The organism is Geobacter sp., from assembly GCF_030834625.1.
Classification (GTDB): Bacteria; Desulfobacterota; Desulfuromonadia; order Geobacterales; family Geobacteraceae; genus Geobacter.
Genome location: NZ_JAUQXO010000019.1, coordinates 113,457 through 171,127 on the forward strand (window position 1 = coordinate 113,457; position 57,671 = coordinate 171,127).

At 61.9% G+C, this 57,671-nt stretch carries 52 protein-coding genes, 1 tRNA gene and 1 pseudogene (1 of these 54 only partly in view); 14 read left to right on the top strand and 40 right to left on the bottom strand.

Annotated features, from left to right (window positions below; translation table 11 throughout):
• The 3 genes in view from RCH91_RS04675 to RCH91_RS04685 are tightly spaced (at most 16 nt apart) and all read left to right on the top strand, a layout consistent with a single transcriptional unit that may run on beyond the window.
• Positions 1 to 707, top strand: partial view of a PAS domain S-box protein gene (locus RCH91_RS04675; protein WP_306533395.1) — the final stretch only. The gene continues 1,795 nt to the left of window position 1, outside the view; 707 of the gene's 2,502 nt are visible here — the last part of the coding sequence; its start codon lies beyond the left edge, outside the window; it ends in the stop codon at positions 705 to 707.
• Positions 707 to 1,150 carry a response regulator gene (locus tag RCH91_RS04680; RefSeq protein ID WP_373694366.1) on the top strand — a complete coding sequence of 148 codons (444 nt, stop codon included), beginning with the start codon at positions 707 to 709 and terminating at the stop codon, positions 1,148 to 1,150. Before RCH91_RS04675 ends, RCH91_RS04680 begins: the two co-directional genes overlap by 1 nt.
• Before the next feature lie 16 nt (positions 1,151 to 1,166).
• Complete coding sequence (locus RCH91_RS04685) at positions 1,167 to 2,312, top strand: ATP-binding protein (protein ID WP_306533397.1); 1,146 nt, start codon at positions 1,167 to 1,169, stop codon at positions 2,310 to 2,312.
• Here RCH91_RS04685 and mtaB read toward each other — a convergent pair.
• The 26 genes and pseudogenes from mtaB to RCH91_RS04815 form a co-directional block, all read right to left on the bottom strand.
• Positions 2,299 to 3,594, bottom strand: coding sequence for a tRNA (N(6)-L-threonylcarbamoyladenosine(37)-C(2))-methylthiotransferase MtaB (mtaB, locus tag RCH91_RS04690; RefSeq protein ID WP_306533398.1), 1,296 nt, complete (start codon positions 3,592 to 3,594; stop codon positions 2,299 to 2,301). The genes RCH91_RS04685 and mtaB overlap by 14 nt on opposite strands.
• 24 nt (positions 3,595 to 3,618) lie before the next feature.
• On the bottom strand, positions 3,619 to 4,725 hold the full coding sequence (mnmA, locus tag RCH91_RS04695) for a tRNA 2-thiouridine(34) synthase MnmA (protein WP_306533399.1): 1,107 nt from the start codon (positions 4,723 to 4,725) through the stop codon (positions 3,619 to 3,621).
• Complete coding sequence (locus tag RCH91_RS04700) at positions 4,722 to 5,861, bottom strand: cysteine desulfurase family protein (protein ID WP_306533458.1); 1,140 nt, start codon at positions 5,859 to 5,861, stop codon at positions 4,722 to 4,724. Before RCH91_RS04700 ends, mnmA begins: the two co-directional genes overlap by 4 nt.
• Before the next feature lie 61 nt (positions 5,862 to 5,922).
• A complete protein-coding gene (locus RCH91_RS04705; RefSeq protein WP_306533400.1) occupies positions 5,923 to 6,351 on the bottom strand; it encodes an Rrf2 family transcriptional regulator in 429 nt (142 codons plus the stop codon).
• A gap of 12 nt (positions 6,352 to 6,363) precedes the next feature.
• A complete protein-coding gene (cysE, locus tag RCH91_RS04710; protein WP_306533401.1) occupies positions 6,364 to 7,041 on the bottom strand; it encodes a serine O-acetyltransferase in 678 nt (225 codons plus the stop codon).
• 144 nt (positions 7,042 to 7,185) lie between these two features.
• On the bottom strand, positions 7,186 to 7,539 hold the full coding sequence (locus RCH91_RS04715; protein ID WP_306533402.1) for a hypothetical protein: 354 nt from the start codon (positions 7,537 to 7,539) through the stop codon (positions 7,186 to 7,188).
• 64 nt (positions 7,540 to 7,603) lie between these two features.
• Positions 7,604 to 7,691: transfer RNA gene (locus tag RCH91_RS04720), tRNA-Leu, on the bottom strand.
• Between the two features lie 9 nt (positions 7,692 to 7,700).
• Positions 7,701 to 7,994: pseudogene (locus RCH91_RS04725) on the bottom strand (integration host factor subunit beta); the annotation flags it as partial.
• A gap of 120 nt (positions 7,995 to 8,114) precedes the next feature.
• Positions 8,115 to 9,875, bottom strand: a complete 1,761-nt coding sequence (locus RCH91_RS04730; protein ID WP_306533404.1) for a 30S ribosomal protein S1 — start codon at positions 9,873 to 9,875, stop codon at positions 8,115 to 8,117.
• 68 nt (positions 9,876 to 9,943) lie between these two features.
• Positions 9,944 to 10,792 (bottom strand): 4-hydroxy-3-methylbut-2-enyl diphosphate reductase, encoded by an 849-nt coding sequence (locus RCH91_RS04735; protein WP_306533405.1) that lies wholly within the window; start codon positions 10,790 to 10,792, stop codon positions 9,944 to 9,946.
• Between the two features lie 42 nt (positions 10,793 to 10,834).
• Positions 10,835 to 11,542, bottom strand: coding sequence for a (d)CMP kinase (cmk, locus tag RCH91_RS04740; RefSeq protein WP_306533406.1), 708 nt, complete (start codon positions 11,540 to 11,542; stop codon positions 10,835 to 10,837).
• Entirely contained in the window at positions 11,539 to 12,828 is a 1,290-nt protein-coding gene (gene aroA / locus RCH91_RS04745; RefSeq protein WP_306533407.1) for a 3-phosphoshikimate 1-carboxyvinyltransferase, read from the bottom strand. Before aroA ends, cmk begins: the two co-directional genes overlap by 4 nt.
• A gap of 79 nt (positions 12,829 to 12,907) precedes the next feature.
• Positions 12,908 to 13,768: a prephenate dehydrogenase/arogenate dehydrogenase family protein gene (locus tag RCH91_RS04750; RefSeq protein WP_306533408.1), complete on the bottom strand. Its 861-nt coding sequence runs from the start codon at positions 13,766 to 13,768 to the stop codon at positions 12,908 to 12,910.
• Between the two features lie 13 nt (positions 13,769 to 13,781).
• Entirely contained in the window at positions 13,782 to 14,849 is a 1,068-nt protein-coding gene (gene pheA / locus RCH91_RS04755; RefSeq protein WP_306533409.1) for a prephenate dehydratase, read from the bottom strand.
• A gap of 106 nt (positions 14,850 to 14,955) precedes the next feature.
• Positions 14,956 to 16,884: a GspE/PulE family protein gene (locus tag RCH91_RS04760; RefSeq protein WP_306533410.1), complete on the bottom strand. Its 1,929-nt coding sequence runs from the start codon at positions 16,882 to 16,884 to the stop codon at positions 14,956 to 14,958.
• An 18-nt stretch (positions 16,885 to 16,902) separates the two neighbouring features.
• Complete coding sequence (locus RCH91_RS04765; protein WP_306533411.1) at positions 16,903 to 18,471, bottom strand: LysM domain-containing protein; 1,569 nt, start codon at positions 18,469 to 18,471, stop codon at positions 16,903 to 16,905.
• A 141-nt stretch (positions 18,472 to 18,612) separates the two neighbouring features.
• Complete coding sequence (locus RCH91_RS04770) at positions 18,613 to 20,085, bottom strand: hypothetical protein (RefSeq protein ID WP_306533412.1); 1,473 nt, start codon at positions 20,083 to 20,085, stop codon at positions 18,613 to 18,615.
• A gap of 602 nt (positions 20,086 to 20,687) precedes the next feature.
• Entirely contained in the window at positions 20,688 to 21,587 is a 900-nt protein-coding gene (locus RCH91_RS04775) for a cation diffusion facilitator family transporter (protein ID WP_306533413.1), read from the bottom strand.
• On the bottom strand, positions 21,581 to 23,317 hold the full coding sequence (gene recJ, locus RCH91_RS04780) for a single-stranded-DNA-specific exonuclease RecJ (RefSeq protein ID WP_306533414.1): 1,737 nt from the start codon (positions 23,315 to 23,317) through the stop codon (positions 21,581 to 21,583). Before recJ ends, RCH91_RS04775 begins: the two co-directional genes overlap by 7 nt.
• A 67-nt stretch (positions 23,318 to 23,384) precedes the next feature.
• Positions 23,385 to 23,981: a tetratricopeptide repeat protein gene (locus RCH91_RS04785; RefSeq protein WP_306533415.1), complete on the bottom strand. Its 597-nt coding sequence runs from the start codon at positions 23,979 to 23,981 to the stop codon at positions 23,385 to 23,387.
• 16 nt (positions 23,982 to 23,997) lie between these two features.
• Complete coding sequence (gene secF / locus RCH91_RS04790; RefSeq protein ID WP_306533416.1) at positions 23,998 to 24,906, bottom strand: protein translocase subunit SecF; 909 nt, start codon at positions 24,904 to 24,906, stop codon at positions 23,998 to 24,000.
• A 9-nt stretch (positions 24,907 to 24,915) separates the two neighbouring features.
• Complete coding sequence (gene secD / locus RCH91_RS04795) at positions 24,916 to 26,517, bottom strand: protein translocase subunit SecD (RefSeq protein WP_306533417.1); 1,602 nt, start codon at positions 26,515 to 26,517, stop codon at positions 24,916 to 24,918.
• 32 nt (positions 26,518 to 26,549) lie between these two features.
• Positions 26,550 to 26,870 carry a preprotein translocase subunit YajC gene (gene yajC / locus RCH91_RS04800; protein ID WP_306533418.1) on the bottom strand — a complete coding sequence of 107 codons (321 nt, stop codon included), beginning with the start codon at positions 26,868 to 26,870 and terminating at the stop codon, positions 26,550 to 26,552.
• A 66-nt stretch (positions 26,871 to 26,936) separates the two neighbouring features.
• The gene (tgt, locus tag RCH91_RS04805) at positions 26,937 to 28,055 is read right to left on the bottom strand and encodes a tRNA guanosine(34) transglycosylase Tgt (RefSeq protein WP_306533419.1); all 1,119 of its coding nucleotides are present in this window, start codon (positions 28,053 to 28,055) and stop codon (positions 26,937 to 26,939) included.
• Positions 28,056 to 28,130: 75 nt separating this feature from the next.
• A complete protein-coding gene (gene queA, locus RCH91_RS04810) occupies positions 28,131 to 29,162 on the bottom strand; it encodes a tRNA preQ1(34) S-adenosylmethionine ribosyltransferase-isomerase QueA (protein ID WP_306533420.1) in 1,032 nt (343 codons plus the stop codon).
• Positions 29,152 to 30,261 carry a SpoIID/LytB domain-containing protein gene (locus RCH91_RS04815; protein WP_306533421.1) on the bottom strand — a complete coding sequence of 370 codons (1,110 nt, stop codon included), beginning with the start codon at positions 30,259 to 30,261 and terminating at the stop codon, positions 29,152 to 29,154. The genes queA and RCH91_RS04815 overlap by 11 nt, the downstream gene beginning before the upstream one ends.
• A 401-nt stretch (positions 30,262 to 30,662) precedes the next feature.
• Between RCH91_RS04815 and RCH91_RS04820 the strand changes: the two genes are divergently transcribed.
• From RCH91_RS04820 to RCH91_RS04840, 5 genes are all read left to right on the top strand, one after another.
• Positions 30,663 to 32,795 (top strand): HD domain-containing phosphohydrolase, encoded by a 2,133-nt coding sequence (locus RCH91_RS04820; RefSeq protein WP_306533422.1) that lies wholly within the window; start codon positions 30,663 to 30,665, stop codon positions 32,793 to 32,795.
• A gap of 117 nt (positions 32,796 to 32,912) precedes the next feature.
• Positions 32,913 to 33,875, top strand: coding sequence for an ABC transporter ATP-binding protein (locus tag RCH91_RS04825; RefSeq protein ID WP_306533423.1), 963 nt, complete (start codon positions 32,913 to 32,915; stop codon positions 33,873 to 33,875).
• On the top strand, positions 33,872 to 34,849 hold the full coding sequence (locus RCH91_RS04830; protein WP_306533424.1) for an ABC transporter ATP-binding protein: 978 nt from the start codon (positions 33,872 to 33,874) through the stop codon (positions 34,847 to 34,849). Before RCH91_RS04825 ends, RCH91_RS04830 begins: the two co-directional genes overlap by 4 nt.
• 123 nt (positions 34,850 to 34,972) lie before the next feature.
• A complete protein-coding gene (locus RCH91_RS04835; RefSeq protein ID WP_306533425.1) occupies positions 34,973 to 35,248 on the top strand; it encodes a helix-turn-helix transcriptional regulator in 276 nt (91 codons plus the stop codon).
• 67 nt (positions 35,249 to 35,315) lie between these two features.
• The gene (locus tag RCH91_RS04840; RefSeq protein WP_306533426.1) at positions 35,316 to 36,503 is read left to right on the top strand and encodes a class I SAM-dependent rRNA methyltransferase; all 1,188 of its coding nucleotides are present in this window, start codon (positions 35,316 to 35,318) and stop codon (positions 36,501 to 36,503) included.
• On the opposite strand, the gene bioC is transcribed toward RCH91_RS04840, so the two are convergent.
• From bioC to bioF, 3 genes are read right to left on the bottom strand one after another with little or no spacing between them, the layout of a single operon-like run.
• A complete protein-coding gene (gene bioC, locus RCH91_RS04845; protein WP_306533427.1) occupies positions 36,475 to 37,293 on the bottom strand; it encodes a malonyl-ACP O-methyltransferase BioC in 819 nt (272 codons plus the stop codon). The two genes, RCH91_RS04840 and bioC, sit on opposite strands and share 29 nt — an antisense overlap.
• Positions 37,286 to 38,104, bottom strand: a complete 819-nt coding sequence (locus RCH91_RS04850) for an alpha/beta fold hydrolase (protein ID WP_306533428.1) — start codon at positions 38,102 to 38,104, stop codon at positions 37,286 to 37,288. The genes bioC and RCH91_RS04850 overlap by 8 nt, the downstream gene beginning before the upstream one ends.
• 3 nt (positions 38,105 to 38,107) lie before the next feature.
• A complete protein-coding gene (bioF, locus tag RCH91_RS04855; protein ID WP_306533429.1) occupies positions 38,108 to 39,283 on the bottom strand; it encodes an 8-amino-7-oxononanoate synthase in 1,176 nt (391 codons plus the stop codon).
• A 173-nt stretch (positions 39,284 to 39,456) separates the two neighbouring features.
• Here bioF and RCH91_RS04860 point away from each other — a divergent pair, with 173 nt between their 5' ends.
• The 6 genes from RCH91_RS04860 (at position 39,457) to RCH91_RS04885 (ending at position 45,581) form a co-directional block, all read left to right on the top strand.
• Positions 39,457 to 40,137, top strand: a complete 681-nt coding sequence (locus tag RCH91_RS04860) for a metallophosphoesterase family protein (protein WP_306533430.1) — start codon at positions 39,457 to 39,459, stop codon at positions 40,135 to 40,137.
• 74 nt (positions 40,138 to 40,211) lie between these two features.
• On the top strand, positions 40,212 to 41,447 hold the full coding sequence (locus RCH91_RS04865; protein WP_306533431.1) for a diguanylate cyclase: 1,236 nt from the start codon (positions 40,212 to 40,214) through the stop codon (positions 41,445 to 41,447).
• Between the two features lie 156 nt (positions 41,448 to 41,603).
• Entirely contained in the window at positions 41,604 to 42,221 is a 618-nt protein-coding gene (locus tag RCH91_RS21410; protein ID WP_373694364.1) for a hypothetical protein, read from the top strand.
• A gap of 32 nt (positions 42,222 to 42,253) precedes the next feature.
• Positions 42,254 to 42,718, top strand: a complete 465-nt coding sequence (locus RCH91_RS04875; RefSeq protein ID WP_306533432.1) for a (2Fe-2S)-binding protein — start codon at positions 42,254 to 42,256, stop codon at positions 42,716 to 42,718.
• Entirely contained in the window at positions 42,715 to 44,889 is a 2,175-nt protein-coding gene (locus RCH91_RS04880) for a xanthine dehydrogenase family protein molybdopterin-binding subunit (RefSeq protein WP_306533433.1), read from the top strand. Before RCH91_RS04875 ends, RCH91_RS04880 begins: the two co-directional genes overlap by 4 nt.
• 56 nt (positions 44,890 to 44,945) lie before the next feature.
• Entirely contained in the window at positions 44,946 to 45,581 is a 636-nt protein-coding gene (locus RCH91_RS04885) for a nucleotidyltransferase family protein (RefSeq protein WP_306533434.1), read from the top strand.
• 92 nt (positions 45,582 to 45,673) lie between these two features.
• On the opposite strand, the gene RCH91_RS04890 is transcribed toward RCH91_RS04885, so the two are convergent.
• The 11 genes from RCH91_RS04890 to RCH91_RS04940 form a co-directional block, all read right to left on the bottom strand.
• Positions 45,674 to 46,006: a hypothetical protein gene (locus tag RCH91_RS04890; protein ID WP_306533435.1), complete on the bottom strand. Its 333-nt coding sequence runs from the start codon at positions 46,004 to 46,006 to the stop codon at positions 45,674 to 45,676.
• A 66-nt stretch (positions 46,007 to 46,072) separates the two neighbouring features.
• Positions 46,073 to 46,474 carry a bacteriohemerythrin gene (locus tag RCH91_RS04895; protein WP_306533436.1) on the bottom strand — a complete coding sequence of 134 codons (402 nt, stop codon included), beginning with the start codon at positions 46,472 to 46,474 and terminating at the stop codon, positions 46,073 to 46,075.
• A 111-nt stretch (positions 46,475 to 46,585) separates the two neighbouring features.
• Positions 46,586 to 48,439: an alpha-amylase family glycosyl hydrolase gene (locus RCH91_RS04900; RefSeq protein WP_306533437.1), complete on the bottom strand. Its 1,854-nt coding sequence runs from the start codon at positions 48,437 to 48,439 to the stop codon at positions 46,586 to 46,588.
• 63 nt (positions 48,440 to 48,502) lie between these two features.
• Positions 48,503 to 49,489 carry an NAD(P)H-quinone oxidoreductase gene (locus tag RCH91_RS04905; protein ID WP_306533438.1) on the bottom strand — a complete coding sequence of 329 codons (987 nt, stop codon included), beginning with the start codon at positions 49,487 to 49,489 and terminating at the stop codon, positions 48,503 to 48,505.
• Between the two features lie 110 nt (positions 49,490 to 49,599).
• On the bottom strand, positions 49,600 to 50,079 hold the full coding sequence (locus RCH91_RS04910; protein ID WP_306533439.1) for a DUF456 domain-containing protein: 480 nt from the start codon (positions 50,077 to 50,079) through the stop codon (positions 49,600 to 49,602).
• A gap of 7 nt (positions 50,080 to 50,086) precedes the next feature.
• Positions 50,087 to 52,207, bottom strand: coding sequence for a hypothetical protein (locus tag RCH91_RS04915; protein ID WP_306533440.1), 2,121 nt, complete (start codon positions 52,205 to 52,207; stop codon positions 50,087 to 50,089).
• A gap of 195 nt (positions 52,208 to 52,402) precedes the next feature.
• Positions 52,403 to 53,083: a roadblock/LC7 domain-containing protein gene (locus tag RCH91_RS04920; protein ID WP_306533441.1), complete on the bottom strand. Its 681-nt coding sequence runs from the start codon at positions 53,081 to 53,083 to the stop codon at positions 52,403 to 52,405.
• A gap of 28 nt (positions 53,084 to 53,111) precedes the next feature.
• Positions 53,112 to 53,834 (bottom strand): DUF4388 domain-containing protein, encoded by a 723-nt coding sequence (locus tag RCH91_RS04925; protein WP_306533442.1) that lies wholly within the window; start codon positions 53,832 to 53,834, stop codon positions 53,112 to 53,114.
• A gap of 854 nt (positions 53,835 to 54,688) precedes the next feature.
• Positions 54,689 to 55,159 (bottom strand): cytochrome C, encoded by a 471-nt coding sequence (locus RCH91_RS04930; protein WP_306533443.1) that lies wholly within the window; start codon positions 55,157 to 55,159, stop codon positions 54,689 to 54,691.
• Positions 55,160 to 55,183: 24 nt separating this feature from the next.
• Positions 55,184 to 56,470 carry a hypothetical protein gene (locus RCH91_RS04935; RefSeq protein WP_306533445.1) on the bottom strand — a complete coding sequence of 429 codons (1,287 nt, stop codon included), beginning with the start codon at positions 56,468 to 56,470 and terminating at the stop codon, positions 55,184 to 55,186.
• Positions 56,471 to 56,551: 81 nt separating this feature from the next.
• On the bottom strand, positions 56,552 to 57,445 hold the full coding sequence (locus tag RCH91_RS04940) for a cytochrome C (RefSeq protein WP_306533446.1): 894 nt from the start codon (positions 57,443 to 57,445) through the stop codon (positions 56,552 to 56,554).
• Positions 57,446 to 57,671: the final 226 nt, after the last annotated feature.

Here is a 57,671-nt window from a genome sequence, read left to right on the forward strand (position 1 = left end):
CCCAGCTCGAAGCGGCAAACAAGGAACTGGAGGCCTTCTCCTACTCCGTATCCCACGACCTGCGGGCACCCCTGCGGCACGTTGCCGGATTCGTGGAGCTGCTCCTCAAGCGCAACGCCACCGGACTCGACGAGAAAAGTCTCCACTATCTGGACGTGATCGCCGACTCGACCCAACGGATGGGGTACCTCATCGACGACCTCCTTGCCTTCTCCCGCATGGGGCGGGTCGACATGATAGCGACGCCCCTGGACCTGCACCGCATCGTCCAGGAAGTCATCACGTCCCGGCTGGCCGCCGCTGCGGGGAGAGAGATCGAGTGGGTGATCGGAACGCTCCCCCCGGCCCGTGGTGACGAGGCCATGATCCGACTCGTTTTCGAGAATCTGATCGACAATGCCGTCAAGTTCAGCAGCGTCCGAAACCGGGCGCGGATCGAGATCGGCGGCTACAGCGACGAAGAAGGAAATCCGGTCGTCTTCGTGAAGGACAACGGGGTTGGCTTCGACATGCGCTACGCAGAGAAGCTGTTCGGCCTCTTCCAGCGTCTCCACCGCCAGGAGGATTTCGAGGGGACCGGCGTCGGCCTCGCCAACGTGCGGCGGATCGTCCACCGCCACGGGGGCCGCGTCTGGGCCGAAGGGGTCGTCGACGGCGGCGCCACGTTTTATCTATCCCTTCCCCCCGATAAGGAGGCAGCGCAATGATGGTTGAACTGAAACGGATTCTACTGGTGGAGGACAGCCCCTACGATGCGGAACTCACCCTTGAAGCCCTCGGCGAGGTCAACCTCGCCAACAAGGTGGATCATGTGCGAGACGGCGAAGAGGCCCTCGACTACCTCTTCCGGCGCGGTCGGTACGCGGATCGGCCCGTTGGTAATCCGGTCCTCGTCCTCCTGGATCTGAAGCTTCCCAAGGTGGATGGCCACGAGGTGCTGCGTGCCATCCGCACCGACGAGACGCTCAGGACGATGCCGGTGGTCATCCTCACCTCCTCCCGCGAGGAATGCGATCTCGTGGAGGGATACGCCAACGGCGTGAACGCCTACGTGGTGAAGCCGGTGGAATTCAAGGAATTCGTTTCTGCCGTGAAGGAGATGGGAATATTCTGGGCCGTCATCAACGAACCGCCGGTTTGCGGCCGTTAACGGCAGGGAGCAACTGATGGAAGAGACGTTGCGGATTCTCCACTTGGAGGATGATCCGATGGATGCAGAACTGGTGCGGGAGAACCTCGCCGCCGACGGAGTTTCATGCTCGATAACGCTGGTGCAGGACGGAAAGCGGTTCGCCCATGCCCTGGAAGTCCCGGCCGGCTTCGACCTCATTCTGGCGGACATGAGCATCCCCGGCTATGATGGAGTCGAGGCGCTGGAACTGGCGCGGGAGCGGTGTCCCGACACTCCCTTCATCGTTATTTCCGGCACCGTGGGCGAGGAGCGTGCCGTGCAGATACTCCGGAAGGGGGCCACAGACTTCCTTCTCAAGGGGAGCATGGGGCGCCTGGGATCTGCGGTACGGCGCGCCCTAAAGGAAGCGGAAGAACTTCGGAGCCGAAAACGGGCCGAAGAGGATCTGAGGCGGCTCAACGCCGAACTGGAGCAGCGGGTTGAGGAGCGAACCGCCCAACTGGAGGCGGCTAACCAGGAGCTGCAGGCCTTCAACTTCTCCGTCTCCCACGACCTGCGGGCACCGCTGACCATCATCGACGGCTTCAGCAAGGCAGTGCTGGATGATTGCGGAGACCTGCTCCCGCCCCATGCGATCGACTACCTTCAACGGGTCCAGAAAGCAAGCCAGCGGATGGCCAGCCTGATCAATTCGCTCCTCAACCTGTCGCGCCTGGGACGCGAGCCCCTGACACGGGAGCAGACCGATCTCTCCGGCATCGCCCGCACCATAGCGCAGGAACTCCGCTACATTCATCCCGAGCGCGTCGGGGTAACCATCCGGATTGCCGACGGGATCAGCGTCTCCGGCGACCAGCGACTTCTGCGCTCTGTAGTGGAAAATCTCTTGAGCAATGCCTGGAAGTACACGGCGAAGCGGGAGGAGGCCGAGATCGAATTCGGCTCCGTCGAAAAGGAGGGAAGGACAGCCTACTTTGTGCGCGACAACGGCGCCGGCTTCGACATGCGCTACGCCGGCCGCCTTTTTACCCCGTTCCAGCGGATACACCGTACCGAAGAGTTCGAGGGAATAGGCATCGGGCTCGCCACGGTCCAGCGGATCGTCCACCGCCATGGCGGGCGGGTCTGGGCAGAGGCCGAAGAGGGGAAGGGCGCCACTTTCTACTTCACCCTCGGATGACTCCCCGCACCCCGTCTGCGGTCACCCTGGTGACCTGCACCGTCACCTCAACATTCATCTCGCCCGTATAGTCGGGCACCCGGACCGGAAGGTAGTTGCGCGAGAGCCCGACGACCTCGCCGTCCTGGCCCCGGCTCTGCACCAGAACCGCCAGCTCCCGCCCCACAACCCCCTCGCAGAATGCCCGCTTCTTCCCCTCGCCCAGGCCCCGCAGAGCCTCGGCCCGGGCACGGACAACCTTCCCGTCCACCTGCCCCGTCATCCGCGCCGCCGCCGTCCCCTCACGCCGGGAGTAGGGGAAGACGTGGAGGGAAGCCACCGGAAGCTCACCGATGAGGCGGACGGTGTTCGCGAACTCTTCCTCAGTCTCACCCGGAAACCCGGCAATGACGTCGCAGCCGATGAAGATGCCGGGAACCGCTGCCACGAGTCTTCCCACCCGCTCCCGGAAGAACTCCGCCGTATAGCGACGCCCCATCCGCTCAAGCACCCGGTCGTCGCCGCTCTGGAGCGGAATGTGGAGGTGGGGGCAGGCAATGGCCGACCGAGCCAGGAAGGAGATAAGGTCGTCGGTCAACTCATTGGGCTCCACCGACCCGACCCGGAGCCGCGGCACCGCAGCCTCCGCCTCGGCAGCCTCCAAGAGCGCCAGGAGGCTCGACGGCGGTTCCAGGTCAAGGCCGTAGGCCCCCAGGTGGATGCCGGTCAGCACCACCTCCCGGAACCCCTGGGCGGCAAAGGCCCTGATCCCTCCGAGGGCCTCATCCAAGGGGACACTCCGGCTCCGCCCCCGGGCATAGGGGACGATGCAGTAGGAGCAGAAGGCGTCGCAGCCGTTCTGCACCTGGAGAAAGGCCCGGGTGTGCTCGGCAAAGCTTTCGAGCCGAAGCCCCTCCGTGGTCCGCTCCCGGGAGATGTCCGAAACCACGACCTTGTCCGCCGGCGCCGCATCCCGCAGAAGCTCGACAATGCTCTTTTTCTCGCTGTTCCCCACCACGAGGGCCACGCCGGGGAGGTCCTTGACCGCGTCAGGGGCCACCTGGGCATAACAGCCGGTCACCACCACCCGGGCCTCCGGATTCCGGCGCAGGGCCCGCCGGATCAGCCGCCGCGACTCGGCGTCGGTTTTTGCCGTTACGGTACAGGTGTTGATCACGTACACGTCGGCATCCTCATCGAAGGGGACCACCCGGAACCCCTCCTTCCCGAGGCTCTCGGTCATGGCTGCCGACTCGAACTGGTTGATCTTGCACCCTAAGGTTGAAATCGCCACTCTCTGCATGAATCTCTCTTCCGCTCCCTGTTCCTACTCTCCGTTCACCGCCGTGTCGATCCAGCCGCCTCCCAGCACCTCGTCGCCAGCGTAAAAAACGACTGCCTGCCCGGGCGTGACTGATTTCTCCGGTTCCCCGAACCGGACCTCGGCCCGGTTGCCGGGGAGTACCGTCACCGTGCAGGGGACGGGATGGTGCCGGTAACGGATCTTGCACGCGGCCTCAATCGTCTCTTTGACAGGAGGGATTACCCACGTCAGGTTCGTTGCCATGAGCCCGGAGGCCAGAAGGTCCTCCTTCGGCCCGACGATCACCTGCCGCCGCTCCGCATCGACCCCGACCACATAGAGGGGATGGGGGTGGGCAATTCCGAGCCCCCGGCGCTGCCCCACCGTGTAGCGGTAGGTGCCATCGTGGCGGCCGAGGACATTTCCGGCCCGGTCGACGATCTCCCCCGGCATGAGTCCCGCCCCCCGCTCCTCCTCCAGGAAACGGACGTAGTCGTTGTCGGGGACGAAGCAGATCTCCTGACTCTCCCCCTTCTCGGCCACCCGCAGGCCAAACCGGGCAGCAAGCTGGCGGACTTCGGGCTTGGTCATCCCCCCCAGGGGAAAGAGGACCCGGGCGAGCTGGTCCTGGGTCAGGGTGAAGAGGAAGTAGCTCTGGTCCTTGCCGGGGTCTCGCCCCCGCAGGAGATGGAACTGCCCGTCGTCTCCCCGCTCGGTCCGGGCATAGTGACCGGTGGCCAGAAAGTCGGCCCCCAGCTCCCGCGCCTTCAAGAGCAGAAGCTCGAACTTCACCCGCTGGTTGCACCGCACGCACGGGTTCGGCGTGCGCCCCCGGAAGTATTCATCCACGAAGTCGTCGATAACGAGCCGCTGGAACTCCTCCTCGAAGTTCACCACGTAGAAGGGGATGTCGATCTGTTCCGCCACCCGCCGGGCGTCATGGATATCGTCCAGGGAGCAACAGGTATCGAACTTCTCCCCCTCCGAAGCGGTGAATTTCGCGTAATCCCAGACCTGCATGGAGATGCCGATGACCTCGTGCCCCTCCTCCTTCAGGAGGGCCGCCGTCACCGACGAATCGACCCCGCCGCTCATGGCGACGACAATCCGTTTTTTCGTAAACTCCGTCATGATTCTCCCCGCAGCCGGGCCACGATAGCCGGCAAAACCGCCAGCACCCGGTCTATCTCCTCGTCGGTGTTTCCCCTTCCCAGGGAGAACCGAACCGACCCCTTGGCCTCCTCGGGAGTCCGTCCCATGGCGTCAAGGACCGGCGAGAGCTTGAGGGTTCCGGAACTGCACGCGGCACCCGAAGAGGCGGCAATCCCCTCCAGGTCGAGGGCCATGAGGAGCGTATCGGCCCCCACGCCGGGAATGGTGATGTTGGTGGTGGTGGGGAGGCGCCGTTCCCGATGGCCGTTCACCCGGGCGCCGGAGATCCGGGCAATGATTCCCTCTTCCAGCTGGTCCCGCAAGCCCTTGAGCCGCCCCATTTCGCGGGTCATGGTTTCACGGGCGATGGCACAAGCCTTGCCGAAGGCCACGATGCCGGCCACGTTCTCGGTCCCCCCCCGGCGGTTGCGCTCCTGGGAGCCGCCGTGGATCAGCGGATGGCACTTCACCCCGCGTCTCACCACCAGCGCCCCTACCCCCTTGGGGGCATTGAGCTTGTGGCCCGAAAGGGCCAGAAACGAGATGCCGTCATCCCGGACAGAGAGGGGGATCTTTCCGGCCGCCTGCACGCCGTCGCAATGGAGGTAAACACGGCGCCGCGCGGCAATCTCGCCAATCTCACGTATGGGAAAGAGGATACCGGTCTCGTTGTTGGCAGCCATGGCCGAGATGAGGATGGTCCGGTCGGTAATGGCCGCTTCCAACCGCTCCGGGTCCAGGAGGCCGTCCCGGTCCACCTCGAGCCAGGTCACCTCGAAGCCCTGAAGCTCCAGGTAGCCGCAGGCGCTGGTCACGGCAGGGTGCTCAACACGGGTAGTGATGATGTGGTTCCCGCGTCCCCTCAGGGCAGCAGCGACCCCCTTGATCGCCATGTTGTCGGCCTCGGTGCCCGAGGCGGTAAAGACCACCTCCCCCGGTTCGCACCCCACGAGGGCCGCCACCTGCTCCCGGGCCTCCTCCACCGCCCCCTTCACGGCCCTGCCGGCCCAGTGAATGCTCGACGGATTGCCGAACTTCCCCTGCAAAAACGGCAACAACGCCTCCACCACATCAGGGTGGACCGGCGTCGTCGCATTGTGGTCCAAGTAGATCATCATGCCATCTCAAGAGCGGGCGGTCCCGCCCCTATTCCGTCGCTTCTCGCTCCTGACCGCCTCACTCGCCATTCCCGCGCCCCCGAGCCTCGTTCACCAGATCCGCCAGGGTAATGGAGTCGAGGAAAGTCCTGATCCTCTCGCCAAGCATCTCCCAGACGTTGTGGGTGGTGCAGGCCGCCGTCCGAGTGCAACGCCCCTTCCCCTTGTCCATGCACGAAACCGGCGTCAGGGGTTCCTCCACCGTCGCCACAATCTCTCCTACCCGGATCGCCGAACTCTCCCGGGAAAGGAGGTAGCCCCCGCCGGGCCCCCGCACGCTCTCCACAATAGAGCCCCGCCGGAGCCGGTTAAAGAGCTGCTCCAGATAGCTGAGCGGGATATCCTCCCGCAGGGCGATATCCTTCAGAGAAACCGGACGGCCCTCCGAGTGGAGGGAAAGGTCCACCATGGCCCGCACTGCATACTGTGCCCGTGTCGAAAGCCGCATAACCCGCCTCTCCTACTTTCCGGCCTCCACCCGGCGCTTGAGCGTCGCGTGTTCATCCGCAAGATCCGCGTACTTGCGCTCCAGCTCCCGCAACTGATCGAAGAGGCATGATATGGCCTTTGCCTCCGGGTCGGGAAGCTTGCCGTGCTCGAAATCGGCCTTCTTGCTCGGCTCCTCGGCGGCCATGACCACCCGGCCCGGAATGCCGACCACCGTCGCATTAGCCGGCACCTCCTTGACCACCACCGAGTTGGAGCCGATCTTCGCGCCCGCCCCCACGGTAAAGGGGCCGAGCACCTTCGCTCCGGAACCAATAACCGCATTGCTCTCTACGGTGGGGTGACGCTTCTTTTTCTCCAGGCTCACCCCGCCGAGGGTGACACCGTGGTAAATGGTGACATCGTCCCCGATCTCGGCCGTCTCGCCGATCACCACCCCCATGCCGTGGTCGATGAAGAGCCGTCGGCCAATGGTTGCGCCGGGATGGATCTCGATGCCGGTACAGAAACGCCCCACATGCGACAGGAAGCGGCCGAGGAAGAAAAAGTTGCGTATCCAGAACCAGTGGGCCACCCGATGAAACCAGATGGCGTGGAGGCCTGGGTAGCAGAAAAAGACTTCAACGCTGCTGCGGGCAGCAGGATCTCGATCCTTAACCGATTGGATATCCTCGTGCAGTCGTGCAAACATCGGCAATCCTTCCCGGGGACGGAGCCCCCTTCTCGGGAGTGGAAACAGAACGAGTGCCTGCCTCACAGGCGGACACTCGCTTCACTTATAAACACCTGTTTTTGAGGTACCATACCTTACAAAAACTGTCAACTATAGAATCCCTCACTCAAGATCCCACTCCCCCCGTTCCCACCGTTCCAGGGCCATGCTTGCCCGGAACCCGAGCAGCCCTGCCTCGGCGGAAAGCCTGCGGAGCACGGCAACGGCAAGCTCGGGACAGTAGCGGAGCGAGTACACCGCCGCCATCCCGGCCACATCCTTGCGGCTGCTGTCGGCAAGGGCGAGGAGCTCCTCTCTCCCCGCGTCCCCCTTTAGCACTATTTCACGATACAGCCCCTGGAGCATAAAAGCATGCCGGTTCGCCGTAGCCTCGTCCATGGCCTCAATGGCGGCAGCGTGGGCCTCGGCCGCGGCAGCAAAACGGTGCAGGAGTCTTTTCAGTCGGTCGTCGGTCATCGCCCCCATCCAAAAGAAGAAGGGGCTCAGCCACTGATGGCCAAGCCCCTTTGCTCCAACCTGTTGGTGCCCGGAGCCGGGGTCGAACCGGCACAACACTAAGTGTCGAGGGATTTTAAGTCCCTTGTGTCTACCAATTCCACCATCCGGGCCAAAGGAATCTACTCTTCCTTGACGTTTACCCGCTCGCGAAGCTCCTTGCCGGTCTTGAAGAACGGCGTTTTCTTGGCGGGGATCTTCACCACATCACCGCTCTTGGGGTTTCTCGCTTCGCGGGCGCCGCGCTCGCGAACGGTGAAACTGCCAAAGCCACGGATCTCGACCTTCTCGCCCCGCTTGAGCGCGTCACTGATGCTGTCGAAGACAAGATTAACTATCATCTCCGAATCCTTGCGGGTCAGCCACGTATTCTTCTCTGCCAACTGTTCAACCAGTTCACTTTTAGTCATTCGTGCACTCCTTGCTGCATGGTTCCGTGAGCCGGGCCCAAGGGCCCGCCCCCCTCCTGCGGAAGTTCCGCCGGGACAGAATACCCGGCTGGCTCATGCTCATTCACAGTAACAGCACCGGCGCCACTAGTCGTTTCCGTCGCCATTTTTCCGGAGCCCTACCCGGAGAAGTTCGCCAAGATTGGACGTGGCCTCACCCTGAGCCTGCATGTACGACTCGAGCTCTGCCTTCTCGGTAGCCGCCTGAAGAGACTTGATGGAAAGGGCAATCTTCTTTTCCGACTCGTCAACACTTAAAACAACCGCATCAAGTTCGTCACCGACATTGGCGAATTCCTTCGGAGAAGCCACCTTCTCCCGGGACAGCTCGGACACGTGGATGAGCCCTTCGATCCCCTCCTCAATCTCCAGGAAGACGCCGAAATCGGTCACCGACGTCACCTTGCCGCGAACCCGGGTGCCGGGACGATATTTGACCGGAATCTCGCTCCAGGGGTCGAGCAGGAGCTGCTTGATGCCAAGGGAGAGCCGCTCGTTCTCGGGATCGATGTTCAGCACAACCGCCTGGACGGTTTGCCCCTTGGTGAAGACTTCACCCGGGTGCTTGATCCGCTTGGTCCAGGAGATGTCCGAGACATGGACGAGTCCGTCAATCCCGTCTTCGATGCCGATGAAAACGCCGAAGTCGGTGATGCTCTTGATCTGCCCCTCAAGCTTGGTGCCTACCGGGTACTTCTCCTCCAGTTGCGTCCAGGGGTTCACCTGCACCTGCTTGAGGCCAAGGGAGATGCGGCGGTTGCCCAAGTCAACGCCCAAGACCACCGTCTCCACCTCGTCGCCCACCGTGAGAATCTCGGAAGGATGACGCAGTCTGCGGGTCCACGACATCTCGGAGACATGGACGAGCCCTTCAACCCCTTCCTCAAGGGCGATGAACGCGCCATAATCGGTCAGGCTGACCACCTTCCCCTTCACCCGGTCGCCGGGGGTGTACTTCTTCTCCACCAAGACCCAGGGATCGGGGGTAGCCTGCTTGAGACCAAGGGATATTTTCCCCTTTTCCTGATCGTACTTGAGAACCTTTACCGTCAACTTGTCGCCGGGCTTGAGCATCTCCGAGGGATGCCCGAGCCGGCCCCATGACATATCGGTTACGTGAAGCAGACCGTCAACACCGCCGATGTCGACGAACGCGCCATAATCGGTAATATTCTTGACCACCCCTTCACGGAGTTGCCCTTCGGCGAGATTGGCAAGAGTCTCGCTGCGCGACGACTCCCGCTCCTCCTCCATGAGAACCCGGCGCGAGAGGACAATGTTGCCCCGCTTTTTGTTGAGCTTAAGAACCTTGAACCGATCAGTAATCCCGATGTACTTGTCGAGGTTACCCCCCGGCCGGAGATCGACCTGAGAAGCGGGAAGGAATGCCTGCACACCAATATCGACGGTAAGCCCACCCTTTACCTTGCCAGTGATCTTCCCTTCGATGATGCCACCCTCACCGCCGGCTTCGTCTATGACATCCCAGACTGCCAACCGCTCGGCCTTACGCCGGGAGAGAACCGCGTACCCCTTCTGGTTCTCCTTGCGTTCGAAGAGAGCCTTTACCTCGTCGCCAACCTTCACGGTCATATTGCCATCTTCGTCAAGGAACTCATCGATGGAAATGCACCCCTCGGACTTGTAGCCGATGTCGACCAGCACGTACTCATTGCTGATATGCACTACCTTCCCCTTGACAACTTCACCCACATGGTGCTGCTTGATACTCTCCTGGAAAAGCTCGGCGAACTCGCCCGACCCTCCGTGCTCCGCATCCTCCTCCACATCGACGAATCGCTTGATCGTCATGGCGTTGCGGTTTTTCACACCCTTGTCTTCACTCATTAAAGCTGGCCTCCCTGAATCGTTTGTGGATTAGGATATGCAAACGTAACACATATCTATTTGAAAACTCAAGTGGTTTTAGTACAATCAAAATCCCGGACCCGTTCGATCACCTCATCGATGAGCCACTTGGGAGTTGACGCTCCGGCAGTAACTCCCACCCGGTTCACCCCCTCAAACCAGGCAGGGTCGATCTCATGAGCAGTCTCGATGTGATGGGTCCGGGGCTGAAATTCCGCGCAGACCTCGGCGAGCCGCTTGGTATTGGCGCTGTTGTAGCCGCCGATAACAATCATGCAGTCCACCTCGCGGGCCAAGGTCATCGCCTCTTGCTGCCGCACGGACGTCGCGTCGCAGATGGTGTTGAAAACGCGGATTTCGCCCCCCTTAAGGAGACATTCGAGGACCACGAGCTTGAGGTTCTCGAAGGACTGGGTGGTCTGCGCAACGATGCCGACTTTCTTCATTTTCGGCAGTCGCGCCGCCTCGTCCCCCGAACCGACCACATAGACTTTCCCCTTTGCGAAGGAGACGATCCCCTGAACCTCGGGGTGGTCGGCATCACCCACGACCACCACGTCGTAGCCGGCCGCGGAGAGACTTTGAACGTTCTCCTGGGCCTTCTTGACAAAGGGACAGGTGGCATCGACAACCTCGAGCTGCTTCCGGACTGCTTCCTCCAACTCCTCGAAGGTCACCCCATGGGAGCGGATAATGATAGTCCCACTGGCGAGGTCGTCGAGGCTCTTGAGAACCGTGACCCCCATCTCCTCCAGCCGGTTTACCACTTGGGGCGAGTGGATGATGGGACCAAGGGAGTAGGTTTCCCCCCCCTTTTCGGCCGCCTCGAAGGCCATCTGGGTAGCCCGCTTGACGCCGAAGCAGAACCCGGCCCGCTTGGCAAGGATTATTTCCATATGCTCGGGACTCCCGTAGGTCGTTGGTATTTGAGAAGTGGTTCAGCTCCTGGCCATGCCGACCAGCCGCTCCCTTTCGCGGACCGCCCCCTCCATACGGGTGATCACCTCGTCGATGGAAAGGCCCGTCGAATCGATGTCTATTGCGTCATCGGCACGCCTGAGCGGGGCATGTTCACGCCCGGAATCCTGCTCGTCCCGTATGGCCACGGCCTTAACCGTCTCCTCCAGGGAGACATCTTCACCCTTGCCCTTCAACTCGAGCCACCGACGCCGCCCCCGCTCCTCAACCGACGCTGAGAGAAAAAACTTCACGTCAGCATCGGGGAAAACAACGGTGCCGATGTCCCGACCCTCAAGGATTACCCCCCCCTCATTCCCCATGCTGCGCTGGAGAGTCAGGAGAAAATCACGCACCACCTTCCGGGCTGAAATGGCCGACGTCAGGGCGCTGATCTCCGGAGTCCTGATGGCTTCAGTCACATCCTCACCGTTGGTGACGACCCGGCAGCAACCATTGTTCCGCAGAAAGTGAATCTCTATCCCACGGCACAGCCGCTGCAATGAATCGTCGTCGGTCCCGTCCAGGCCGGCCCGCTTGACAGCCAGGGCCACGGCTCGGAACATGGCTCCGGTATCAATGTGGACATAGCCGAGCCGGTCGGCAAGAAGCTTCGTGATCGTGCTCTTCCCGGCCCCGGAGGGACCGTCGATGGCAATGATGAGCCCCTGCCTCCCCCCGCCCCTCACAGAACCGTAACCCTTTCGAGCAGGGGGAAGAAGGTAGGAAAGGAGGTACCGATGCACTCCGTGTCGCTAACGGTTATCTCCGCCGTGGCCGCAAGGCCGGCAACGAGCATCGACATGGCGATACGGTGGTCACCAAAACTCTCCAGAGTCCCCCCGGCAATCCGCTCGGCCCCCTCGATCTCCATCCCGTCTTCGGTTTCCGTCACCGTCACGCCTACCGCACGGAGGTTAGTGGCCATGGCTGCAATCCGGTCTGTTTCCTTGACGCGGAGTTCCCGGGCCTCCCGGACGACGGTGCGCCCCTCGGCCAAGGCGGCAGCGACGCAAATAACCGGGAATTCGTCAATGGCCCGGGTCACCACCTCACCGGCAATCTCGATCCCCTTGAGACGCGACGACCGGATCAGCAAGTCGGCAACCGGCTCGCCGGAAACCTCCCGCTGATCGAGCAACTCCAGAGAGCCTCCCATAGTGGTCAGGATGTCGATGATGCCGGTGCGGGTCGGGTTCACCCCTACCCCCCGGATGAGAAGCTCGGAACCGGGGACTATGAGGGCTGCCACCATAAAGAAGGCGGCAGACGAGATATCTCCCGGTACGACGATGTCTCGCCCCTCCAGTTCTCTCCCCCCGCGGACAACGACCCCAGCAGGACCGGATTCGATGTCGGCGCCAAAGTGGCGGAACATCCTCTCCGAGTGATCCCTTGAGAGATGGGGTTCGGTGACCCGCGTCTCGCCTGCGGCATAGAGCCCAGCCAGCATGAGGGCTGACTTCACCTGAGCGCTTGCCACCGGCGAGTCATAACTGATCCCGGTCAGATCGCTTCCTACAATCGTTAGGGGCGCCTTCTCCCCACCCTCGCGGCCAAAGATGCATGCGCCCATCTGCCCAAGAGGTTCAACCACCCGCCGCATGGGCCGGCGGCGCAGGTAGCGGTCGCCGGACAGGACCGCATAGAACCGCTGGGGAGACAAAAGGCCGGTCAGAAGCCGCATGGAGGTCCCAGAGTTACCGCAGTCGAGCACGTTCGTCGGCTCTGCAAGACCGCGGAGCCCCTTTCCCTCAATGCGGAGCGTCTCGCCGTCGTCATTGATCACAACACCCATGGCCCGAAAGGCATTCAGGGTGGCAATATTGTCCTCGCCCCTGAGAAAACCGCATACTGTCGTCTCGCCGCGGGCGATGGAACCGAGCATGATGGAGCGGTGTGATATGGATTTGTCGCCGGGGACGACGATCTCGCCGCGGATCCCTTTGGACGGCCGAACGATATAACTCTGCACAGATCACCCCTTGGCTGAGATCAGAAAGCCCGGGAAAAGGAGTCGCACTCTTCACGGCTCAAAGCCCCACGCCACCTTCCTACAGTATTGCGTCCCTGCTTTCCTTCGATTCGCGGAAAAATCGCTCGAGCCCAGGGCCGTCGGCCGCTGCCACCAGCTCCCGGAGCCTGTCCAGGTAAAGGGCAAAATGGTCCATCATCTCAATGACCGCCTCCCGGTTCATGAGGGCGATATCACGCCACATGGCCGGGTCCGAAGAGGCGATCCGGGTAAAGTCGCGGAAACCGCCGGCGGAGTAGCGAAGAATGCTCTCCTCAAAACGGTCATAGCCATCAACGGCATTCACGAGGGCGTAGGCGACCATATGGGGGAGATGGGAAATGGCGGCAACCACCCGGTCATGCTTCTCCGTGTCCATGATAACCACTTCGGAGCCGGCCACTTCCCACATCCGCACGACCTTCGCAAGGGCATCGCTGTCGGTACGGGGGGTGGGGGTCACGATGCAGCGCTTACCCACATAGAGAGAGGAGAACGACGCCTCAACCCCCGAGTGCTCAGTGCCGGCGATGGGATGTCCACCGACAAAATGGACCCCGGTCGGCATGAGGGGCTCACAGGCGGCAACAATCTCCTCCTTCACGCTTCCGCCGTCGGTCACAACACAACCGGGAGCCAGATGGGAAGCGATCTCGGCGGTTATAGCAGGAATGGAGCAAACCGGCGTGGACAGAAAGACGAGGTCGGCGCCCTCTACGCCGGTGACCGGATCGAGGGAATACCGGTCAATGACTCCAAGTTCAACCGCCTTTTGCAGATTCGCTTCGCCACGCCCGATCCCGACGATCTCGCCCACGTGCCCCTTCTCCCGCAGGATGCGGGCCAGGGAGCCGCCGATGAGACCAACACCGATTATGGCCAGCCGACTGATAAGGGGCATATCTCTCAAACTATTATTTCGCCCGGGGATACGATCCGAGGATCTTGACAAACTGGCAGTAATTCTTCAACTCCTGGACGGCCTCGGCCACCACCGGATCGGAAATGTGTCCGACCAGATCGAGGAAAAAAATGTACTCCCACGCTTTCTTCTTGAGAGGACGCGACTCGATCTTGGAAAGGTTAACCCCCCGTTTGGCAAAGGGTTCCAGCATCCGGTGGAGAATTCCCGGCTCGTCTTTCACCGAAAACATGAGGGACGTCTTGTCGTCACCGCACCGCTCAGCCACCTTCCGCCCCACGACGAGGAACCGGGTGAAGTTGTTGACCTGATCCTCGATCCGCTTCCGCACCACCTTTAACTCATAAAGTGATGCTGCAAACTCGCTGGCAATGGCGGCTGCGGTGTAATCGTCTCCGACGATCTGGGCCGCAAGAGCCGTGGAAGCCACATCCACCACCGGCACTCCCGGTAGGTTCTCGTCGAGCCAGTTGCGGCACTGGGCAATGGCCTGGGGATGAGAGTAGACCTTCTTCACGTCCTCCAGGCGGCCGGTGCGGGAGAGGAGATCATGGGAAACCTCCAGGAGAATCTCGGCATTGATCTTGAGATCGCTCTCCATGAACATGTCGAGGGTGTGGGAGACCATCCCTTCAGTGGAATTCTCCACCGGCACCACGCCATAGAGGACCCGGCCCTTGCCAACCTCTTCAAATACCGCAGGGATCGACTTCTGTGGGACGAGCTCCGCCGACAGTCCGAAATGCTGCATGGAGGCAAGGTGGGTGAACGTCGCCTTGGGGCCGAGAAAGGCAACCTGCATCGGCGCCTCAAGGGAGAGGGAGGCTGATATGATTTCCTTGAAAACGTTCCGGATTGCCTCGCTCGGAAAGGGGCCCGGATTTGCGGCTTTGAGCCGCTCGTAGATCTCTCGCTCCCGACTCGGGGCATGGAAATCACGGTTTTCCACCGCCTTGACCTTGCCGACCTCTATGGCCAGCTCGGATCGACGGTTAAGAAGAGCAAGAATCTCATCGTCAATGGCGTCTATATCGCGTCGCAGCTCTTGGAGCGTTTTCATGGTGCGCTTGGGACCGTCCAGGTGGGGAGTTAGCGGACATGCCGTGGAGGGGGTACTCTATAGCAAAGGGGGCTAAAACGCAAACTTTTTCTGGTTTACACAAACGTCATTTTAGACAGACCTTACGCACCTCGTGGATGTCGGTGAGCCCCTGAAAAACCTTAAGGATACCGTCCTGCCGGAGAGTGGTCATCCCCTCGTCCATGGCCAGGCGACGGATAAGCTCGGTTTCAGACCGCTTCTTGATAAGGCTCTTCATGCCGTCGGTACATTCAAGGACCTCATGAATGCCGAGACGGCCGCGGTACCCGGTCTGACCGCAGACAGGACACCCCACGGACCGGGCAAGGACGAGCTCGTTGCCCACAAGCCCCGTGGCGGCAAACTGCTCCTCGCCGAACTCCTCGATTATCTCTGCCAGCTCCTGCCTGTCGGGACGGTAGATTTCGCGACACTCCTCACAGAGCCGCCGGGCAAGGCGCTGGGCCACGATGCAGATGAGAGAGTCGGAGAAACTGAAGGGGTCGAGTCCGATCTCCAGAAGGCGGGTAACGGTCTCGGGGGCCGAGTTGGTATGGAGCGTGGAAAGTACCAGGTGCCCGGTAAGGGAGGCCTCCACGGCGATGGAGGCGGTCTCTTCGTCCCGCATCTCCCCCACCATGATGACATCGGGATCGAGACGCAGGAACGACCGGAGCGCCACCGGGAAGGTGAGGCCGATCCGGGGATTCACCTGCACCTGCCGAAGCCCCTTCTGGGTAATCTCCACCGGGTCCTCGGCGGTCCAGATCTTCACCTCGGGGCGATTGATTCGGGATATTGCTGAATGGAGCGTGGTGGTCTTGCCACTCCCCGTGGGCCCCACCACCAGGACCAGTCCGTAGGGCTTGGTCACGGCCTCACTGAAAATGCGCATGTTCCGCTCGGTCAGGCCGAGCTTGTCGAAGGAGTAGGTCTCACCGGTATTGACGAGCCGGATCACCACATCCTCGAGCCCACCGGCGGTGGGCATGGTGGCAATGCGGAGCTCCATGTCGAGGGGGCCGAACTTCTTGAAATTGATCTTTCCGTCCTGAGGCTTGCGCTTCTCGGCAATGTCGAGGTCAGCCATGATCTTGAGGCGGGAAGGGATCGCGTACTTGTAGCGGTAGGGTATGCGCTGGTAAATCTTGCACCGTCCATCCACGCGCATCCGGACAATGACGTCGTTCTTGCCGTGATAGGGCTCGATGTGGATGTCGGAGGCGCGGTTTTGGTGGGCATCGAAGATGATCTTGTTGACGAGCTTCACAATGATGCTGTCACGCTCAGTCACCTTCCGGACTTCGTCCTCGATGTCCGGTTCATCCTCAACGGTGGAGCCCAGGATTTCCGTGATACTCCCCGGCTCGATCTCCAGGTCTGCTTCATCGAAGGAATGGGTCTGACTGGTGGCCGTTCGATAGAGGCGCTGCTGGGCCTTGAGGATCTCGCTCTCCACGGCGATCACGGGAATAATCCGCGCCCGGATGCTCTGTTCAAGCTCCTTCAGATCGTGGAGCTTGATCGGGTTGGCCATGGCCAGGGTGAGGGTATTGCCGATCTTGGAGATGGGAACGATCCGCTGCTTCTGGGCGTAGGACGGATTGATGTACCGGGCAAGCTCCGGTTCGATCTCGAGGGTGTTGATGTGAACGAAGGAAAGGTCATACTGGACGGCTATCGCCTTGGCAAGGGGCTCCTCCTCGACGATGCGGAGCTTGCGAAGGGCCTTGTCTAAAGGGATGCCGTCCCTCTTGGCAGCGGCACGGGCCTGATTGAGCCGCTCCTGGTCGATGAGCCGTTCGCGCAGAAGGATGTCACCCAGCTTCTGGCGCTTGCCGGTCTGCTCCAGGATATAGGAGAGCTCGCTCTCGGAGAGAAAACCGAGCTTGCAGAGGAGTTGGCCGACGGGCTGGTCGGGGAAAACCTTCTGGAGTTCCAGGGCCTCCCGAAGCTGATCTTCGGTAATCAGCCGATTTTCAATGAGTATCTCGCCGACCTTTTTTGGGGACATGTCCGCTTGGAACCCTCGTTAGTAGGAAATGACCGCGTAGCCGTTGTAATCGAGGAGATCCCTGAAGAGCGGATCGAGCTCGGCGTTGGTGAGAAAGACGGTTTCCCCGCCCGCCCCCTGGCCGCGCATCCTGACCCCCGACATCTGGATGCCGTAGGGTGCGTCCCGGTGCGGAAGGAGATCGTGCTGGGCAAAGACCCCGGGAAGCCTCAACCTCGCCAGGAGTTTCTCGGAAACCTTCCGGAAATCGTCCTTCGGGTCGAGGACCACCACCCGATAGCCCCGCGTCTCGAGAAGTCGCGTCAGGGTATAGGAAACCGGGTCGCCGTCAAAGTAGCTCACCACGTAACGGTCCCGCCCATCCTCGAAGTAGCGGTCTGCCCTCACGTCGAGCCTGAGCCCCCCGTCCCCCATACCGTAGAGCTCAACGCTGCGGTCGGTCTCATAGCGAACATTGAAGGCCCGCAGGAGCCCATCGACGATCCCCCGGGTCTCATGGGCCGTGATCTGGTGGAGAGTTCGCCCGCCCCGTGGCGGTGCATCTTCCCGTGCAGGAAAAGGCTCCATGACCTGGAACCCCTCGCGGCGGAGAAACTGAACCAGGGAAGGCGGCATGCCCCGCCGGTACTCCTCGACGTTCATCAACACCACGTCGTGATGCAGGACGCTTTCGGGGGTCTTTTCGATCTTGAAATCGGCGTTCACCGTCAGCTTGGGATCGGCACCGAATGAGAGGGAAACGTCCTCCTCCACCGAATAGAAGCGAGCCCCCGTGAGAAGGGATGCCATAAAGCGCTTGCGGTTGCGCGGGTCCTCAGAGACGATGCGGATTGACGGATCCTTCTCCTCGATGAGGGATCTCACGAGGGGGGGAATCTTTCCCCCGGCATCCACGAGCACCCTTCCCCCGTCGGCCGCAGGGAACGACGGGAAGGATTCAGGATCGAGGGAAAGGGAGAAGTTCTTGTCCTTGATGGCGACCGGCCCGGAAGAGACGGGCTGAGAAGAAACGAGACCGCCCCATACCTGACGCACCGTTTCGATGCCTGCAGGCTCCCGCTCCCCTGCGACGCTCATCATCCGCATGGAGTGGCCTGAAGGCCTCTCGCCACCCCCGGCTTTCGCAGCGGAAACCGGGTCAGAGCCTTCAGACCGCGAAGGCGCCCCACGTGTTGCTTTCGGTGCACTCCGTTCAGCTACGGCCCCTTGTCCGCGCCGCTGGGCCAGCGGAATCCGGATCGACTGTCCCGGCCGAAGCCTTCTAATGTCAGAGATCCCGTTGAGTCGCTTTACTTCGGGGATAAGGGCCTCGGACTCGGCGTTGGAGAGACCGTACTCCTTCATGAGGATCTTGAAGACGTGGTCGCCAGGCCTGACGGTATAGTCTGACATGCCGGTGGCCGGACGCTCCGCTTTGCGGACAGTCCGTCCCTGGCGATCCCCTGCAGGTGGCTCAGCGGCTTTGTCGAGAAGGCGCGGATCCAGCTCAAAGCGGGGGTCTATGGCGTGCACCTGCGTCGGCACAACGCCGAAGACCAGCACTGCAAGTGCGATGGCAACAACATGCCGGGGGGGGGTAGCTATCATTGCATCTCCCGTTAAACAAAGTACTTTCGTAGCACCACCTGCGGAGGATGGAGGAATATCCCGCACGTGTCAATGTTGAATTGGGCCTGTACGGCCACCGAGCGAAGAACCACAGGGCCGAACACGCCCGGCACTTCCGCCTCATCCGAGGGTTATAACAACCCCCCGGATGACACTCCCCTTGCGGTAGATGACAATCTCGTTGTTGCCGGCAATTTTGCCGACCTCGCGCAGATAGCCACCCTTGTTCGTGTGGGACGATATGGTGCGGTTCCCACTTCCGGTCAACACTTTGACAATTTTCGTGACTTGTGCCTCAGGAATGGTCTTACCGCGCAGGGCAATCACCTGCACAACCTTCAACCGGCCCTGTTCGCGGTAGAGCCGAAACTCGACCCCCGCACCGCGGTACCGCTCCCAGCCAGGATGGGCCTTCCCGTACCCTGGATCCCTCCCTGACACGGGAACAAAAGAAGGAATTTCCACCGCGGCGGGAGTCACAGCTGAAGGTGCCGATGCAGAGAGAGGACGTGCCGGAGCCGGGGTTTGAGATGCCGGCTTACCAACAGTTCCGGTATTCCTCCCCCCACCCTTGAGCAGCAGGGACCCACCTACCACCGCGCCGATGAGTAAAACTACGATAACGACGGCCCAGAGGGAAAGGCGCTGCCCTGACGGTTCCTTAAACTCTTTGCCGGGCGATGGTACGGTAACCCACTCAGCATTTCCCCCGTCGGGCTTCTCTGCACTGAAGGACCCAAGGGATGCGGCGGACTGCTCTACAGGAACGGCCACCCCATAAGACAGAGATGTGCGCGGAGGAGGGGCGGGCTGATGCGCCACTTCATGGGGAGGAGGCACTGGCGGAGAAGCGCTGACCTGGGGGGAAGGCACCTGATCCGAAAAAACCGACTGGGCAGCGGCCGTCTCTTCGATAATCGAAGGCATCACGGCCCGAAGCTCCGCCCCCGGCGAAACGAGGCTTGGAGCGACTGCGTCCTCGCCTTCCTCGACAGGGACCGGTGTAGCCCCAGACGAAGGAACCCTGTGTTGAAACTCGTTTATCTCTGTGCCCGGTTGAATGGGGGGTGCATGAACGACAGCAGTACCGGTATTGCCAGGCGACTCCCAATCGAAGAACTCGAACTCTCCAGGTGGAGGTGACACCGGCACCGGAGCATCCACCTCATTGGCCACCGGAACGTCTTCAGAGGATCGGCTCTGCCCGTGATTCTGCTCAAACCAATGATCAGGGGCAATCTCCGCCAGCCGTTGCCTGAACTGCTCGACGAGATCAGTCTGCGGAAGAGAGAAATCGACCGTGTCGTCGAACCATTTTTTTGTTCCCTGCATCGACAGGGGCGACGTGTGAATGAGGACAATGCGGGGTGCATCGGTACGGAGGAGGGTCTTTATGTGGCGAGCAACCGTCTCGCCGGAGATTCCCGAAATGTTGCTCTGGATGAAAACCGCGGCGGGCCTGTTGTCGAACACCTCCTTGAGCCCCTGGTCGAAATCGAGGGCAAGCCTCAGGCGCGCCTTGAGCTGAGGCTGAAACCGGGCGATGAGATCGGCAGCCCGGATATCATCAGAGATGAAGAGTATGGTGATCATGAGTCTTCCCTGAAGGTTCGATAGTCACATGACCATGATTTCAGTGTCATCAGTTATCCACCCCAGAATCCAGCACGTTCCGCTGATAACTCTGCAATTTCATGACCACTCCAAGACTCAAACACAGGCACCACCTGAGAGTCGGGGGTTATTGCCTCCGCCAAGCGAGCCCCAAAGCAACGGAACAGTCGAATTAACAGAGGTTTTACCCTCTATCATCCGACGTTCATTAAATAGCCTTAGTGCCGGGCACCATACGGTGTGGAGCATTGAGTGAAGCCCCGCGGAGAGACACACCGTCCGTAGCGGCACCATCCGTCGCAGATACCGTGATATAACGGAGATTACTAACGAAACGACTTGGAAAGCGCCGCCGGTCGTGGTTTCGTCGGACACATCCCAGATTGGCACGAGACAGAAAACCCCGGGACAAGATTTAAACGTTATTAATACCCTTGGCATCACAACAATGTCAATAAGTAGTTGCCGTTGCTGCCCTCATGCAGTATATCGCCCCGTGAAAATTCGTCTTCGCCTTTCGGCTCAATGGAGATCTGTGTGCTGCTGCCGTCTCCCCTGGCACGGAGACGAGGCCCGCGCATCTACAGCCTGATCAGATCCTCGTGCTCTTCATCATGGGGATTTATGTGAATCATCACGTCTCCCACATTGGGATATCGCTCGAAAATAAGTCGTTTGACCGTAGTAGCGATGTCGTGGGAGCGCTTGACGGTCATATCCGGATCCATGTCGAGCTTCAGGTCGATGATAAGGTACTGGCCCGAACGCCGGCCCCGGATTTCGTGGACGTGCTCAACGCCGTCCACCCCTTCGGAAAGCTGCGTGATTGACCGGATGAGATCCTCGGAAGGGCTGCCATCCATGAGGTCATGGACGGCTCCCATACACGTCTCGTAACCGATGTGAAAGATGAAGAACGCCGTAAGACCCGCAGCAAGGGGATCCATGACGCCGACCCCGAAAAAGGCTCCGGTTACCCCCACCAGGGTTGCGACGGAGGTCACCGCGTCCTTGCGGTGGTCCTTCGCCACGGCCGTAAGTGCGGGGCTTTGAAGGTGCTCGCCGGTTTTCATCGAGAACCGGTAAAGCCATTCCTTGATGCCAATGGTGGCAACTGCCGCAAGCACCGCCATCAGATCGGGGGTCTGGTAGGTGCGGTCGATAACGGTATGGACCGCCTTGATCAGAATTCCGAGGCCGGTGGTAAAGATAACGAGGGAGACCAGGACCGCTGCGATGTTCTCCGCCTTCCCATGCCCATAGGGGTGCTTGGGGTCAAAGGGTTGGCGCCCGACCCGCAGGGCGATCATGGTGGAGAGAATCGCCACGAAATCGCAGGCGCTTTCCAGGCCGTCGGCAAACACCGCATCGGATTTACCGAAATGGCCGGCAAGGAGCTTCATGGTCATGAGCGCCGCGTTGACCCAAAATCCGACTGTAATGATTCTGTCGGCCGTATTGAACCGCTCTTCCCTCAGCATACGTCAAGCACCTGCCCGGAGTTAGTAATGTCACGAAGATTCAGCTGCAGTGTTTTCCGACCGTTCCACTCGTTCCAGCCGAGAGTAAAGGCAATGGCCACCGCACCGGAGAGTTCGGCCCCCTTCTCCGCGAGATTGAAACCGATGGCGTCAAAGGTGCGCCCCGCAGCTGCAAGTCGAATCTTGAGATGATTCCCGCGGATCGGCCACCGCTGCACGATCTCCATGCCACGAAGCACGAAAAGCGGTTCCGGATTCCCAGCGCCAAAGGGCTCAAGCAACGAAACCGCGTCCGCCAGCTCCGCAGTCACTTCGTGGGGCGAAAGTTCCGCATCCACGCGGAGCACCGGCATCAGGTCGTCGGCGGACAACAGCCCAGCAGAAACCTCTTCGAAACGGGCGACGAAACTCTCCAACGTTGACTCGTCAATGGAAAGCCCGGCAGCGTAGCGGTGCCCGCCAAATTTCACCAGGTGTTCGGCACAGGCATCGAGGGCATCGTAGAGGTGAAAGCCGGGAATACTACGCCCCGAGCCCCGTCCGACCCCTTCCTGCAAGGCAATGAGAACCGTGGGTCTATGGAAGAGGTCAACCATCCGCGACGCTACGATGCCAATAACTCCCGAATGCCATGCATCAGAGGCGAGGACGATGCTTTTTCTCCCCCCCATGGCCGGATTTTCCTGAACCCGGGCAAGGGCATCGGCAAGGATCTGCCGCTCGATGGTTTGGCGTTCGGCATTGCTTGCGTCCAGTTCCGCGGCAATGGTTGCTGCCCGGGACAACTCGTTCTCCAGGAGGAGTTCCACCCCCCGGGTCGCATCCTCCAGCCTGCCAGCCGCGTTGAGCCGGGGGGCAAGCCGGAAGCCGACGGCGCCGCACCCCACGGCGCCGGTCACGCCCGCCACGTCCTTGAGAGCCTTCACCCCGACGCGGGAAGCAGAAGTGAGCTCCCGGAGCCCGAACTTCACGAAGATCCGGTTCTCGCCCACAAGGGGGACCACATCGGCAATGGTTCCGAGGGCGACGAGGTCGAGATATTCCCGCAAATTCGGCTCGTTCCCGCCGACAAAAGTCCCCTCCTCCCGGAGCCGTCCCCGAAGCGCGACCATCAGGTTGAAGGCAACTCCGACACCTGCCAGCGACTTGAAGGGATAGGAACAGCCTGACTGGTGCGGGTTGATAACGGCGCAGGCGTTGGGAAGGATCGGCCCGGGGGTGTGGTGGTCGGTGATGATCAGGTCGAGCCCCAGGGAAACACAGAGTTCCGCCTCGGCCACGGCGGTCACCCCACAGTCAACCGAAACGACAACCCGGGCACGCTCTGCCACCTTGCGGAGCCCATCCTCCGACAGGCCATACCCCTCTTCAAAGCGGTTGGGAATATGAAAGAAACAGTGGATGCCAACCGCGCGGAAAAAACGTATCAGCAGCGCCGTGGCGGTGACCCCGTCCACATCATAATCGCCGTAGACGCAGACCGTCTCGCCCCGCGTCCGTGCCACACAGAGACGCGCGACCGCCTCTGACATCCCTTTCAGCAGGAAAGGATCACTCACGTCGGACAGGGAGGAAGAAAGGAAGCGACCGGCAGCCGCACCATCGGCCATTCCCCGGTTAACGAGCAGCCGGGCCAGGAAAGGGTCAACGGAGAGCTCCCGTGCGATTCTCTCCGCCGTTTCCCTGTCATGCTCCCGAACCGTCCAGCGCCTCTCGGTAACCGGTTTCATCTCTTATTCCTCTCCGCGAACGGTCTAACAAAAAACCCCCGCCGAAGCGGGGGATTCAATGTGCAGGTCATCTTTTGAAGAGCTGTCCCTGAGGAGGTGAGGCCTGTCCCATCCCCTTGGCCTCTTCAAGCATCGCCCGGACCTGCTGGGAGTTGGGGCTCATGGGGTCGAGCTCCAGGTAGCGCTCCCAGTATTTCACCGCCTTGGCGGGCTGCTTCAGGTCGGCCATGTAAACCACCCCCAGGTTGTAAAGGCTCTGAAGGTGCTTCGGGTCGATCTGCTGGGCCTTCTCGAAGTTGGCGATGGCTTTGTCAAACCACCCCACCCGCTTGAACATGATCCCCTGATCGGTGAGTATGTTGGCGTTGTTGGGGTCAAACTCCAGGGCCTTGCCATAGGCGGTGATCGCCTTCTGGGGCTGGTCGGTGTCGAAATAATCATTGCCGAGCTGTATCCAGGCCTGGAGGTTCTTCGGGTCACCGGCAACAATTTTCTCCGCCTGGGTGATCCGCTGCTGGTAGTCGACAGGGGAACCACCTCCGGCGGGAATGCCGGCCGTGGCCGGAGCCGGCTTCTGCTTGTTGACCACGCCGACCACCAGAACGGTACCAAGGATACCGACAAGAAGCGCAATGACCACATACAGCACAGTTTCCTTGTTCATCATCGTCTCCTCGCCTTTACGCTTTGCTGGTTTTGGTCCGGCGTCCCCAGACCTCGACAATGGGGCTCGCCACGAAGACGGACGAGTAGATGCCGACAATAATGCCGACGACCAGTGCCAGGGCGAAGTCATGAATAACCTCGCCACCGAAGAAGTAGAGCGACCCGGCGGCCAGGAAGGTGGTGAGCCCGGTGATTATAGTCCGGGAGAGCACCTCGTTGATACTGTGATTGAAAATTACCGACAGCGAATCCTTCGTGTTCTTGTGGAGATTCTCCCTGATCCGGTCAAAGACTACCACCGTGTCGGTGAGCGAGTACCCGGCGATCGTAAGGACCGCCGTGATGAAGAGGAGGTTGATCTCCTTGTTCAGCAGGAAAAAGACCGCGAACATGGCGAGGACATCGTGGAGGGTGGCGGCGAGAGCCCCCACGCCGAAGGTGAAGTCGAACCGCCAGGCGATGTAGATGACGATGCAGATCAGCGATATGGCGACTGCAATGAGGGTGTCCTTGCGGAGCTTGTCACCGATGGCGGGGCCGATCTCGGTGGAGCTTTCCACCACGAACTGGTTGCCGGGAACTTCCTTCTGAAATGCTCCCTGGATCAGATCGGCGGCGTTCCCCTGGGGAAGGGATGTCTTACCTACCTTCACGAGGAGCTTATTCCCCTCCGTGATCTCCTGGAGGTTGGCGTCCTTCAGACCGTGCTTCGACAGGGCCTCCCGGGCCTTGTCGATGGAGACCGGCTGGGCGAACTTGAGCTGCACGGCGGTACCGCCGGAGAAATCGATCCCCATGTTGGCCGTCCCAAGTGCTATCTGGACGACGCCGATGATACCGATGATGGAGATGATGATGGAGACTGCGAAAGAGATCTTCTTCTTCCCCATGAAGTCAAAATGGGTCTTTCCAATAAATTCCATACACTCCCCCTAAACGCTCAGACGCTTGACCCGCAGGCGTGACAGGGCGAAGTCAAAAACAGCCTTGGTGCCAACGAGAGCGGTAAACAGGTTGATGATGACCCCCAGGCTCAGCGATACGGCAAATCCCTTGACCGGGCCGGTGCCGAACTGGAAGAGGACGGCGGCAGTGATGAGGGTCGTGACGTGGGAGTCCATGATGGTGAGGAACGCCTTGTCATAGCCGGCATCCAGAGCCGCTTTGGGGGGCTTGCCGAGCCGCATCTCCTCCCTGATCCGTTCGAAGATGAGGACGTTGGCGTCCACCGACATGCCGATAAGGAGGACGATGGCGGCAATGCCCGGCAACGTCAGGGTAGCCCCAAGAGCCGCCAGGGCTCCCATGAGGTAGACAACGTTCAGCACCATGCCGAAGTTGGCCACGAGGCCGGACAGTTTGTAGTAAATCGTCATAAAGGCGATAACGAGGCCGATTCCCACGAGGCCGGCAATCAACCCCTTGTTGATGGAGTCCTGACCGAGGGAGGGACCAACCGTCACGTTCTGGATGATCTTGACCGGAGCGGGAAGCGACCCCGCCCGGAGCACGATGGCGAGATCGGCGGCCTCCTTCTCGGTGAAAGACCCGGAGATCTGGGCGCTCCCCCCCGAGATCCGCTCCCGGATCACCGGCGCCGAATAGATGGTGTTGTCGAGGACAATCGCAAACCGCTTGCCCACATTGGCGGCAGTAACCTGATCGAAGAGGCGGGCGCCGGTGGCATTAAAATCGATCGCCACATAGGGCTGGTTGAACTGTGAATCGATGCGGACCTGGGCATCGGTGAGGAGGTCCCCGGTGATCATCGCCTTTTTCTTGACCACGAGGGGAATCTCGGTTACGGCTCCGGTGGTTGAGTCGGTCTTTTTCTCAATGAGAATTTCCGAGTCCTCGGGTACGGTGCCGGGGGTGGCGGTAGCCGGGTTGATCGCCTCGTCAACCAGCTTGAACTCCAGCCTTGCCGTGCGGCCGATGAGCTCGATGGCCCGCTTGGGGTCCTTGATGCCCGGGAGCTGGACAACAATATTGGTAAGTCCTTCCCGGGCAATGACCGGCTCGGAAACCCCGAACTGGTCGATCCGGTTGCGGATCGTCTCCAGGGCCTGGGCAACGGCGCGGTCCTTACGCTCCTGGGCCTCCTTCTCCCCCATCCGGAGCTGCATGCTCACAAATCCCCCCTCGTCGTAGGGGGGAACCAGTTCCATGGTCGGGTACTTCTCCTTGATCATCTTCTGGACCGTGTCGGCGGTGCCCCGGTCGTAGAAGGTGAGCTGGACGCGATCGGATGCAGTCCGGCCTATCTTCTTGAATCGCAGGGTCTTGGCAGTGAGGCTGTCCTCCAGATCAGTGGCAATGAGGTCGAGGGCACCTTCCACCGCCTTCTGGATCTCCACCTCCATCACCAGATGGGTCCCCCCCTGAAGGTCGAGCCCCAAGCTGATGCGGTCCTTGGGGAGGAGCCCCGTCCACCACGACGGAAGGGGGGACACGAACGTCGGGGTGAGATAGAGGCCCGACAGAAAAATAAACAGCAGGATGAGGCCGAAACGCCAAGTAAGCCCCTTTGGCATGCGCGAAGCTCCTTTCAAGATCCCGTTAGGTTCTAATCCTTCTTCAGGGTAGCGATGTAGCCCTTGGAGATCTTGATCGTCACCCCCGTAGCCACTTCAAGGAGGACGACATCACCGTCGATGGCGCTCACCTTGCCATGGATGCCGCCGGCAGTGACAATCTGGTCCCCCTTCTTGAGGGAGTCGATAAGTGCGCGGTGATCCTTGGCCTTCTTCTGCTGGGGACGGATAAGGAGGAAATAGAAGATGGCAAACATGAATACGAGCGGCAGGATCGCCTGAAAAGCGCCTAGGGGGCCGCCAGCTTGGGCTCCTCCCGGTTGTGAAGCCATGGCAAAAGCAACTCCGAACATTGTGTAACCTCCGAACGATTTATAGAGTGGCTAACCTGTTGGTTTTCCCTCTTTATTATGGAGCAATCACGATTGCCCCTGCAACTGCCTCTTGGCATAAAACTCCCGCCGGAACGCGGCGAACCTCCCCTCGGCGATGGCGGCCCGCGACTTTGCCATGAGGGAGAGATAATAGTACAGGTTGTGGTACGTGTTGAGCCGCGACGAGAGGATCTCTCCCGAGCGGTACAGATGCCGCAGATAGGCCCTGCTGTAAGTGCGGCAGACGTAGCAGTCGCACTCGGGATCGAGCGGACCGGCGTCCTCGGCGTAGGCGGCCCCCTTGATGTTAACTCGTCCGAATGAGGTGAAGAGCATGCCGTTGCGGGCGTTTCTTGTGGGCATGACGCAATCGAACATATCGAAGCCGTGCCAGACCGCCTCGATCAGATCCTCCGGAGCGCCGATCCCCATCACGTAGCGGGGCCGGTCCTGGGGAAGGAGGGGCGAGGCATACTCCAGCACCTCGTGCATGACTTCCTTTTCCTCGCCCACCGAGAGCCCCCCCACGGCGTAGCCGTCGAAGCCGATCTCCCGGAGCTCCGCAGCGCTCCGCTCCCGCAGGTCCCGGTACATCCCCCCCTGAACAATCCCGAAGAGCGCCTGGTCGTCCCGCGTCTTTGCCTCTTTGCAGCGTCGGGCCCACCGGGTCGTCATCTCCATGGAGCGACGGGCATAGTCGTGGGTGGCCGGGTAAGGGGTGCACTCGTCGAAGCACATGGCGATGTCGCTCCCCAAAGCCTCCTGTATGGCGATGGCATCCTCGGGAGAAATGAAATGATAGGATCCGTCCAGATGGGACTGGAACTTCACCCCCTCCTCGCTGATCTTGCGCAGATCGTTCAGACTGAAGACCTGAAACCCGCCACTGTCGGTAAGGATCGGCCGATCCCAGTTCATGAAACGGTGGAGCCCCCCCAGCCGCTGCACCAACTCATGCCCGGGCCGGATATAGAGGTGATAGGTGTTGGCCAGGATGATTTGGGCACCGATGATCTTCAGCTCCTCGGGGGTCATCGCCTTCACTGTCGCCTGGGTCCCCACCGGCATGAAGATAGGCGTCTCGATGGTGCCACGGGGGGTTGTCAAAGAGCCGAGTCGGGCCTCGCCGTCCTGCTTTATCAGTCTGAACTCGATCGCTTGCAAGGAAACCTTCGCTTCGTGCAACGGGTCTGAGGCAACAGGAAACATGAATTTGTCCCAGCGCCCCCTGCCCACCGCCTAAGATATAAACATCGCGTCGCCGTAGCTGAAAAACCGGAAACGCCGCGCCATCGCCTCATTGTAGGCCCTGAAAAGAAGCTCCTTCCCGGCAAAGGCCGAGACGAGCATGAGCAGGGTCGACTTGGGGAGGTGGAAATTGGTGATGAGGGCATCCACCACCTTGAACCGGTAGCCGGGGTAAATAAAGATGTCCGTCTCCCCCGCGCCGGCTGTCACGCTCCCATCGCCGCAGGCCGCGTGCTCCAGGGTGCGGCATACGGTGGTTCCCAGGGCGACCACCCTCCCTCCGCTCTTTTTCCGGGCATTCACCGCATCGGCGGTCGAAGAGGGGATACCATAGCGCTCCCGGTGCATCCGGTGTTCCTCCACCTGCTCCACTCTGACCGGCATAAAGGTGCCGAGCCCCACATGGAGGGTAAGAGTTGCAATCTCGACGCCCCGCTCCCGGATTTCATCCAAAAGCTCCCGGGTAAAATGGAGACCGGCCGTCGGGGCAGCAACCGCCCCCTGGTGCCGGGCAAAAACCGTCTGGTACCGCTCCCGGTCGGCGTCTACCGCACTCCTCTTTATGTACGGGGGCAGGGGCATGACGCCGGTCCGCTCGAGCCATTCATCGAATCCCGCAACAGGAGTAAACGAAAGACACCATGTGTCCCCCTCGCCGCGTCCGTTGACTTCGGCTGTCACTGCGCCGGGGAGGAGGATCCGGGTGCCGGGTCGAGACGGCTTTGAGGAGCGCAGCAGACACTGCCACTGTTCCCCCTCGGCGGGAAGCTTCCTTTCAAGGAAAACTTCCACGCGGCCACCGCTCTCCTTGACACCGAAGAACCGTGCGGCAATGACACGGGTATCGTTTACCACCAGAAGGTCACCCGGCCGGAAGAGCCGGGCGATCTCGCGAAAGCGAACCTCGTCAACGTCTCCCCGCGCCCGGTCAACGGTCATGAGCCGGGTAGCGTCACGACGGTCAAGGGGTTCCTGGGCGATCAGCTCCGACGGCAGGTCATAGTCGAAATCGTCAACGCGCATCGACGCCCTGCTCCCCCGGGAGCTGACCCAGAAGGGCGCCAGAATAGTAATACGCAAGAATCTCCCGGTAGGAGAAGCCGTCGGAGGCCCGTTGCTTGGCGCCCCACTGACAGAGACCAACGCCGTGTCCGTAACCTGTCCCTGAAAAATGAACCGAGTCGGTGGCGAGCCTGACCAAAAAATTGGTGCTCTTGATGGCGGTGTAGCCGACAATCTTGCGGAAGTTTACCGCCGAGATTGTTACCCCTCCCCTGGAAGAAACAAGGGTGAGATCAATGAGCCTGCCGCTCTCGTTTCGTTTCCCATCCCTGATTTCCCGGAGGCCCGAAACCTGGATGCCTGCTCCTTTTAGGAGCACCTCAAGCTTCTTCAGGGGGATGGCAAGTTCCCACCGGATGGAGGGGTTTGTGGCACAGTAGGCACAGTCGACACTTCTGAGATAGGGAAGCCGAACCCCCCAGACGTTCTCGGCCACCTCAGTACGGCCGCCACAGTTGGAATGATAGAACGCCTGGATCGGCTGCCCCCCGTAGGTAAGGATTTCTCCCGCAGTTTCACGCACCCCCCGCGCCGCCCGGCTGTCCTCGATCTCGCACCCGTCATAGACCTGGTCAAGTACCGATGACTCCAGGTGGTACGGAGCTCCCGCACGGGCCCGCATCTGGTAGACTGCATAGGTGCGCGCAACAACTGCCTGGGCCTTCACTGACTCGATGGGCCACTGGGACGAGATCTCGCAGTTGATGAGCCCCACCAGATAGTCCTCCAGCGGGAGCTCGTTCACCACAAGCACCCCCTTGTCAGAGGGTTCGACCTCGATGGTACCGCGGTAGCGCTTACCGTTAACCTGTATGGTGGCAGGAGAAGCAACTGTCAGACGACTGACCGTTTGCCCCCCCACCGAGAGGTTCCCCCCAACCCGCTTGACCTGCGTGGGGAGGGTCAGCCGAAGTGGCTCGCCCTTCTCGTCGGTTGCAAGCAGGCCGTCGCCGTCGATCCTGACGCCGTCGCCCCCTTTTATGATGGCAACCCGAACGATCTCCTGCCGGAGGAGGGGGGCGGTAAAGCCATCCCCCGCAAAAAACAGGAGGACAGCCACTATGGCAAACAGATGCCTGACTATGACGGGACAACCTTCCGATAAAGACTTTCAGCAATACTGCTTACGATAAATACACAGAGGGGCAGTCCCCCTCGAGCGTTTGACTTGGCAACTGTTTTGCTTCTCATTGGCAAGGACATGGGCATTGACCACACGCCGCGACGGATGGCAATCATAGGTGGAGACCGGTTCAATGTCAAGCGTTTAGGGGGCGGAAACCGCTGTTCATGCAGCTTTGGAAGGGGATGCTCCTCCGACGGAGCACTGCCAAAAACATGGCACCAAACGATGCGAAAAACCGTCATTAATTAACACTAATCGCCATATAACCATAAAAGCTGGCCAATAACGGCCAAGATTGTCACGACGCTACCCACCGGCAATCGGTATGTGATGCAATGAATTCACTCAAAGTAAAAATACTCGGGATGATCACCCTTATCGTGGTTGTCATCGTCTTCGTGGTCAGCTTACTGGAGTATCAACACCAGAAGCGCATAATAACGCAGATATCCGCCCAGAACGCCATCCTCCTCACAACGACACTCCAGAGCACCATCGAGAACGTGATGATGAGCGGCCGATCGGACGAGGTCTTCCGCATCCTCACCCGATTGAAAGAAAAGGACAAAATCGAGAACCTGCGGATCTTTGACGAAACGGGCCGCATCCTCAACTCGGCCATCAAGCGGGAAATCGGTTTGCAGGTAAGCCCCCGCGAGCTTGAGATGTACAAGGACGGCAAACGGATCGCCCTTGTACGTGCCGCCAACGAAAACAGTAACGAGATTTTCAAGAGCATTGCCCCAATCTACAACAAACCGGCTTGCCACGCTTGTCACGATGCCCGCACCATCCTCCTCGGCGCCCTGGAGATCGAACTCTCCATCAAGTATCTCGAGTCGTACCTGGACAAAGAAAAGCTCTTCATGACGGTCTCAATGCTCGCCATGGTCGTCCTCATCCTCGTCATCATTTTCTTCTTCCTCAACACCTACGTAAACAGGCCCCTCAGGGCGATCATCTCTTCCATGCAACGGATCGAGCAGGGCGATTTCGACGTTCAGACCGACATATCCACCAGCATTGAGATGAAAACTCTCTCCGACAATTTCAACATGATGGTGAGTAAGCTCAGATACTACATGGACACTACCGTCGGCCACGAGCGGGAACTGGCCCGGGCCCAGTCGAAACTCTCCCACCACCACGAGATGCACCTCATGAACCAGAAGCTTGAGGATCAGCTTAAGGAGATAGAAAACCTCAACGTCGGCATGGAGGAACGGATCGAGGAGATCGAGGAGGCCAACTACCGGATCGCCGACCTGGCCAGCGAACTGGAGGACAAAAACGTAACCCTAGAGCGGGCGGTGGCCCGTCTCTCGACCCTTTACAAGGTGGGGCTCGCCGTCAACTCCACCATGGAGAGCGAAAAGATCTTCGACCTCATCGTGCGGACAACAGTGGAGACTCTGCAGGCACAGATCGGCTACATTATCCTCTACAACCATCAGGGACGGAACCTTAAGGTGACCACCCTCCTGGGGCACGAGGTTCCGCAGGACACCTCCACCACTATCCCCATGAAGCCTTCGAGCGTCTCCACCTGGGTCATCGAGAACCGCAAGCCCCTTCTCATCCCCGACATCAACGAGTTTCCCCACTTTGACCGCTACAGTGCCCTCGGCTACGAGCGCAAGAATCTCATCTGCGCGCCGCTCCTGGTCAAGGACGAGATCATCGGCACCATTACCGTCGTCAACAAGCGCGACAGCTCCACCTACAACGCCGAGGAACTGGAACTCCTCGCCACCATCGCCGCCCAGGCGAGCATCGCCATCAAGAACGCCCAGCTCTACGACGAACAGCAGGCCACCTATCTCCACACGATCCAGGCCCTGGTCTCCGCCATCGAGGCAAGCGACAGCTACACCCGCGGCCATTCCGAGCGGGTGACCCGCTACTCGGTGGAGCTTGCCCGCAAGCTGGCCCTCCCCCCCGAGCGGTTCAAAGTAATCGAACGGGCCGCCATCCTCCACGACATCGGCAAGATCGGCATCGACCTGAACCTCCTCCACAAGGAAGGGAAGCTCTCTCCCGAAGATATCCACGATCTCCAGCAGCACCCGGTCATCGGCATGAAGATTCTGGAGCCCATCGACTTCCTCCAGGATGTCCGCCTCTGCATCGGCCAGCACCACGAGCGCTACGACGGACGGGGCTACCCGAACCGCATCCCGGCCGGAGAACTCCTTCTGGAATCGCGGATTCTCGCCATTGCCGACGCCTTTGACGCCATGACCTCAGATCGCCCCTACCGCAAAGCCCTCCCGGTGGAGGCCGCGGTGAAGGAACTGGTGGACCACGCCGGCGCCCAGTTCGACCCCGCGCTGGTCCCCCACTTCATCGAGCTCATCGAGAACGGCACCTTCGGCTTTTCCTGCGACAGGGAGAGCCAGGAAGCCTCCCTCCTCCGGGAGCCACGGAAGGTGGTCCCCCTCAGCGACTATAACGTACGCGCCGTCTGATCTCCCCTTATGTTCCGGTTTCGCATTACGGTTTGCCCCCTCCCCGTGATCGTGGTATAAGGTCTCCCTGACCCGCAAGCCACCGAAACAGTACCATCACCGACCTAGGAACCCATCGTGCCGGACCTTCTCACCGTCAGAGGACTCACCACCCGTTTCCGCCTCGCCGAGGGGTTTGTTCATGCCGTGAACGGCGTGGACTTCACCGTCGCAGAAGGAGAAACCCTGGCCGTGGTGGGCGAATCGGGGTGCGGCAAGAGCGTGACCGCCCTTTCGATCCTCCGCCTCGTGCTTCCTCCCGGAGAGATCACGGCCGGCGAGATCATATTCGAGGGAAAGGACCTCATCAGCGCCCGTGATGAAGAGATGCGCAAAATCCGGGGAAACCGGATCGCCATGATCTTCCAGGAGCCGATGACCTCCCTGAACCCGGTTTTCCCCATCGGCCGGCAGATCGCCGAGGGGCTCGTCCTCCACCGGGGGCTCTCCCGTCATGAAGCCCAGGAAGAGGCGGTGCGGCTCCTGGCCCAAGTGGGGATACCCTCCCCGGCCGAACGGATCCGGGACTATCCCCACCAGCTGTCAGGGGGGATGCGCCAGCGGGTCATGATCGCCATGGCCCTTGCCTGCAAGCCCCGCCTCCTCATTGCCGACGAGCCGACCACCGCCCTCGACGTCACCATCCAGGCCCAGATACTGGAACTCATGGACCGGCTCAGGGAGGAGAACCGGATGTCGCTCATGCTCATCACCCACGACCTGGGGGTGGTGGCCGAGCGGGCCGACCGGACCCTGGTCATGTACGCGGGGCGGATCGTGGAAGAGGGACCGACTGATAAGCTCCTTACCACCCCTCGCCACCCTTACACCGAAGGGCTCCTCGCCTCGCTCCCCCAGCGGAGCGAACCGGGCCGCCCCCTCACGACGATACCCGGCCACGTCCCGAGCCTCTTCAGCGAACTCCCGGGCTGCGGCTTCTGTTCCCGCTGCCCTGAAAAGCAGTGGGAGTGCGACCGCGAGATGCCGGAGCTCAGGGAAATTGCGCCGGGCCACCGGGTCCGGTGCTGGAAATACCGATGACCACACCCCTTATCGAAGCGGACACTATCTCGAAAACCTTCGCCGTCAGGCCGGGCCCCTTCGCCCCCCGCAGGACGCTTCAGGCCGTGGACGGCGTGTCGCTGCGGATCGGAGCAGGCGAGACCCTGGGACTTGCCGGCGAGTCGGGATGCGGCAAGTCCACCGTGGGAAAGCTCCTCATGGGTCTTCTGGAGCCCGACGGCGGCTCCATCCGCTTCCGGGGCAGAGACCTGGCGGGGGCGACGCGGGAAGAGCGCACGGCCTTCCGCAAGGACGTGCAGATGATCTTCCAGGATCCCTTCTCCTCCCTCAATCCGCGGATGCGGGTCGGCGAGATCATCGGCGAGCCCCTTGCCATCCACGGCCTCGTTCCGAGGGACGGACGCCGGCAGCGGATCCTGGAACTCATGGGGATGGTGGGGCTCGGAGCGGAACAGATCAACCGCTATCCCCACGAGTTTTCCGGCGGACAGCGGCAGCGGATCGGCATCGCCCGGGCCCTGGCGGTCTCGCCGAAACTTATCGTTGCCGACGAGCCTGTCTCGGCCCTCGACCTCTCCATCCAGGCCCAGATCATCAACCTGCTGGATGAGCTGAAGCGGGCGCTGGGGCTTTCCTATCTCTTCATCGCCCACGACCTCTCCGTGGTCCGCCACCTGAGCGACCGGGTGGCGGTCATGTACCTGGGGAGGATCGTCGAAACCGGTCCGCGGGACGAGATCTTCGCCCGTTTCCAGCACCCCTACACCGAGGCGCTCCTTTCGGCGGTCCCCCGGGTAATCCCCGCTCCCAACAAGAAACGGATCATCCTCAAGGGAGATCCCCCCACCCCCCTCGACCCGCCACCGGGATGCCCCTTCCACCCCCGCTGCCCCTACGCGGAGCCGGTCTGCGCAACCTCCCGCCCCCCCCTCGAAGAGAAGCGGACCGACCACCTGGCGGCCTGCCATTTCAGTAAAAAGCTGTTCTGCTGACCCGCACCTTTTCCTTGACAACAACAGTCGGGAACAATATAAATATATCTAGATTATTATCGGGCTGAGAGAGAACCGCTTCGTACCGAAGCGTTGCCGCTCCGCCGTCACGGGAATGGATTCATGGACTTTGACGTGAACAGGAATTTTTCAGAGGAAGCGGAAATCCTCAAGGTGCTCGGCCATCCGGTCCGGCTCAAGATCGTTGCCGGCCTCTGTACCCGGGAGTGCAACGTGAAGCATATCTGGGAATGCCTCGGGCTTCCCCAGGCAACCGTCTCCCAGCACCTGGCGCTCCTGAAGAACAAGGGGATCATCGAGGGGAAGCGTGAAGGGGTGGAGGTTCACTACTCGGTGGTGCATCCCCTGGCGAAAAAGCTCATCGACGTCCTCGGCTGACCGGCACATCACGAACTGACAACGACTGAATCCCCTCCCGGCGAGGGGATTTTTTTTGGAGACAACCATGGAAACGAACTGCATCCGCATAACCCTCAACCGTGGCGAAGACCGCCGGATCAAGGGGGGCCACCCCTGGGTCTTCAGCAACGAGATCCGCGAGTTGCGGGGGGAACGGATCCCTGGCGTCTCCGCCGAGGTCTACGACATCGGGGGAGGATTTCTCGGCACCGGCTACTACAATCCCCACTCCCTCATCGCAGTGCGCCTCCTCTCCCGGGAGCGGGAGGAGATCGACTCGCCGGCCTTTTTCAGGAAGCGGATCGGCGGGGCACTGGAACTGCGGAACCGCATCTACCCTGAGTTGGCGACTTTCCGGGTCGTCCACGGCGAAGGGGACTTTTTGCCGGGCCTCGTGGTCGACAAGTACGGTGACCTGCTCTCGGTTCAGATCCTGACCGCGGGGATGGAGGCACGCCGGGGGGCCATTGTGGAGGCCCTCGTGGAGCTTTTCAGCCCCCGGGGGATCATCGCCCGCAACGATGTGGCCGTGCGAACGCTGGAGGGGCTGGTTGAATCGGTGGAGGTCCTCTACGGAGAGATTCCGGAGATGGTGGAGGTGGAGGAGCACGGCCTGCGGTTCCGGGTCGATCTGGCCGGCGGCCAGAAGACCGGCCACTTCCTGGACCAGAAGGAGAACCATCTCATGCTGAAGGGGATGGCTGCGGGAAAGCGGGTCCTGGACTGCTTCTCCTACTCGGGGAGTTGGGGGGTGCACGCCGCTGCCTTCGGCGCCGCAGAGGTGACCTGCCTCGACATCTCGGAACGGGCAGCGGCCCTTGCCCGGGAGAATGCGGCCCTGAACGGCCTGGAGGGGGTGGTTCGCGTAGAGGCCTGCGACGCCTTCGACCGGCTGCGGAGCCTGAAGCATGAGGGAAGGTGCTTCGACGTGGTGGTCCTCGACCCCCCTGCCTTCGTGAAGAGCAAGAAGGCCCTTAAGGAGGCGGAAAAAGGATACCTCACCATCAATCGGCGGGGGCTGGAACTCCTCAGCGAGGGAGGGTATCTGATCACCTGCTCCTGCTCCTACCACATGGGGCGGGAGCCGTTCCGGGATCTGTTGACCCAGGCTGCCCGTCTGGCGGGTCGGCAGGTGCGGGTTGTAGAAGCCCGCTCCCAGGCGCCGGACCATCCGGTGCTCCTGGCCGTGCCGGAGACGGAGTACCTCAAGTGCCTCGTGTTGCAGTGCGTTTAATTCCCACCCCGTACACCACCGTGTAGGTGGCCGGAATTCCCCGTTCCGCGCCGTACCGTTCCCCGTATACCCGCATCATCTCCATCATTACCCGCCGCTCCGCGAGCCCCCGCCCCCGGAGCGGCGAGGCGTTGCCGGCGCCGACCCGCTTCACCGAGCGGAGAAAGGCGGGCACATCCGCGTGCCATTCCACCTCGTCCTCGGAGCCGAGGCGCCTCGCTTCGAAACCGGTCCGCTCCAGGGCGGCGCGGACGTCGTCGCCAGTGAAAAAGCGCTGGGTCCGGTCCTCCCCTTCCCGCCCTGCCGTTACCAGAGCGGCACAGTAGGATGCCTTCAACTCATGAAAAGTGCCGTGGCCGAACAGGGCGAAAGCGAAGAGCCCTCCGGGGGCCAGAACGCGCCACGCCTCGGCAAAGGCGGCGTCAAGGGTGGTGAGCCACTGGAAGGTGGAGGTGGAAACGACGCAGTCGAAGGAAGCATCGGCAAAGGGGAGATGCTCCGCATCGGCCACGGCCACCAGGGCCCGCGAACCGAGGCGTTGCCGCGCCGTTGCGGCCATGCCCGGGGCCAGGTCGACGCAGGAGAGGAGCGCCGTTGGATGGCGGTCGGCAAGATGTCGGGCCAGAAGGCCGGTGCCGGCCCCCACGTCGAGAATCCGGGCAGGGGAGTTCCCCTCCTCGGTCAGGATATCGAGGAACCGGTCCACGACCCGTTTCTGCACCGCGGCATGGGCGTCGTACTCCACGGCCTGTCGGTGAAAGGAATGTTTCACCTTGTGGCGGTCAATCACGGCCGATCACCTCCGCCAGGAACCGACTGATTTCCCGGTTGAACGCTTCCGGCCTTGAGAGGAAGGGGGCATGCCCCACCCCCTCAAGGGAAAAGAGCCGCGCGCCGGGAATCTCCCGGGCCAGGTAGCGGCCGGCATCCGGGGGGCAGATGGCGTCCCGGTCGCCGTGCATGACGAGGGTGGGGAAAACGATAGCGGGAAGGAGCGGTCGGTGGTCCCCCTCGGCCAGGGTGGCGAGGGCCGCCTGTACCGCGCCGGGATCGGGATTGCGGCGGGGGATGACGATCTCGCGGACGATCCGCTGATACTGATCGTTGGCCAGTTCACCTTCGACGAACATCCGCCGGAAAAACGCTCCCAGGGTGATGTCGTAATCGCGCTTGAGCCGCAGGGCCAGCCCCCGTGCCTCGGTGGCCGGAAGCCCGTAGGGCCAGCCATCGTCACCGGTGAATTTGGGGGTTCCGGCCACGAGCATGAGGGCGGCTACGCGGTCACCCAGAAGCGAAATCGCCTCCAGGGCAACCTGGGCGCCCATGGACCAGCCCATGAGTCCGGCGCGGGCAAGGCCCATCCGGTCGAACAGGGCCACCAGGTCGGCGGCGAAGTCGGCGAAGGCATACCCTGCAGCCGTTGACGATTCCCCGTGTCCCCGGAGATCGACGGTTATGAGCCGGAAGCGCTCGGCCAAGGGCTCCTGGAAGGCCCAGACCTTCCCGGACATGGCCCAGCCGTGGACAAGCACGAGGGGGAAGCCTTTGCCCTCCTCCTCGTAGTGGATCGATACCCTGTCGGCGGTTTCAAGGAACGGCATCGGTCAGATTACCCCCATCTCTCTGCCGATTCCCGCAATGAGCTCCGCCGCCCGAGCCAGATCCTCCTCCCCGTGGGTCGCCATGAGGGTGCAGCGGAGCCGGCAGGTACCGGCCGGGACCGTCGGGGGGCGAATCCCCTGGGCAAAGACCCCTTCCTCCAGGAGACGGGACGTGAACGTCATGGTCTGCTCGGCCCCCCCCACGAAGAGGGGAACGATCTGGGTCTCGCTCCCCATGGTATCGAAACCTGCGGCGCCCAGGCTATCCCGGAAGAAGGCCGTGTTCCTTTTGAGCCGCTCCCTGAGCGCTGCTCCCTCGGGGGAGTCGATAAGGTCGATGGCGGCCAGGGAGGCAGCCAGGACCGCAGGGGGAAGCGAGGTGGAGAAGATGAAGCTGCGGGCGCGGTTCGCCAGGTAGTCGACGATCTCCCCGGAGGCTGCGGCGTAGGCGCCAAAGCTGCCAAGGGCCTTGCCAAGAGTTCCCATGTGGATGTCGATCTCCGTCATGACCCCCTGAAGTTCCGCGCTTCCCCGTCCAGTGGCACCGAGAACCCCGGTGCCGTGGGCATCGTCCACCATGAGGAGGGCGCCGAACTCCCGTTTGAGGGCCGCCAGTTCCCGGAGAGGGGCCATGTCGCCGTCCATGCTGAAGACCCCGTCGGTGACGATGAGCCGCCGGCCGGCGGTTTCATGCCGTTCCAGCAGGCGCCGCAGGGCCGCCATGTCGTTGTGGGGATAGCGGACCATCGTGGCCCGGGAGAGGAGACAACCGTCAACGATGCTTGCGTGGTTGAGCCGGTCGGAAAAGACCACGTCCCCCTTCCCCGCCAGCGCCGGGATGATGCCGCTGTTGGCTGCGTAGCCCGAGTTGAATACGAGAGCAGCTTCGGTCCCCTTGAAACGGGCCAGCCGCTCCTCAAGGGCTTCGTGAAGCTCCATGGTACCCGAGACGAGGCGCGAGGCGCCGCTGCCGGTGCCGTAACGCTCCACGGCCCGGATCGCCGCTTCCGCGAGGCGGGGGTGGTCGGCAAGCCCCAGGTAGTTGTTGGAACAGAGCAGGAGCGCCTCCTTTCCATCCACAACGACCCGGCTCCCCTGGCTCCCGGCGATGCATCGCATCCTCCGGTGCAGCCCCTGGGTCTTCAGCGTCTCCAGTTCCTCAGCAAAGCCCTTTGACACAGATTCTCCTTTCGCACGTGCCACCGTTTGTAGCACATTCATCTCGCGATCGTCAACCAGACCAACAGAGCAGGTTAACGACCATATGACACGTCATGGCGGTTTACTTGGGTGGGGCTCGCGTGCTATAAAGGTTCATTCCTCCGTAAGAATTTTGATTTAATGGTATCCCCTTGAAAAGAGTTCACCTTTCCCACCGCTTTGTCATCCCCGATATCCACGGCTGCGCCCTGACCCTGGACCGGCTCCTCCGGGAGGTAATCCACCTGAAGCGCCGCGACGAGCTCTACCTCCTCGGTGATTACATCGACCGGGGCCCCCGCAGCCGGGAGGTCCTCGACATCCTCATGGGTCTCGTGATGAAGGGATACCGGGTCTACCCCGTGCGGGGAAACCACGAGGAGATGTTCCTGAACAGCTGCGGAGACCGCGATTTTTTCCGGATGTGGCTTCTTAACGGCGGCCGCGCCACCCTCGACAGCTTCGGTGTGGAGGATGCCTGCGAGATCCCCCTCCCCTACCGCCGCTTCATGGCAGAGATGCCCTACTACCGCATTCTCCCCGACTTCGTCCTGGTCCACGCAAGCCTCAACTTCGCCATCCCCTCCCCCTTTGCCGACACGGAGACAATGCTCTGGAGCCGCTCCCTGGAGGTCCGGAAGGAGATGATCGAGGGACGGCGCGTAATCGGCGGCCACACCCCCATGAGCCGCACCGAAATCCTCCGGGGCCTTGCCACCGACCGGATCGTCCTGGACAACGGCTGCGTCTATCCGGGGCGAGCCGGCATGGGATGCCTGGCCGCCCTCGAACTCGATTCCATGACGCTCTCCTTCCAGGAGAATATCGACTAGAGAATATCGGCTAAAGTTTTCTCATTTCCCCCCGATACGTTTGTTAGGTCCTATCACCAAGGAGCCCTCGCAACGTGCAGGCAATCCCCCTTAAAAACTTCACCATATTCCTCATTCCCGCTCTGCTCCTTGGGACCACCGGCTGGTTCTTCCCCCAGGTGGCCGCGCTGCCGCCGGGACGGCTGGAGCTTCTCCCCTTCACCCCCTACCTGGCCATGGCCCTGGGGACCATGCTCTCCTTCCACTTCCACCGGGGCCGGGCCTTCTTCATGTTTCTCGTCCTGGCCGCCGCCTACTGGAGCTTTCGGGTTCACCTGAGGGGGGCGCCGACGGGGATCACGGCCACGGTTCTCTTTCAGGCGGTCTGCGTCCTCGTCCCCCTGAACATCGCCCTCTTCTCCCTCATGCGCGAGCGGGGGATCGCGACCGTGGCCGGCAGGCTCCGCTTCGCCTTCCTGGGGCTCCAGGCACTCTTCATCGGATGGGCCATGGAACCGGGACATCTGGCGGTACAGCAGTTCCTTTCCTGCCGGTTTACGGAGAGCCATCTCCTGGGCGGGCTCCTGCTTCCCCAGCCGGCCCTGCCGGTGATCGTCCTCGGGGCCCTCGTAGTAGCCGGCCGGGCCTGCATGCGGCAGTCTCCCATCGACGCGAGCCTTCTGGGTGTCATGGCGGCCTTTGCGGTGGCCTGCAACGGCATCGGGACGGAGCACGTCACGCCGGTTTTCATGACCGCCGCCGCAGCCATCCTCACGCTGGGGGTCCTGAAGGACTCCTACAACATGGCCTTCAAAGACGACCTGACGGGGCTCCCCTCCCGCCGCGCCCTCAACGAACAGCTCACCTGGCTCGGACGGCGCTACGCTGTGGCCATGGTTGACGTGGATCACTTCAAGAAGTTCAATGACACCTACGGTCACGACGTGGGAGACCAGGTGCTGCGGATGGTGGCTTCGAAGCTGCGCGGTGTGGGAGGGGGCGGAACGGTCTACCGCTACGGCGGCGAAGAGTTCACCATCCTCTTCCCCCGCAAAGGGCGCGAAGAGGTTCTCGGGAGCCTGGAAGAACTGCGCCGCACCATCGCCGACTACCAGATGCGCCTGCGCAGCACTGACCGCCCCAGCTCGTCGCGGGAGGGGAAGAAACTCCGCTACGGCTCCGGCCAGAGCAGAGGCACCGTTTCGGTCACCGTCAGCATCGGCGTGGCCGAGAGCGGCGGCGACCGTCGCCGCCCCGCCGACGTCATCAAGGCCGCCGACCAGGCCCTCTACCGGGCCAAGGGAAGCGGACGCAACCGTACCTGCACCTGACACTCCTCACCTCCCTTCTTCCACTCCTCGCCCCCTCCCACTCCTTGCATTCGCCCCCTTCCCGGCTATACTTTTTCCGTTAACCGGCATGGGCCGGAACGCCCTGCGCCCGGCGGCGCCAGGGGGCACCATCACCACGGACCACGGAGGGACATCATGAAAATCAGGCTGATTTCACTCATCACGCTGGCAGCATTCACGTTGGGCGGCATAGCAGGGTGCGGCACCGTCCCGAAGGAGCACGAGGGGGCGGCAAAGGGAGCCGGCTACGGCGGCGCCGCAGGTGCCCTTGCCGGCGCGGTGCTGGCAGGAGAGGGGTCGCGGACCAAGGGTGCCCTTCTGGGCGGTCTGGCCGGCGCGCTCATCGGCGGCGTGATAGGCAACTACACCATCGACAAGAAACTCACCGCCGAAGAGACCTCCGCCAAGTACAACGTCCAACCCTCGTCAGGAACCATGGTGCGGCTCGAAAACGTTACCACTACCCCCTCGTCCGTCAATCCGGGAGAACGGCTTGAAGTCCAGACCACCTATGCCCTCCTCACTCCGACCACCGGCGAACAGGTGGGGTTGACCGAATCGGTCGAGATCTACTTTGGCGGCGAACTCGTCGGCAATCCCGAGGCCATGGTGACCCACGGCGGCGGCACCTACACCTTCACCATCCCCATCGTCCTCCCCACCGATGCCAAGAAGGGGAGCTACCGGGTGATCTCGACGGTCAGGACCGCCACGGCAAAGGATAGCCGCGAAACCAGCTTCACGGTGCGGTAGTTCGCCTACCCGCCACCGGAGGGAGGAAACCCATGATCACCCTGATCGTCAACGGCACGCGCCACCAGGTGAGCGTCCCCCCCGATACGCCGCTCCTCTGGGTAATCCGGGAGGTGATCGGCCTGACGGGAACCAAATACGGCTGCGGCATGTCGCTCTGCGGCGCCTGCACCGTCCATGTGGAGGGGCGGGCGATCCGCTCCTGCGTCACCCCCGTGTCGGCCGTGGCCGGCAAGGAAGTCACCACCATCGAGGGGATTCCCGAATCTCACCCGGTGAAACAGGCCTGGATCGCCGATGATGTCCCCCAGTGCGGCTGGTGCCAGCCGGGCCAGATCATGGCGGCCACGGCGCTTCTGGCCGCCAATCCGAAACCCGACGACGCGGCCATCGACGAGGCCATGGAGGGGATTCTCTGCCGCTGCGGCACCTACCAGCGAATCCGCACGGCGATCCACCGGGCCGCCGGCACGCCGTCCAAGGGAGGTGAGCCATGAGCGGGATCGTCACCATGAGCCGTCGCGACTTTCTGAAGGCAGGGGCCGTCCTGGGGGGAGGGCTGATCATCGGGGTCCACCTCCCCCTGGGGACCGCCGCAGGCATGGAGCCCCCCGGCGAGACCTTCACCCCCAACGCCTTCATCCGGATCGGCACCGACGACTCGATCACCGTTATCGTCAACAAGGCGGAGATGGGTCAGGGGGTCTACACGGCGCTCCCCATGATCGTGGCCGAGGAACTGGAGGTGGACCCTTCCACCATTCGGGTGGAGGCGGCACCGGTAACACCGGCCTACAACCACGCTGAATGGGGGATCCAGGCCACCGGCGGGAGCACGAGCGTGAGGACCGAATGGGAGCGCCTCGCGAAGGCGGGGGCCGCGGCCCGGATGATGCTCATCGCCGCCGCTGCCAGGGAGTGGAAGGTTAAGCCGGACCAGTGCCGGGCCGAAAAGGGGTTTGTCCTCCACCGGGCCAGCGGCAGGCGCCTCTCCTATGGAAAGCTGGCGGAACGGGCCGCCCGGCTGAAGCCACCTGCGGAGGTGCGCCTCAAGGATCCGAAGGAGCACACGGTCATCGGCCGGCCGGTCAGGCGTCTGGACACCCCGGCCAAGGTGAACGGCACCGCCATCTTCGGGCTCGACGTGGCCATCCCCGGCATGCTCACCGCCGTGGTGGCCCGGCCGCCGGTCTTCGGGGCGAAGGCCAAGATAATCAGGCATGATCAGGCGGAAAAGGTCCCCGGCGTAAAGCGGGTCATCCCCATCGACGCCGGGGTTGCGGTAGTTGCCGACAGCTTCCCGGCGGCCCTGAAGGGACGCGAAGCCCTGGCAATCGAGTGGGACGAGGGGCCCCTGGCCGGCCTCGACAGCGGCCGCCAGCGAGACCAGTATGCGGAAATGGCGAAAAAACCCGGCGCCGTGGCAGCCCGTCGCGGAGACCCGGACACCGCCCTGAAGGGGGCAGCGAAACGGATCGAGGCGATTTACGAGGTGCCATACCTGGCCCACGCCCCCATGGAACCTCTGAACTGCGTGGCGAGCGTGCAGCCCGACCGGTGTGACATCTGGACCGGAACCCAGATGCAGACCGGTGACCGGAATGCGGCGGCAAAAATAACCGGCCTCCCCCCTGAGAAGATAACCCTCCGCACCATGTTTCTGGGGGGGGGCTTCGGGAGGCGGGCGGTCCCCGACTCCCACTTCGTCCGGGAGGCAGTGCAGGTCTCCAAGGCCATCGGCAAGCCGGCCAAGGTGATCTGGACCAGGGAAGACGACATCCACGGCGGCTGGTACCGCCCCACCTTCCATAACGAGCTCGCCGCCGGCCTCGACGCCGCCGGAATGCCCATTGCCTGGCGGCACCGGATCGTGGGCCAGTCCATCGCCATCGGCACTCCCTTCGAGGGGGGGATGGTGAAAAACGGCATCGACGAGACCTCCGTGGAAGGGGCCGCCGACTCCCCCTACGAGATTCCGAATTTTCTCTGCGACTACCACATGGCGCCGGCCGGGGTGCCGGTCCTTTGGTGGCGGTCGGTGGGTCACTCAGCCACCTGCTTCGTAAAAGAGGGTTTCATCGACGAACTGGCCCACCTGGCGGGAAAGGACCCCTACCAGTACCGCCGGCAGCTTCTAAAGAAGCATCCGCGGCTCGTGGGGGCCCTTGACCTGGCCGCCGAGAAGGCCGGGTGGGGGAAAGCACTCCCCGAGGGGCGCGGCCGGGGAATCGCCGTTCACGAGTCCTTCGGAAGCATCGTGGCCCAGGTTGCCGAGGTGTCGGTGGGGACAAAGGGCGAGATCCGGGTCCACCGGGTCGTCTGCGCCGTGGATTGCGGCCGGATCGTGAACCCCGCCATCATCGCGGCCCAGATGGAGTCGGGGGTCGCCTTCGGCCTCTCGGCTGCCCTCCATGGCGCCATCACCTTCAAAAACGGCCGAGTGGAGCAGTCCAACTTCCTCGACTACCCCATCATCCGGATGGATGAAATGCCTCGGGTGGAAACCCATATCGTCCGCAGCACGGAAAAACCGGGGGGAATCGGGGAGCCGGGGGTCCCGCCGGTGGCGCCGGCCGTGGCCAACGCCGTCTTCGCCGTCACCGGCGCCCGCCTGCGGACCCTCCCCATGACGCCGGAGCGGGTTCTGGCTGCGGCGAGCGGGAAATGACTACGGGACGCTCTTCGGGCAGATATCTCCAGCGGACAGGCGAGCGAGGAAACGACATGAAGAGTAGGGGCGAGCCGGCACCGGCAAGGACGGAGAAGGGCATAGCTGTCGCAGCCCTGTTGCTGGCCGCGGGAAGGTCGCAACGGATGGGGCTTTGCAAGCAACTGCTCCAGCTTGCCGACCGCCCCGCCATAGTCCATTGCCTCGACACCCTGGTGGCCGCGGGTTTAGGGGAGATTGTCGTGGTGGTAAGCCCCACAGGGGACGAGGTCGCCGGGGCCGTCTCCCGCTACCCCGTGGTGGTGGCCGTCAACGAAACCGACTCCTGCGACATGGCCGACTCGGTCCGTACGGGCCTTTCGCACCTGGCCTCCGGCGCCACGGGTATTCTCGTAGCACTGGCCGACCATCCGCTTGTCAGGCCGGCCACCGTCGCAGCCCTCGTCGGCCTTCACGGAGAAGAGCCCGACGCCATACTCATCCCGGTCCACGACGGCGCCAAGGGGCACCCCACCCTCTTCCCCGCAACCATCCTGCAGAACCTTCGCGAGGTCGCAACCCTGCGGGACGTCATCGCGCGGCACCGGGACAAGGTTCGGCTGGTGCCGGTGGCCGACGAGGGGGTGATCATGGACATGGATGTGTGGGAAGACTACCTGGCGGTGGCGGAGCGGCTCAACTCCCCCGGATGAGGCGTGGAGTCGGCCGTTGGCGGGCAACAGAAAGCGGGACCCGGCACGCAGTGCGCCGAAGTCCCGCTTTTGTCATCTGGCGATGAGGAATGTTACTCGTAATCCTTGCCCCACCTGTCGGCGAACGTTATGCGACGGAGCCTGTTCTGGGACGACACCTCGTCGATAATGGTGTCGGCCTCCTCGTTGGTGAACCCGACGCTGGGCCGCACCCCCATCCAGTGGGTCGTGTCTCCCGACGGATTATCAAGGGGGCGCGGCACCGCTGGCCCCGGCCTGTATTTGCCGTTCAGGAACAGGGCTGCCTCGTACTGGCGCGGCCGCTTCACGAGGCGCACATCAACAAGAAAGCCGTTTTTGGTCTCTTTGGACAGGATTGAATCCAATACGTCCATATCACGCGGAACTTCTGAAAATTCTGGCATTCCTTCCCCCGCCGTTCTGGTTGATTGACTGGGAAGCCGTGGCATCCCTTAGTTAAGTATATCGGATTAACCTGTCATCTTCTTGAGAAGAAATTCGCTTGCCGCCTTGTCTACGGTGAGAATGTGCGACGTGAGCCAGTCGATGAGCGTCTGGTTGACCCTGAGCACGAAATCCCGTGACGGGGCGGAGGCCGACAGTTCCTCCTTGAAGAACTGGAGCCGGTGCAGAAACACGGCATGCTCGGCCCGGTGTCTATCGAACTCGGGGTAACCATACTCCTGCTGAAGGCCCTCCTCGGTGGCGAAATGGGTCACCACGTACTGGTCGAGAAAGCCAAGCATGGTCATGACCTCTTCCCGCTCCCTTCCGGCCACGCAGGCATCCAGAAGCTTTTCCAGCTGCTGGAACAGCGACCGGTGCTGGCTGTCAATTTCATCGATGCCCACTGTCAAATCATCGGTCCACATACCGCCCCTCCCTTGGCAAACGTGGGGCTTCGCAGAGCCCACACACTGTGCTTAGCAAATTGAGGGCCAGAACTGCGGACAAAACCGTGACACGGAAATAGGGTGCAGGTGTCAGCGCCGCTCCAGCATCACGAACCCGGCGGCGGGGACCGTCACCAGGATCGCCAGAATCGCGTCGTTGATACGCTTGACGGTGGTAGTTCTGCGAATCTGTGACGGGTCGGTGGAGTACCGGCAGGAGAAAAGGGCCCCCTCCCGGTGGAGACTGCCGTCCACCAGCACCCAGGCGGTACGGGAGGCGTTGACGTCGGTATTGATGGCAAGGACCATCTCCTCGGTGTCGAAGATGCGGGACCAGGGGACCACCGAGCGGATCTCCCCGCCGATCACGTAGGGGAGGCCGAAGGTGACCCCGTCCCCCGAGATCTCACGCAGGTACTGACGGCCCCGGCGGAGGACCGTCTTCTCTCGACGGATTGCGAGGATCTTGGCGAACTCCCGGTAGACCGGATTCTCCTCGTCGAAGAAATGGACTCCGTGGGTGCGGAACGCGCCGAAGGGGCCACCGAACATGCACTCGCGCAGGTACCGGTCATCGCCCCCCTCGCCGTCGAAGGACTGCTCGGTGCCGTAGTAGATGCAGGGGATGCCGAGGGTGGTGGCGTTCAGGGCCAGGGCGTTCAGGACAAGCCGCCGCCACATGGGATCGCCGGCGCAGAAGCGTTCCTTCTTGGCGCCGCGACAGACCTGGTCGTGGTCGTCGATGACCGTCACAACCTTGTCGCGGAACCAGGCGTGGGACTCCTTGCGCATCAGGAGAGAGTTGCGGAAGAGGTCGAAGTAGTCGACAGGGTTGGTTCTTCCCTTCACCAGATCCTCCAGCCGCAGGGGGATGTCGTCCACCCCGAGGGCAGCGTTGAGGCCGGTGGTCTCCAGGGTCAGGAAGGCATTGGTCCGGCCGCCGGTGATCTCGCCGATGAGGTAGAAGTTCTCTTTGCCGATGGCCTGGGCGAACTCATGGATCACCGAGACGAAGTATCGGGTCGCCCCCGCCCCCATGTGCTTCACCGTGTCGATACGGTAGCCGTCCACATCCGACAGGGCGATCCAGTACTTGTAGACCTCGCAGAGGGCCAGAAGCGCCGGCGACGGCCGGAAGAAGTCGGCCTCGCCATACCCCAGGTGGATATCCTTAAGGTCGAAGAAATCCCCTTCCAGGTATTCATCATAGCGCTCCCAATCCCGGATGTACCCCTTGCGGGTAAAGGCGTCGGACCTCTGGAACTCCCGGGGCCAGAGGGCGCCGTGGGGCCAGGCGTCGGGATTAGCCGCCGGGTCCATGGAACCGAACGGCAGATTCGGCGTGCCGTCGGCGGAGCGGAACCCCGTCACCGGGTAGACGGTGGAGCCGTCGTAGGGGGTGTTACCCCGGTCGTAGGCGAAAACGTTGCCGGCGTGGTTCAGGATGATGTCGAGGATGACGTAGATGCCGTTGGCGTGGGCGACGCGAACCAGTTCACGCAGATCGTCGGCGGTGCCGAAGTGGGGGTCCACATCGAGGAAGTTCTGGATGCCGTAGCCGTGGTAGGTGGAGACGAAGGAGCACTGCTTGAAGAGGGGGCTCACCCAGACGGCGGTTACCCCGAGACGCCGCAGATACCCCATCTTGCTTGTGAGCCCCTTCAGGGTTCCGCCACACCAGCGGGTGCCGGCCTCGCGCCAGACGGCCGCTTCGGGCTCGGTACGGATGGCGTTTCCCTCGTCGCCGGGACGAAAGACAGGGGTGGCCCCCCTGGTCACCCGCCGCCCCCGGTTGTCGCGAAACCCCTGCTCCTTCCCGTCGGAGAAGCGGTCGAGGAGGAGAAAGTAGAGCACCTGGTCCTCCCAGGCCACGGGCGAGGGGTGAAAGGTGCGGTTCGTGAGGCGCTTCAGATCCAGGTGCGTGACCGATTGTGGTGCCGCCATGGCCATCTCCTCCCCAAAAGCGAAGGGGGCGCCTTCGCCAGCGCCCCCCCACGTTGTCTTTCCCTATGAAATCTTCAGCACAATCTTCCCGAAATGCTTGTCCTCTTCCATCATCCGGTGGGCTTCCACCACCTGGTCCAGGGGGAAAACCTTCTCGATGATGGGAACGATGGTCCGGTCGGCGAATTTCGGCAGCGCTGTCCGGGTGAACTCCGCCACGATCTCACCCTTGTCCTTCACCGGCCGCGAGCGGAGCACGGAGCCGATGATCTGCTGGCGCTTCACCATCATGAGGGCCAGGTTCAGTTCGGCCTTGATGCCGCTGATGACTCCGATGAGAACGAGGCGTCCCGCGTAGGCCAGGGAGTTCATGTTGGGCGCCAGGTACTTGGCCCCCACGTGGTCGAGGATCACATCGACCCCCTTCTTGTTGGTGAACTCCTTGACCGCCTCGGAGAAGTCGGGGGTCTGGGTAAAGTCGATGGCCAGGTCGGCCCCCAACTCCTTCACCCGCTCCATCTTGGTTGGGTGAACAGTGACGATGATCTTCGTGTTGGGAACAAGCGCCTTGCAGAGCTGGAGACCGGCTGTATTGACCCCTCCCCCGCCGCCGTGGAGAATGACGGTATTGTTGTCCTTGAGGCCACCAATCATGAAGACGTTGAGAAATGCCGTGATGTACGACTCGCAGACGCAGGCTGCCTCCTCGAAGCTCATGGCCTCGGGAATCCGCATCAGGTGGCTGGCATAGGCCACGGCATACTCGGCGTAGGCGCCGCCACCCACCAGCGTCATGACCCGGTCACCAACCTGCCAGCCGGTTACGCCGGGACCCAACTCCTCGATGGTGCCGGAAACCTCCAGGCCCAGAATCTCCGAATCGCCCGGCGGGGGGGGATACTTCCCTTCCCGCTGCACAAGGTCCGGCCGGTTGATGGAGGTGGCCACCACCTTCACGAGAACCTGCCCCTCGGCGGGCTTCGGCTTCTCCGCCTCTCCCACCGTGAGTACGTCCAGACCGCCGAACCCGTTGAGAAGAACTGCTTTCATACGCTTTTCCTCCTTGCATGGATAGGTAACGAAATCAATCCGGCAACTCTAGCGAACTGGCGGGATTGTGTAAACAGGAAATCCGGAGAAAAGCCGCCGTCCCACGGATCTCACAGAAGGTACGCCGCCACGAATATCCCGATCATCGTAAAGACGAGGGCAACCTTGGCAGCCACGCCGAAAGCCAATCCCACCCAGGTGCCGACGCCGGCCTTCCCCGCCTGGGCCAGGTCCCGCGTGGCGAGGAATTCTCCGGCCACCGCCCCGATGAAAGGTCCGGCGATGAGCCCGGGGATGCCGAAGAATATCCCCACGATGGTCCCCACCGTGGCCCCGAGCACCGCCTTGCCGCTGGCCCCCGTTCTGCGGGCGCCGTGGCCGGTCACCACCACTTCGACCACGAACGTGAGGAGGGTAAGGAGCGCGAGGACAAGGAGGGGGACCCAGCCGACACGCTGGAATCCATCGGCCCAGGCAGCGAGCAGCAACCCGAGAAAGACCAGGGGCGCTCCCGGCAGGGCGGGCAGGACCGTACCAGCAACGCCGACAAGAACAAGGGCAACGACAGCAACCCAGAGAACCGTCATCATGGATCGGCTACCCCTTGAGGCGAAGGACCGGGATTTTTGCCAGAGCCCGCCCGCGCTTGTCCATGTCGGGGTTAAGCCGGACCGCGTCCATCATGAAACCGACGGTCTCCACAAAGGTCAGGGCGTCCCGCACCACGCTGGCACATTCTGCCGCGTCAGCGGGCTGCCTCTCGGGGGAATAGACAAGGGTCGTGCGGTCGGAGGCGAGGCTCCAGGCAACATACACCCGGAACCGCCCACCCCTTTTCAAGGCAATGACATAGGCCCCGCAGGGCTGTGGCGTGCGCCCCGCCGGGGTAATGTTCACCACGTTGAGGGAGTTGTGGACCTCGATGACATCCGTCGGGCCGTCGCACTCGATCATCTCCAGCGTCCTGTCAAGGTTGAACCCGACGCCCGCACCAGCCCCTCCCTCCCCCCCTGGGGCACCGAACGAGACGAATTCCTCTCCCTCTCCTCCACCCATGAAACTGAAGGGGTCGGTTTCCCCCTCCGCAAGGACCTCTCCCACGGCAGCGGCCACCTCATCATCCCATTGGGCCACCGGAGAGACGTCTGCCGCTGCCGCCCCTCCCTCTGCCCCGGCAATGACCGGTGCCGGTTTCAGCGGCTCGGCATGCCCATGGCGTGCCGGAGCCGAAACCTCTTCGTTGGCGACAAGGCGCGTGACCTCCGCCTGAAGGGACGAAACCCGGGTGGTGGTCGTCTGCGCGACAAGGGCCTTTTCCGCCGCAAGCCGCTCCACCTCACGCCTGAGAGTTGCCACCTCGGCCTCTGCCCGCGCCAGGGCGTCCGCCATCTCGCCGCCCCCCCTCCTGGAGAGGACCTGCTCAACAGCCTCCCGCTCGGCCGCCAGAACCTCCACCTCTGCGGCCAGTCGAACGAGCCGCCCGACCGCCAGCTTGCGGGATGCCTCCTTTTCCGCCGTCCGCTGCTCGATTATCGCCTCCAAGGCGGCGATGTCCGCTGCCGCCCGTTTCTCGGCAGCGGCGTTCTCGGCGGCAAGCCGCTCCGCCTCTGCTTCAAGTGCCCTGATTCGGGCGGCGCTATCCTGGGCACCCTTTTCCCCTTCGGCCGAAAGGACGGCCAGTCGTGCCTTAAGGGATTCGATCCTCTCGGACGCCGCACACCCCTCCTTATCCCGCGCTGCGGCAAGCTTTTCCACCTCCGTGCGCAGCCGCTCCTCCTCACGGGCGGTTTCCTCTCCGGACCGGTCCTTCTCGGCCTTCAGCCAGGCGATTTCGTCCCGCAGGGAGGCGAGGATCGCCGGCGACTCCTTCCCCAGGACCTCCACCTCTCCCTTGAGGCGTTCTACGGTATTTTTGAGAGGCGCGACTGTCTGGGCTTGCTCCCGGTCGGCCTGCTCCTTCTCTGCGGTCAACCGTGCGACCTCCTCCTTTAGGGCAGTCTCCTGGGCCGAAAAGGCGGCATCCTGTTCTTTCCTCTCCGCCACCAGAAGGTCGATCCGGGCCGTGAGCGCCGCAAACTGCTCCCGGGACTCCCGCTCCGCTGCGGCCTTTTCGGCGGCAAGGCGCTCTGCCAGGGCCTTTGCCTCGTCCACGTCCCGGGGGGCGGGTTTCATCTCCCGCTCCTTTTCCGCAGGGGGGTGCACTCCCTTCTTCTCCTTCGGAACGGCCTCCTTCTTCGCCTCGCCCGTGGTTCCTCCGGCGGGCGCAGGAGGCGGCGTGACAGGCGAAGCAGCCTCCTTCGGCGCATCAGCGCCCGCCGGTTCCTCCTGTCCACGGGCCGGAGAAGGCCGACGGATCACCGGGATGTCGCGAATCACCACCTCCCGCAACGCCTTGCCGTAGCTGAGATTGACCTCCTGCAGCGTGAAGCCGAGCGAGACGGCAAAGGCGAGCCCGTCCGTAAGAAGCGGGAGATACGCTTCGCCCTCCGCAACCCCTTCCGGAGCGGCGAAAACCCACCTCCCCTTCCGGTCGGCATGCTCGAGGACAACGTAAACGCTGACGATCCCCTTACGGCGGATGGCGCAGACGTAGGCATTGCACAGACGGGGAGAGATACCCTCGGGAGCCGCGGCTGCGGGCTCCGTCGAGCGGTGAATCGCAATAACATCGGCCTCGTCGGCCTCAATGAAGGAGAGCGCCGGATCGTGAACAAACATGGCAAACCTCGGTAAAGTAGTGCACTGTCACCTGCGGAAACCGCAGGATTGATCAGGACCTTCTTGGTGGGAACCCCATCGAGTACACTCTACCCGATTTTTCAGCCAAGGCAAACCCCGAGGAGTGAAGGCGGGCTGGGTGGGTGGGGGAACGAGATGTGGCGACGGGAAAAATAGTGAGGCGGGCAGAATGCGTTACGGGATTTCCACAAGGAGACGGTCGCCCGGCACTGCCTCCAGCTTCTTCTCGATGGACGTGCAGAGGATGATTTTCCCATCATAGGAAGAATCGCTCTCATTCACGATCATCACCGGGAAAACGCCGGTGGTTCCGTTGGTGCGATTGGTAAGCTTCAGCCTCTTGAAGGCCCCCCCTCTGTAGAAGGAGGAAACGTGCCGAGCCGTAGCCGGAGTGAGGGCGGCCATGCCGAACTGCTCGAAGGAACTCCCCTTTGTTCCGTCAGCGAGATGGCACACCGTAAGCTCCATCAGATCAGGAGTGACAGCGGCGGCCACTGTCAACGGGGAATCCTGAGTGGCGACCAGGAGCGACTCCAGCTTTCCCTTGGCCACGTTGAGGGAAATAGTGAGCACCCCAAGGTTGACCCCCTTGGTGCAGAGCAGCAGGAGAAACGCATTCCGAAGGGGCTTGATGACGATCCTTCCGTCACCATAGCGGAAATCGAGGAGGTCTGCCGAATCAATGGCGTTCCGGATGCCACTGGCGGGGTCTGCCACGGTGGCGGAAACTCCCTCGATGATGGCGGCATCGAACAGGGGAGGGAAAGCACGGGCCACGACTCCGCCATCGCCTCCGCAGACGAGGCTTCCTATCACCCCTGGAACCCCATTGAGTTGTTGAAGGATTGCATCCATGCGAATCGTCTGTCCTGATTCGGCGTAATTATTTCCTGGCCCCGAAGGTGGCGCGGATATCGGATTCCACTTGGGCAAGGGAGTTCTCCCCCCTTACTGCAATGGAAATATAATGGTTCTTCGCCTCGAAGAGGAGCCGTTGATCTGTTTTGGCCTGGACGGCTGCGGACTTCACCCCGCCGAGGCCGAACAGTTCGCCGAGCCTGTTTCCGAGAAGGGACAGATCTCTGCCCGTGCCAGCCAAAACCGTGGCCTCTCGACTGTCATCCTCCACCGGCGTGCCGTCCTTCTTGAGAAGAACAGCGTTGGCAACCCCAGGGATTTGGAGAAGCCGCTCCGCGATCGCACTCTTCCCGCGCTTTCCCGATGCAGCGCTCCCATCGCTCCTCGCAGGACCAAGTCCCGCCTTCTCCTCGTCCATGAGTCGGTGCGCCTCCAGCAGGAGATAGCTGATGCTCTGCTGGATCGAGCGGCTCGTGGTGGTCACCTTGGGCTGGATGGCGAACCTCCCCCCGGGCCAGCGGATGATCTCGAAGAGGGCCGGCTCACCGACGGTACCCCCCTGCTCCGCATGGATGATCTCGCCATCGCGGAAAAAGATCATCCCCTGCCGCTGGTTGTACTCCACGGAAATGGAGCCGGAGAAGCGGTTGTGCCCCTTTAGCTGGATTACGTCGGTGAGCGGAAGACCGGCAACAGAGCCTTCGAAACCTGCGATACTGGTTTGTTGTGGTCTATCCGGCATCATCATTGGCACCCTTCTGACAGTTTCCCTGCCGGACAACTTGCATGCTTCATGCCTTTGATAAAGTTCCTATGCGAGTCACAAACCGTACGCCGACACGAGGTCACCTGGTAAGGTCAGCGTGGCAGCTCGTACAGTTGCGGTTCGGCGTGAAATCAATCCTGGGTATTCCATCAGGGCCTATAACAAACGTAAATGAGTGACAGTACAGGCATCCCAAACTGGTGATATTCTCTGGCGTGTGGTGCCTGTCCACGGTAGACCCTGAACCGTTCTCCCCGTGGCATTTTCTGCAATCATCCTCCGTAGCACGAATCTCTTTAGGCAGTGCCTCGTGCTCCAGGTGGATCGGCGCGTTCTTCTCCTTGCTATCACGCACCCTACTTACAAAAGCCAGAAAATCAGGATCACTCAGATGACTCTTTCGGCCAGAGCTTGACATCCACTTCTGTATGGGTACTACCGGCGGAGCCCCGTGACAGGAATAACAGCGGACAGGATAGGTCACCGGGTCAAGGACATGACAGCTTAGACAGTCGGAACCCTTGTAGTTCTCTCGTGGACCCGCCAGCGAAGGACCGTGACAAACACGGCACTGGATTACATTTTCGTTGACTAACGATTGCCCACTACTGTAAACGGCAAAGCCGTTGGCATCTATCGATGGAACCTGCTTAGTAGTCTCGAAGCTGAACAGCGAGTCCCGATGGTACGTCACCCACGTCGCCTCGTGGGCTTGGTCCGCTTTCGGCGCATCTGAATTCGATGAGTTCATGCCGCACCCGGCAAGCATCGCCACTACCACCATCATGAAAAGGGAACAAATCCGCATACTCTCTCCATAGAAGCGCCTCTTCCCCTTATCCATGGCACGGCCGGCACGTCTGCGACGACTGGGGATTGCCGTGGCAGCGGTAGCAGGAGGTGGGGTCGAGGCGGCCGTCGATCCGGTGGCGGGAAAGGTACTCGCCCCGGTGCTGCATCCGCCGGTAGTTTTCCGTCTGGTTCTTGACCGACGGCTTCAGTTCCGTGTGGGTCACGTGGCAGTCGTTGCAGAAGCTCTGCTCGTGGCAGAGGGCGCAGATCCGCTGGTCCTGGTAGGCCACGAGACGATGGGATTCGGTGAAGAGGGGGGTATGGTTGTACCGCTCGAAGTCCACCGGCGTTTTCTTGTAGCCGTGGCACTTCGTGCAGAACTCCCGGCGATCGCCCAACTCGTAGATGTTAGGGTGCTTGGCCGGAAGTCGGTAGGCGGGGGTTGAGGCGCACGCCGCGAGGAGCGCGACTGTCAGGCCTGCCGCCAGGAACGCTATAATTATGCCTTTTTTCATGGGTAGGTGCTCCATCCGCGACCGTCACTTGCCAAAGGCATAGGAGACGGCCAGGGTGCCGCGGTAATCCTTGTCGAAGTAAGGGTCCTGACTGTAGTCGAGGGAAAGCTTCACGTTGAGGGCCTTGTCGAGGAACTTCCTTCCCGCGCCGACTGACGCGAAGAAAGCGCTGTCTTTGCCGTACATGCTGTAGACGTTCCCGTCATCGTAGTTCACGTAAACCACGTCTGCCGTGACAAAAGCTGGGGCAATATCCCAGTAGACGTAGGCCCTTCCGAGATAGTACCGGTTCTGGGCGATGTCCCCCTCCACCCGGCCAAACTCCACCCCCACCTCGGAAAAAATCTTGCGCCTGACAGCAGCCAGAACCGTGTACATGTCGGCAGCACCATAGCGCTTGTCATACTCGTAGTGCTTGTAGCGGGCACCGAATTCCATGTTTTCCGCCGGGTACCAGAAAGCCTCGGTCCCCGCAATGTCCACCTTTTCTCCAAGCTGGGACATGAACCGGAAGGGAGCGGAGCCGCCGGGCCTGCGGTTCAGAAAATCCTCGTACCGGTAGCGTTGGTAGAAGGGGCGAAGCTCGAAGGCCTTGAAGGGAAGCCGCAGCTCATAGGAGTGCTCTCCCCATCCGCCGGTGACGAGATTCCATGTGGTGTGCCCGAGCAGAGTAATGCTGGCGGGGAGAAGGAGCGTGACGTCAGCCCCCAGGAGCTGCTCGTCGGTGGAGCCGTGATTTCCCGTGTGCTTGTAGGCCAGAGCCACGTCGTAGCGGCCGGGAATCCCCTGGGCGACCCGCGCGCCGTAAATCCAGTCGCCCCCCCTTCCCTTGACATCCTCCACGTTCACCGGAAAGCCGGCATAGGCCGAGGCGGTGACCGTCGGCACCAGATCGGTCTTGACGTAGACGCCGTCGACGCTCTCCCGCGTCACCCCCTCGAAGATGTACTGGCGCCCAAGACGGACCTGGTAGTCCCGGTTCTTCGGGTCCAGATAGTCGAGATAGGCATAGAGGAGTTCCCCGTCGGCGGTATCATCGGCATTGCCGAAGTCGTCACGGAGGTTCACCCGCCCCCATCCGTAGGCATGAAGCGAGAGACCGGGGGTTTTGGGGGCCATATAGTCGAGCCGGAGGAACTCGTAGACCGGCAGGAGGGAACGTTGCCGCCCACCACTGTCGTCCCGTTCGTAGAGGCGAACGATGGTGTCGGAGGTGATGCCGAGACTGGCGGCCGAGCCCGTCACCGGCGCCAAGAGCAGCGCCGCGGCCAGCATCGTCACCCCTAAGGTAAAGCCTTTGTGAAGCTTCACGCATCCCCCCTTTAAATTATCATGACAACAAAGAAAGCTATTGAGAGATCCCCTCCAGAGGGGATCTCTCTGGATTTGCCGTTAACGCTGCCGCACCGGCGGATTGTGCGCATCCTGGTGGCAGGTGAGACACTTCGGGAACCGCTCGTGGAGCTGCTTGCTGTGGGGCAGCCCGTGGCAGTCGGTGCACTGCGGGATAAAGCCGTGCTTGGTGTGGCAGGCAGCGCAGTTGACCTTGCCGTGACGGCTCGGTGTCTTGGTCCAGGTGGCATAGACCCCGTCGTGGCAGGATCCGCAGGTGCGGGCTCCAACATCCTTTTTGTATGAAATCTCTTTCGGCTTGTGAACCGGGTGGCACTCGCTGGCGCAGGTCTTAAATTCCTGCCCCTCGTAGTGGGGCTTATGGCACATGTTGCAGGACGGTATGAGACCGTGGCGCGTGTGGCAGTCGGCGCAGGAGAGATTTGTATGCTTGCTCGGGAACTGTTTCAGCTCCGCCGGAGGTCCGGCATGGCAGGTGGCGCAGGAGGCGAGGAGCTTCTGGCTCATCGGCATGATTTTTATCGAGTGAGGATTGGAGTGGCACTCGGCGCACTGGTTGAAAATCTGCGCATGGGCGACCGTTGCCGGCGAGTGGCAATCGGAACACTTGGGCATGATCTGGTCCCAGTTGTTCTTACGGGGATTGTAGCTGTGGAAGCTCTTGTGGCAGTTCTGACAGGTGAAGGCGTGGCGCCCGCCATCCTTCTTGATGTCCTGGAATGCAGTCGGGTGACACTGGCCGCACTGGGTAACAGTAAGGGGGGGCGGGTCAGACGCAAATATCTCCGGCTGCGTCGGGAACTGGACCGTTGCCACCGGAGCCGTCGACCGTTTACCCATATCCACCGTGCCGGCTGCCTGGTCCGCGGCGGATGCGGGCCCCGCTCCCACCGTCGTCCATCCGAGAAGCGCGACGCCAACCAAAAATTTCACGAACCTGTTCAGTCCCTGTTCCATCGGATGTAGTCCCTTTCTGCGAGATTCAGAACCCCTCGCTCCGCCCTTTCGCGGAAAACCCTGGCGATTTGACATGTATTAGTACCCTTTAACCGGCCTGTATGTCAACCGGAAATCAGATTGATTCTTCTTTGGTGCCGAGAGGAAACCGACGCAGAGTCAATATAATAACCCGGTTTATGCCCTAAAGAAATACGGCGAC

Bases quoted from the DNA above. Each gene is read 5' to 3' on its own strand.
- RCH91_RS04680 (WP_373694366.1), top strand. From the start codon at position 707: ATGGTTGAACTGAAACGGATTCTACTGGTGGAGGACAGCCCCTACGAT.
- RCH91_RS04685 (WP_306533397.1), top strand. From the start codon at position 1,167: ATGGAAGAGACGTTGCGGATTCTCCACTTGGAGGATGATCCGATGGAT.
- mtaB (WP_306533398.1), bottom strand. From the start codon at position 3,594: ATGCAGAGAGTGGCGATTTCAACCTTAGGGTGCAAGATCAACCAGTTC.
- mnmA (WP_306533399.1), bottom strand. From the start codon at position 4,725: ATGACGGAGTTTACGAAAAAACGGATTGTCGTCGCCATGAGCGGCGGG.
- RCH91_RS04700 (WP_306533458.1), bottom strand. From the start codon at position 5,861: ATGATCTACTTGGACCACAATGCGACGACGCCGGTCCACCCTGATGTG.
- RCH91_RS04705 (WP_306533400.1), bottom strand. From the start codon at position 6,351: ATGCGGCTTTCGACACGGGCACAGTATGCAGTGCGGGCCATGGTGGAC.
- cysE (WP_306533401.1), bottom strand. From the start codon at position 7,041: ATGTTTGCACGACTGCACGAGGATATCCAATCGGTTAAGGATCGAGAT.
- RCH91_RS04715 (WP_306533402.1), bottom strand. From the start codon at position 7,539: ATGACCGACGACCGACTGAAAAGACTCCTGCACCGTTTTGCTGCCGCG.
- RCH91_RS04730 (WP_306533404.1), bottom strand. From the start codon at position 9,875: ATGAGTGAAGACAAGGGTGTGAAAAACCGCAACGCCATGACGATCAAG.
- RCH91_RS04735 (WP_306533405.1), bottom strand. From the start codon at position 10,792: ATGGAAATAATCCTTGCCAAGCGGGCCGGGTTCTGCTTCGGCGTCAAG.
- RCH91_RS04750 (WP_306533408.1), bottom strand. From the start codon at position 13,768: ATGCCCCTTATCAGTCGGCTGGCCATAATCGGTGTTGGTCTCATCGGC.
- pheA (WP_306533409.1), bottom strand. From the start codon at position 14,849: ATGAAAACGCTCCAAGAGCTGCGACGCGATATAGACGCCATTGACGAT.
- RCH91_RS04760 (WP_306533410.1), bottom strand. From the start codon at position 16,884: ATGTCCCCAAAAAAGGTCGGCGAGATACTCATTGAAAATCGGCTGATT.
- RCH91_RS04765 (WP_306533411.1), bottom strand. From the start codon at position 18,471: ATGATAGCTACCCCCCCCCGGCATGTTGTTGCCATCGCACTTGCAGTG.
- RCH91_RS04770 (WP_306533412.1), bottom strand. From the start codon at position 20,085: ATGATCACCATACTCTTCATCTCTGATGATATCCGGGCTGCCGATCTC.
- RCH91_RS04775 (WP_306533413.1), bottom strand. From the start codon at position 21,587: ATGCTGAGGGAAGAGCGGTTCAATACGGCCGACAGAATCATTACAGTC.
- recJ (WP_306533414.1), bottom strand. From the start codon at position 23,317: ATGAAACCGGTTACCGAGAGGCGCTGGACGGTTCGGGAGCATGACAGG.
- RCH91_RS04785 (WP_306533415.1), bottom strand. From the start codon at position 23,981: ATGAACAAGGAAACTGTGCTGTATGTGGTCATTGCGCTTCTTGTCGGT.
- secF (WP_306533416.1), bottom strand. From the start codon at position 24,906: ATGGAATTTATTGGAAAGACCCATTTTGACTTCATGGGGAAGAAGAAG.
- secD (WP_306533417.1), bottom strand. From the start codon at position 26,517: ATGCCAAAGGGGCTTACTTGGCGTTTCGGCCTCATCCTGCTGTTTATT.
- yajC (WP_306533418.1), bottom strand. From the start codon at position 26,870: ATGTTCGGAGTTGCTTTTGCCATGGCTTCACAACCGGGAGGAGCCCAA.
- queA (WP_306533420.1), bottom strand. From the start codon at position 29,162: ATGCGCGTTGACGATTTCGACTATGACCTGCCGTCGGAGCTGATCGCC.
- RCH91_RS04820 (WP_306533422.1), top strand. From the start codon at position 30,663: ATGAATTCACTCAAAGTAAAAATACTCGGGATGATCACCCTTATCGTG.
- RCH91_RS04830 (WP_306533424.1), top strand. From the start codon at position 33,872: ATGACCACACCCCTTATCGAAGCGGACACTATCTCGAAAACCTTCGCC.
- RCH91_RS04835 (WP_306533425.1), top strand. From the start codon at position 34,973: ATGGACTTTGACGTGAACAGGAATTTTTCAGAGGAAGCGGAAATCCTC.
- RCH91_RS04840 (WP_306533426.1), top strand. From the start codon at position 35,316: ATGGAAACGAACTGCATCCGCATAACCCTCAACCGTGGCGAAGACCGC.
- RCH91_RS04850 (WP_306533428.1), bottom strand. From the start codon at position 38,104: ATGCCGTTCCTTGAAACCGCCGACAGGGTATCGATCCACTACGAGGAG.
- RCH91_RS21410 (WP_373694364.1), top strand. From the start codon at position 41,604: ATGAAAATCAGGCTGATTTCACTCATCACGCTGGCAGCATTCACGTTG.
- RCH91_RS04875 (WP_306533432.1), top strand. From the start codon at position 42,254: ATGATCACCCTGATCGTCAACGGCACGCGCCACCAGGTGAGCGTCCCC.
- RCH91_RS04880 (WP_306533433.1), top strand. From the start codon at position 42,715: ATGAGCGGGATCGTCACCATGAGCCGTCGCGACTTTCTGAAGGCAGGG.
- RCH91_RS04885 (WP_306533434.1), top strand. From the start codon at position 44,946: ATGAAGAGTAGGGGCGAGCCGGCACCGGCAAGGACGGAGAAGGGCATA.
- RCH91_RS04890 (WP_306533435.1), bottom strand. From the start codon at position 46,006: ATGCCAGAATTTTCAGAAGTTCCGCGTGATATGGACGTATTGGATTCA.
- RCH91_RS04895 (WP_306533436.1), bottom strand. From the start codon at position 46,474: ATGTGGACCGATGATTTGACAGTGGGCATCGATGAAATTGACAGCCAG.
- RCH91_RS04900 (WP_306533437.1), bottom strand. From the start codon at position 48,439: ATGGCGGCACCACAATCGGTCACGCACCTGGATCTGAAGCGCCTCACG.
- RCH91_RS04905 (WP_306533438.1), bottom strand. From the start codon at position 49,489: ATGAAAGCAGTTCTTCTCAACGGGTTCGGCGGTCTGGACGTACTCACG.
- RCH91_RS04910 (WP_306533439.1), bottom strand. From the start codon at position 50,079: ATGATGACGGTTCTCTGGGTTGCTGTCGTTGCCCTTGTTCTTGTCGGC.
- RCH91_RS04915 (WP_306533440.1), bottom strand. From the start codon at position 52,207: ATGTTTGTTCACGATCCGGCGCTCTCCTTCATTGAGGCCGACGAGGCC.
- RCH91_RS04920 (WP_306533441.1), bottom strand. From the start codon at position 53,083: ATGGATGCAATCCTTCAACAACTCAATGGGGTTCCAGGGGTGATAGGA.
- RCH91_RS04925 (WP_306533442.1), bottom strand. From the start codon at position 53,834: ATGATGATGCCGGATAGACCACAACAAACCAGTATCGCAGGTTTCGAA.
- RCH91_RS04930 (WP_306533443.1), bottom strand. From the start codon at position 55,159: ATGAAAAAAGGCATAATTATAGCGTTCCTGGCGGCAGGCCTGACAGTC.